69 protein-coding genes, 2 tRNA genes, 3 rRNA genes, 1 pseudogene and 2 other annotated features (1 of these 77 only partly in view) are annotated in these 55,793 nt (G+C 43.1%); of the genes and pseudogenes, 72 read left to right on the forward strand and 3 right to left on the reverse strand.

Annotated elements, in window-relative coordinates:
• From gltX to MHI08_RS00925, 63 genes and pseudogenes are all read left to right on the forward strand, one after another.
• Positions 1-618 carry the 3' portion of a glutamate--tRNA ligase gene (gltX, locus tag MHI08_RS00615; RefSeq protein WP_342499888.1) on the forward strand. Its footprint begins 834 nt before the window's first position, so only the last 618 of its 1,452 coding nucleotides appear in the window; the start codon falls outside the window, past its left edge; it ends in the stop codon at positions 616-618.
• Positions 618-848 (forward strand) — a binding site (T-box leader). (Overlaps the previous gene by 1 nt.)
• Positions 849-930: 82 nt before the next feature.
• Positions 931-1,584, forward strand: a complete 654-nt coding sequence (cysE, locus tag MHI08_RS00620) for a serine O-acetyltransferase (protein ID WP_034283914.1) — start codon at positions 931-933, stop codon at positions 1,582-1,584.
• Positions 1,581-2,981, forward strand: coding sequence for a cysteine--tRNA ligase (gene cysS / locus MHI08_RS00625; RefSeq protein WP_202739528.1), 1,401 nt, complete (start codon positions 1,581-1,583; stop codon positions 2,979-2,981). Before cysE ends, cysS begins: the two co-directional genes overlap by 4 nt.
• 3 nt (positions 2,982-2,984) lie before the next feature.
• A complete protein-coding gene (locus tag MHI08_RS00630) occupies positions 2,985-3,416 on the forward strand; it encodes a Mini-ribonuclease 3 (RefSeq protein ID WP_024425587.1) in 432 nt (143 codons plus the stop codon).
• Complete coding sequence (gene rlmB / locus MHI08_RS00635) at positions 3,400-4,149, forward strand: 23S rRNA (guanosine(2251)-2'-O)-methyltransferase RlmB (RefSeq protein ID WP_024425588.1); 750 nt, start codon at positions 3,400-3,402, stop codon at positions 4,147-4,149. The genes MHI08_RS00630 and rlmB overlap by 17 nt, the downstream gene beginning before the upstream one ends.
• A gap of 2 nt (positions 4,150-4,151) precedes the next feature.
• Positions 4,152-4,664, forward strand: a complete 513-nt coding sequence (rae1, locus tag MHI08_RS00640) for a ribosome-dependent mRNA decay endonuclease Rae1/YacP (protein ID WP_024425589.1) — start codon at positions 4,152-4,154, stop codon at positions 4,662-4,664.
• Positions 4,665-4,727: 63 nt separating this feature from the next.
• Positions 4,728-5,384: an RNA polymerase sporulation sigma factor SigH gene (gene sigH / locus MHI08_RS00645; protein ID WP_008345424.1), complete on the forward strand. Its 657-nt coding sequence runs from the start codon at positions 4,728-4,730 to the stop codon at positions 5,382-5,384.
• Positions 5,385-5,460: 76 nt separating this feature from the next.
• Positions 5,461-5,610, forward strand: a complete 150-nt coding sequence (gene rpmG / locus MHI08_RS00650) for a 50S ribosomal protein L33 (protein ID WP_008356502.1) — start codon at positions 5,461-5,463, stop codon at positions 5,608-5,610.
• A 34-nt stretch (positions 5,611-5,644) separates the two neighbouring features.
• Entirely contained in the window at positions 5,645-5,821 is a 177-nt protein-coding gene (secE, locus tag MHI08_RS00655; RefSeq protein ID WP_008345422.1) for a preprotein translocase subunit SecE, read from the forward strand.
• A gap of 171 nt (positions 5,822-5,992) precedes the next feature.
• Positions 5,993-6,526: a transcription termination/antitermination protein NusG gene (gene nusG, locus MHI08_RS00660; protein ID WP_003217197.1), complete on the forward strand. Its 534-nt coding sequence runs from the start codon at positions 5,993-5,995 to the stop codon at positions 6,524-6,526.
• Positions 6,527-6,697: 171 nt separating this feature from the next.
• Positions 6,698-7,123: a 50S ribosomal protein L11 gene (rplK, locus tag MHI08_RS00665; RefSeq protein ID WP_003216956.1), complete on the forward strand. Its 426-nt coding sequence runs from the start codon at positions 6,698-6,700 to the stop codon at positions 7,121-7,123.
• A gap of 99 nt (positions 7,124-7,222) precedes the next feature.
• Positions 7,223-7,921: a 50S ribosomal protein L1 gene (gene rplA, locus MHI08_RS00670; protein ID WP_017359164.1), complete on the forward strand. Its 699-nt coding sequence runs from the start codon at positions 7,223-7,225 to the stop codon at positions 7,919-7,921.
• A gap of 49 nt (positions 7,922-7,970) precedes the next feature.
• Positions 7,971-8,111 (forward strand) — a sequence feature (ribosomal protein L10 leader region).
• A gap of 69 nt (positions 8,112-8,180) precedes the next feature.
• A complete protein-coding gene (rplJ, locus tag MHI08_RS00675) occupies positions 8,181-8,681 on the forward strand; it encodes a 50S ribosomal protein L10 (RefSeq protein WP_024425590.1) in 501 nt (166 codons plus the stop codon).
• A 48-nt stretch (positions 8,682-8,729) separates the two neighbouring features.
• Positions 8,730-9,095, forward strand: coding sequence for a 50S ribosomal protein L7/L12 (gene rplL / locus MHI08_RS00680; protein ID WP_008345418.1), 366 nt, complete (start codon positions 8,730-8,732; stop codon positions 9,093-9,095).
• Positions 9,096-9,191: 96 nt separating this feature from the next.
• Positions 9,192-9,797, forward strand: coding sequence for a class I SAM-dependent methyltransferase (locus tag MHI08_RS00685; RefSeq protein ID WP_024425591.1), 606 nt, complete (start codon positions 9,192-9,194; stop codon positions 9,795-9,797).
• Positions 9,798-10,052: 255 nt separating this feature from the next.
• Complete coding sequence (rpoB, locus tag MHI08_RS00690) at positions 10,053-13,634, forward strand: DNA-directed RNA polymerase subunit beta (protein WP_024425866.1); 3,582 nt, start codon at positions 10,053-10,055, stop codon at positions 13,632-13,634.
• 61 nt (positions 13,635-13,695) lie between these two features.
• Entirely contained in the window at positions 13,696-17,295 is a 3,600-nt protein-coding gene (rpoC, locus tag MHI08_RS00695) for a DNA-directed RNA polymerase subunit beta' (protein WP_024425592.1), read from the forward strand.
• Positions 17,296-17,439: 144 nt separating this feature from the next.
• Entirely contained in the window at positions 17,440-17,688 is a 249-nt protein-coding gene (locus MHI08_RS00700) for a 50S ribosomal protein L7ae-like protein (RefSeq protein WP_024425593.1), read from the forward strand.
• A 113-nt stretch (positions 17,689-17,801) separates the two neighbouring features.
• Positions 17,802-18,221 (forward strand): 30S ribosomal protein S12, encoded by a 420-nt coding sequence (rpsL, locus tag MHI08_RS00705; RefSeq protein WP_008356518.1) that lies wholly within the window; start codon positions 17,802-17,804, stop codon positions 18,219-18,221.
• Positions 18,222-18,342: 121 nt separating this feature from the next.
• Positions 18,343-18,813: a 30S ribosomal protein S7 gene (rpsG, locus tag MHI08_RS00710; protein ID WP_008356520.1), complete on the forward strand. Its 471-nt coding sequence runs from the start codon at positions 18,343-18,345 to the stop codon at positions 18,811-18,813.
• Between the two features lie 54 nt (positions 18,814-18,867).
• Positions 18,868-20,946, forward strand: a complete 2,079-nt coding sequence (gene fusA / locus MHI08_RS00715) for an elongation factor G (protein ID WP_024425594.1) — start codon at positions 18,868-18,870, stop codon at positions 20,944-20,946.
• A 118-nt stretch (positions 20,947-21,064) separates the two neighbouring features.
• Positions 21,065-22,255: an elongation factor Tu gene (gene tuf / locus MHI08_RS00720; RefSeq protein ID WP_034283892.1), complete on the forward strand. Its 1,191-nt coding sequence runs from the start codon at positions 21,065-21,067 to the stop codon at positions 22,253-22,255.
• A gap of 109 nt (positions 22,256-22,364) precedes the next feature.
• Complete coding sequence (locus tag MHI08_RS00725) at positions 22,365-23,324, forward strand: alpha/beta hydrolase (RefSeq protein WP_087975193.1); 960 nt, start codon at positions 22,365-22,367, stop codon at positions 23,322-23,324.
• A gap of 218 nt (positions 23,325-23,542) precedes the next feature.
• The gene (rpsJ, locus tag MHI08_RS00730; protein WP_003156464.1) at positions 23,543-23,851 is read left to right on the forward strand and encodes a 30S ribosomal protein S10; all 309 of its coding nucleotides are present in this window, start codon (positions 23,543-23,545) and stop codon (positions 23,849-23,851) included.
• A 37-nt stretch (positions 23,852-23,888) separates the two neighbouring features.
• Positions 23,889-24,518 carry a 50S ribosomal protein L3 gene (gene rplC, locus MHI08_RS00735; protein WP_024425597.1) on the forward strand — a complete coding sequence of 210 codons (630 nt, stop codon included), beginning with the start codon at positions 23,889-23,891 and terminating at the stop codon, positions 24,516-24,518.
• Positions 24,519-24,545: 27 nt separating this feature from the next.
• The gene (rplD, locus tag MHI08_RS00740; protein ID WP_024425598.1) at positions 24,546-25,169 is read left to right on the forward strand and encodes a 50S ribosomal protein L4; all 624 of its coding nucleotides are present in this window, start codon (positions 24,546-24,548) and stop codon (positions 25,167-25,169) included.
• Complete coding sequence (gene rplW / locus MHI08_RS00745; RefSeq protein ID WP_003217016.1) at positions 25,169-25,456, forward strand: 50S ribosomal protein L23; 288 nt, start codon at positions 25,169-25,171, stop codon at positions 25,454-25,456. The genes rplD and rplW overlap by 1 nt, the downstream gene beginning before the upstream one ends.
• A gap of 28 nt (positions 25,457-25,484) precedes the next feature.
• Positions 25,485-26,318 (forward strand): 50S ribosomal protein L2, encoded by an 834-nt coding sequence (gene rplB / locus MHI08_RS00750; protein ID WP_024425599.1) that lies wholly within the window; start codon positions 25,485-25,487, stop codon positions 26,316-26,318.
• A 57-nt stretch (positions 26,319-26,375) separates the two neighbouring features.
• The gene (gene rpsS / locus MHI08_RS00755) at positions 26,376-26,654 is read left to right on the forward strand and encodes a 30S ribosomal protein S19 (RefSeq protein ID WP_003216920.1); all 279 of its coding nucleotides are present in this window, start codon (positions 26,376-26,378) and stop codon (positions 26,652-26,654) included.
• A 17-nt stretch (positions 26,655-26,671) separates the two neighbouring features.
• Positions 26,672-27,013, forward strand: coding sequence for a 50S ribosomal protein L22 (gene rplV, locus MHI08_RS00760; protein ID WP_007496316.1), 342 nt, complete (start codon positions 26,672-26,674; stop codon positions 27,011-27,013).
• A 3-nt stretch (positions 27,014-27,016) separates the two neighbouring features.
• On the forward strand, positions 27,017-27,673 hold the full coding sequence (gene rpsC / locus MHI08_RS00765) for a 30S ribosomal protein S3 (RefSeq protein WP_003217241.1): 657 nt from the start codon (positions 27,017-27,019) through the stop codon (positions 27,671-27,673).
• A gap of 1 nt (position 27,674) precedes the next feature.
• Positions 27,675-28,109 carry a 50S ribosomal protein L16 gene (gene rplP / locus MHI08_RS00770; protein ID WP_003156478.1) on the forward strand — a complete coding sequence of 145 codons (435 nt, stop codon included), beginning with the start codon at positions 27,675-27,677 and terminating at the stop codon, positions 28,107-28,109.
• On the forward strand, positions 28,099-28,299 hold the full coding sequence (rpmC, locus tag MHI08_RS00775) for a 50S ribosomal protein L29 (protein ID WP_003217155.1): 201 nt from the start codon (positions 28,099-28,101) through the stop codon (positions 28,297-28,299). Before rplP ends, rpmC begins: the two co-directional genes overlap by 11 nt.
• A gap of 25 nt (positions 28,300-28,324) precedes the next feature.
• Positions 28,325-28,588, forward strand: a complete 264-nt coding sequence (gene rpsQ / locus MHI08_RS00780; RefSeq protein ID WP_003216906.1) for a 30S ribosomal protein S17 — start codon at positions 28,325-28,327, stop codon at positions 28,586-28,588.
• A gap of 39 nt (positions 28,589-28,627) precedes the next feature.
• Complete coding sequence (gene rplN / locus MHI08_RS00785; protein ID WP_003216882.1) at positions 28,628-28,996, forward strand: 50S ribosomal protein L14; 369 nt, start codon at positions 28,628-28,630, stop codon at positions 28,994-28,996.
• Positions 28,997-29,031: 35 nt separating this feature from the next.
• The gene (rplX, locus tag MHI08_RS00790; protein WP_008356538.1) at positions 29,032-29,343 is read left to right on the forward strand and encodes a 50S ribosomal protein L24; all 312 of its coding nucleotides are present in this window, start codon (positions 29,032-29,034) and stop codon (positions 29,341-29,343) included.
• A 25-nt stretch (positions 29,344-29,368) separates the two neighbouring features.
• Positions 29,369-29,908 (forward strand): 50S ribosomal protein L5, encoded by a 540-nt coding sequence (rplE, locus tag MHI08_RS00795; protein WP_024425600.1) that lies wholly within the window; start codon positions 29,369-29,371, stop codon positions 29,906-29,908.
• Positions 29,909-29,930: 22 nt separating this feature from the next.
• Positions 29,931-30,116 carry a 30S ribosomal protein S14 gene (gene rpsN, locus MHI08_RS00800; protein ID WP_008356542.1) on the forward strand — a complete coding sequence of 62 codons (186 nt, stop codon included), beginning with the start codon at positions 29,931-29,933 and terminating at the stop codon, positions 30,114-30,116.
• 31 nt (positions 30,117-30,147) lie between these two features.
• Positions 30,148-30,546, forward strand: a complete 399-nt coding sequence (gene rpsH / locus MHI08_RS00805) for a 30S ribosomal protein S8 (RefSeq protein ID WP_007496327.1) — start codon at positions 30,148-30,150, stop codon at positions 30,544-30,546.
• A gap of 31 nt (positions 30,547-30,577) precedes the next feature.
• A complete protein-coding gene (rplF, locus tag MHI08_RS00810; protein WP_024425602.1) occupies positions 30,578-31,114 on the forward strand; it encodes a 50S ribosomal protein L6 in 537 nt (178 codons plus the stop codon).
• 32 nt (positions 31,115-31,146) lie between these two features.
• Positions 31,147-31,509 carry a 50S ribosomal protein L18 gene (rplR, locus tag MHI08_RS00815; RefSeq protein WP_008356544.1) on the forward strand — a complete coding sequence of 121 codons (363 nt, stop codon included), beginning with the start codon at positions 31,147-31,149 and terminating at the stop codon, positions 31,507-31,509.
• Between the two features lie 24 nt (positions 31,510-31,533).
• Positions 31,534-32,034, forward strand: coding sequence for a 30S ribosomal protein S5 (gene rpsE / locus MHI08_RS00820; protein ID WP_007496332.1), 501 nt, complete (start codon positions 31,534-31,536; stop codon positions 32,032-32,034).
• 13 nt (positions 32,035-32,047) lie between these two features.
• Entirely contained in the window at positions 32,048-32,230 is a 183-nt protein-coding gene (gene rpmD, locus MHI08_RS00825) for a 50S ribosomal protein L30 (RefSeq protein ID WP_003217067.1), read from the forward strand.
• A 30-nt stretch (positions 32,231-32,260) separates the two neighbouring features.
• Positions 32,261-32,701 carry a 50S ribosomal protein L15 gene (rplO, locus tag MHI08_RS00830; protein ID WP_003216888.1) on the forward strand — a complete coding sequence of 147 codons (441 nt, stop codon included), beginning with the start codon at positions 32,261-32,263 and terminating at the stop codon, positions 32,699-32,701.
• Between the two features lies 1 nt (position 32,702).
• Complete coding sequence (gene secY / locus MHI08_RS00835; protein WP_024425603.1) at positions 32,703-33,995, forward strand: preprotein translocase subunit SecY; 1,293 nt, start codon at positions 32,703-32,705, stop codon at positions 33,993-33,995.
• Between the two features lie 55 nt (positions 33,996-34,050).
• Positions 34,051-34,704, forward strand: coding sequence for an adenylate kinase (locus MHI08_RS00840; protein ID WP_024425604.1), 654 nt, complete (start codon positions 34,051-34,053; stop codon positions 34,702-34,704).
• A complete protein-coding gene (gene map, locus MHI08_RS00845; protein WP_003217210.1) occupies positions 34,701-35,447 on the forward strand; it encodes a type I methionyl aminopeptidase in 747 nt (248 codons plus the stop codon). Before MHI08_RS00840 ends, map begins: the two co-directional genes overlap by 4 nt.
• Positions 35,448-35,492: 45 nt before the next feature.
• Positions 35,493-35,781, forward strand: a pseudogene (locus MHI08_RS00850) (RNA-binding protein).
• Positions 35,759-35,977 (forward strand): translation initiation factor IF-1, encoded by a 219-nt coding sequence (infA, locus tag MHI08_RS00855; RefSeq protein ID WP_003217190.1) that lies wholly within the window; start codon positions 35,759-35,761, stop codon positions 35,975-35,977. Before MHI08_RS00850 ends, infA begins: the two are co-directional and overlap by 23 nt.
• 31 nt (positions 35,978-36,008) lie before the next feature.
• Entirely contained in the window at positions 36,009-36,122 is a 114-nt protein-coding gene (gene rpmJ / locus MHI08_RS00860; protein WP_003156543.1) for a 50S ribosomal protein L36, read from the forward strand.
• A gap of 21 nt (positions 36,123-36,143) precedes the next feature.
• Positions 36,144-36,509, forward strand: a complete 366-nt coding sequence (gene rpsM / locus MHI08_RS00865; RefSeq protein ID WP_003217023.1) for a 30S ribosomal protein S13 — start codon at positions 36,144-36,146, stop codon at positions 36,507-36,509.
• A gap of 20 nt (positions 36,510-36,529) precedes the next feature.
• Complete coding sequence (rpsK, locus tag MHI08_RS00870) at positions 36,530-36,925, forward strand: 30S ribosomal protein S11 (protein ID WP_003217231.1); 396 nt, start codon at positions 36,530-36,532, stop codon at positions 36,923-36,925.
• Between the two features lie 175 nt (positions 36,926-37,100).
• Complete coding sequence (locus MHI08_RS00875; RefSeq protein ID WP_003217009.1) at positions 37,101-38,045, forward strand: DNA-directed RNA polymerase subunit alpha; 945 nt, start codon at positions 37,101-37,103, stop codon at positions 38,043-38,045.
• A gap of 75 nt (positions 38,046-38,120) precedes the next feature.
• A complete protein-coding gene (rplQ, locus tag MHI08_RS00880; RefSeq protein ID WP_003216944.1) occupies positions 38,121-38,483 on the forward strand; it encodes a 50S ribosomal protein L17 in 363 nt (120 codons plus the stop codon).
• A gap of 125 nt (positions 38,484-38,608) precedes the next feature.
• On the forward strand, positions 38,609-39,451 hold the full coding sequence (locus tag MHI08_RS00885; RefSeq protein WP_008356549.1) for an energy-coupling factor ABC transporter ATP-binding protein: 843 nt from the start codon (positions 38,609-38,611) through the stop codon (positions 39,449-39,451).
• Positions 39,427-40,296, forward strand: a complete 870-nt coding sequence (locus tag MHI08_RS00890; protein ID WP_024425606.1) for an energy-coupling factor ABC transporter ATP-binding protein — start codon at positions 39,427-39,429, stop codon at positions 40,294-40,296. The genes MHI08_RS00885 and MHI08_RS00890 overlap by 25 nt, the downstream gene beginning before the upstream one ends.
• Positions 40,293-41,090, forward strand: a complete 798-nt coding sequence (locus MHI08_RS00895; protein WP_024425607.1) for an energy-coupling factor transporter transmembrane protein EcfT — start codon at positions 40,293-40,295, stop codon at positions 41,088-41,090. The genes MHI08_RS00890 and MHI08_RS00895 overlap by 4 nt, the downstream gene beginning before the upstream one ends.
• A gap of 11 nt (positions 41,091-41,101) precedes the next feature.
• Positions 41,102-41,845 carry a tRNA pseudouridine(38-40) synthase TruA gene (gene truA / locus MHI08_RS00900; protein ID WP_034621540.1) on the forward strand — a complete coding sequence of 248 codons (744 nt, stop codon included), beginning with the start codon at positions 41,102-41,104 and terminating at the stop codon, positions 41,843-41,845.
• 165 nt (positions 41,846-42,010) lie between these two features.
• Positions 42,011-42,448 (forward strand): 50S ribosomal protein L13, encoded by a 438-nt coding sequence (gene rplM / locus MHI08_RS00905; protein WP_003217042.1) that lies wholly within the window; start codon positions 42,011-42,013, stop codon positions 42,446-42,448.
• A 20-nt stretch (positions 42,449-42,468) separates the two neighbouring features.
• On the forward strand, positions 42,469-42,861 hold the full coding sequence (gene rpsI, locus MHI08_RS00910) for a 30S ribosomal protein S9 (protein WP_007496354.1): 393 nt from the start codon (positions 42,469-42,471) through the stop codon (positions 42,859-42,861).
• 177 nt (positions 42,862-43,038) lie between these two features.
• A complete protein-coding gene (locus MHI08_RS00915) occupies positions 43,039-43,563 on the forward strand; it encodes a GNAT family N-acetyltransferase (protein WP_342499889.1) in 525 nt (174 codons plus the stop codon).
• Between the two features lie 122 nt (positions 43,564-43,685).
• Positions 43,686-44,159 carry a GNAT family N-acetyltransferase gene (locus MHI08_RS00920; RefSeq protein WP_342499890.1) on the forward strand — a complete coding sequence of 158 codons (474 nt, stop codon included), beginning with the start codon at positions 43,686-43,688 and terminating at the stop codon, positions 44,157-44,159.
• Between the two features lie 107 nt (positions 44,160-44,266).
• Positions 44,267-45,346, forward strand: a complete 1,080-nt coding sequence (locus MHI08_RS00925) for a serine hydrolase (protein WP_342499891.1) — start codon at positions 44,267-44,269, stop codon at positions 45,344-45,346.
• Positions 45,347-45,382: 36 nt separating this feature from the next.
• Here MHI08_RS00925 and MHI08_RS00930 read toward each other — a convergent pair whose 3' ends face one another.
• Positions 45,383-45,715, reverse strand: coding sequence for a DUF4825 domain-containing protein (locus tag MHI08_RS00930; RefSeq protein ID WP_342499892.1), 333 nt, complete (start codon positions 45,713-45,715; stop codon positions 45,383-45,385).
• A gap of 111 nt (positions 45,716-45,826) precedes the next feature.
• Between MHI08_RS00930 and MHI08_RS00935 the strand changes: the two genes are divergently transcribed.
• From MHI08_RS00935 to MHI08_RS00945, 3 genes are all read left to right on the forward strand, one after another.
• The gene (locus tag MHI08_RS00935; protein ID WP_342499893.1) at positions 45,827-46,270 is read left to right on the forward strand and encodes a DUF2521 family protein; all 444 of its coding nucleotides are present in this window, start codon (positions 45,827-45,829) and stop codon (positions 46,268-46,270) included.
• A gap of 58 nt (positions 46,271-46,328) precedes the next feature.
• A complete protein-coding gene (gene cwlD, locus MHI08_RS00940) occupies positions 46,329-47,042 on the forward strand; it encodes an N-acetylmuramoyl-L-alanine amidase CwlD (RefSeq protein ID WP_342499894.1) in 714 nt (237 codons plus the stop codon).
• Between the two features lie 103 nt (positions 47,043-47,145).
• Positions 47,146-48,204 carry an Mrp/NBP35 family ATP-binding protein gene (locus tag MHI08_RS00945; protein ID WP_041105688.1) on the forward strand — a complete coding sequence of 353 codons (1,059 nt, stop codon included), beginning with the start codon at positions 47,146-47,148 and terminating at the stop codon, positions 48,202-48,204.
• A 37-nt stretch (positions 48,205-48,241) separates the two neighbouring features.
• On the opposite strand, the gene gerD is transcribed toward MHI08_RS00945, so the two are convergent.
• Complete coding sequence (gene gerD / locus MHI08_RS00950; RefSeq protein ID WP_041105690.1) at positions 48,242-48,820, reverse strand: spore germination lipoprotein GerD; 579 nt, start codon at positions 48,818-48,820, stop codon at positions 48,242-48,244.
• Between the two features lie 90 nt (positions 48,821-48,910).
• Here gerD and MHI08_RS00955 point away from each other — a divergent pair, with 90 nt between their 5' ends.
• The gene (locus tag MHI08_RS00955) at positions 48,911-49,513 is read left to right on the forward strand and encodes a KinB-signaling pathway activation protein (protein ID WP_073203503.1); all 603 of its coding nucleotides are present in this window, start codon (positions 48,911-48,913) and stop codon (positions 49,511-49,513) included.
• Here MHI08_RS00955 and pdaB read toward each other — a convergent pair.
• Positions 49,506-50,270: a polysaccharide deacetylase family sporulation protein PdaB gene (gene pdaB / locus MHI08_RS00960; protein WP_111292289.1), complete on the reverse strand. Its 765-nt coding sequence runs from the start codon at positions 50,268-50,270 to the stop codon at positions 49,506-49,508. The genes MHI08_RS00955 and pdaB overlap by 8 nt on opposite strands.
• Positions 50,271-50,645: 375 nt before the next feature.
• Here pdaB and MHI08_RS00965 point away from each other — a divergent pair.
• From MHI08_RS00965 to MHI08_RS00985, 5 genes are all read left to right on the forward strand, one after another.
• A 16S ribosomal RNA gene (locus tag MHI08_RS00965) occupies positions 50,646-52,194 on the forward strand.
• Positions 52,195-52,376: 182 nt separating this feature from the next.
• Positions 52,377-55,307, forward strand: a 23S ribosomal RNA gene (locus MHI08_RS00970).
• Between the two features lie 61 nt (positions 55,308-55,368).
• Positions 55,369-55,484 (forward strand): 5S ribosomal RNA (rrf, locus tag MHI08_RS00975).
• The 16S, 23S and 5S rRNA genes sit together here with 2 tRNA genes alongside, the layout of an rRNA operon.
• 42 nt (positions 55,485-55,526) lie before the next feature.
• Positions 55,527-55,601: transfer RNA gene (locus MHI08_RS00980), tRNA-Asn, on the forward strand.
• Position 55,602: 1 nt separating this feature from the next.
• Positions 55,603-55,675, forward strand: a tRNA-Thr gene (locus tag MHI08_RS00985).
• Positions 55,676-55,793: the final 118 nt, after the last annotated feature.

Consider the following 55,793-nt stretch of genomic DNA (forward strand, 5'->3'; position numbering starts at 1 on the left):
AACTTCATTGCATTACTTGGATGGTCTCCAGTAGGCGAAGAAGAACTGTTTACAAAAGAGCAATTCATCGACATTTTCGATGTAAACCGACTTTCTAAGTCACCAGCTCTATTCGATATGCATAAACTAAAATGGGTGAACAACCAATACGTAAAAGCACTTGATCTTGATCAGGTTGTGGCACTAACACTTCCGCATCTTCAAAAAGCAGGCAAGGTAAGTGAGCAGCTGACTGAAGAAGAAAACACGTGGGTACGCAAGCTTATTTCTCTGTATCACGAACAATTAAGCTACGGAGCAGAAATTGTTGAGTTAACAGAGTTGTTCTTTAAGGAGCAAATTGAGTATAATCAAGAGGCAAAGGAAGTTCTAGCAGAGGAGCAAGTACCAGAAGTGATGGCATCTTTTGCAGGTCAGCTTGAACAGCTTGAGTCTTTCACACCTGATGAAATCAAGGCTGCCATTAAAGCGGTACAAAAAGAAACAGGGCATAAAGGCAAGAAACTATTCATGCCGATTCGTGTGGCTGTCACAGGACAAACGCATGGCCCAGAACTTCCGCAAAGTATTGAATTACTAGGTAAAGAAACGGTATTAAACCGCATTAAACAAATATAAGGAAATCGTTGCGAGGGAGAAGTACAATGTACTCGTCCATCACAGAAAGAGTCTCCACCGGCTGAAAGAGACTTATGGGCAGACGTTGGAAATGCACCCTCAAGACCCTTGAGGAACACGTACGTTAGTATGCAAGGGCGGTACCCTCCGTTATGGGATTAAGTTGAGAAGGCTGAAAGATAAGTGGCTTTCTAAACAGAGTGGAACCGCGTTTTCAAAACGTCTCTGTCATATGGCAGAGGCGTTTTTTATTTGTCCAAAAAAAGAGAGCAAGTCCTAAGAGAGATTCATGGGGAAGAACGGGGGGAGCATGTGTTTTTCAAAATGCTGAAAGAAGATATTGATACTGTGTTTGATCAAGATCCTGCTGCTAGAAGCTATATTGAAGTAGTGCTAACCTATTCAGGGCTTCATGCGATTTGGGCTCACCGTATTGCGCACGCATTTTATAAGCGGAAGCTGTATTTTATTGCGCGGATCATTTCTCAGGTCAGCCGTTTTTTCACAGGGGTGGAAATTCATCCGGCGGCAACCATTGGCAGGCGGTTCTTCATTGATCACGGCATGGGCGTCGTGATCGGGGAAACATGTGAAATTGGAGACAACGTCACTGTTTTCCAAGGCGTGACATTAGGGGGAACAGGGAAAGAAAAGGGAAAGCGGCATCCGACCATTTTAGACGATGCCCTCATTGCGACAGGTGCCAAGGTGCTTGGTTCCATTACAGTTGGAAAAGGAGCCAAGATTGGAGCGGGGTCGGTCGTGTTAAAGGACGTACCCGACCATTCCACCGTTGTCGGTATACCTGGGCGAGTCGTCGTTCAAAATGGAAAGAAAATCAATCGTGATCTCAATCATCAAGATTTGCCAGATCCAATTTCCGATCGTTTCAAAGAATTGGAACGAGAAATGGAAAAGCTAAAAGGTGAGCTGGCTTCATTGAGCAGAAAGGAAGAACAATCATGACAATCAATATTTATAATACATTGACACGTAAGAAGGAAGAATTTGTCCCGCTTGAGCCAGGAAAGGTCAAGATGTATGTGTGCGGACCAACCGTTTATAACTACATTCATATCGGGAATGCTAGACCTGCTATTGTTTATGACACTGTACGTAAGTATTTAGAATACAGCGGTTACGATGTGAACTTTGTATCAAACTTTACAGATGTGGATGATAAACTCATCAAAGCAGCCAACGAACTCGGAGAAGATGTGCCGACAATTGCTGACCGTTTTATCCAAGCCTACTTCGAAGACGTCAGTGCGCTCGGCTGCAAAAAAGCAGACCTTCACCCGCGAGTGACGGAAAACATGGATGATATCATTGCGTTTATTGCGACATTGGTTGAAAAAGGCTACGCCTATGAAGCAGATGGTGACGTGTATTACAGCACACGCTCATTTGAAGGTTATGGAAAGCTTTCTCACCAATCAATTGATGAACTGAAGACAGGTGCTCGTATTCGTGTAGGTGAAAAGAAACGAGATGCGCTGGACTTTGCTCTTTGGAAGGCTGCAAAGGATCAGGAAATCTCTTGGGATAGCCCGTGGGGCAAAGGACGCCCAGGCTGGCACATCGAATGCTCGGCAATGGTCAAAAAATATTTAGGTGATACGATCGACATTCATGCTGGCGGACAGGATTTAACATTCCCTCACCATGAGAATGAAATTGCCCAATCTGAGGCTTTGACAGGGAAGCCTTTTGCGAAGTATTGGATGCATAACGGGTATATTAATATTGATAATGAAAAAATGTCAAAATCACTTGGCAACTTTGTGCTGGTGCATGACATTGTGAAAGAACAAGATCCTGATGTGCTCCGCTTCTTTATGTTGTCGGTTCACTATCGTCACCCAATTAACTACTCAATGGATTTATTAGAAAGTACAAAGAGTGCGTTTAACCGACTCAAGACATCGTATGCGAATTTACATCATCGTCTAGAGAGCAGCACAAATATCACGGAAGACAATGCTGAATGGCTGGCAAAAATTGAAGAGCAGCGTGCGACATTTATTTCTGAAATGAACGATGACTTCAATACGGCAAATGCGATCTCTGTTTTATTCGAATTAGCGAAACAGGCGAATTATTATATGGAAAATGATCATACTTCGGAGGAAGTGATCAAGGCATTTATCGGCTTGTTCCAAGAAATTACGTCTGTTCTCGGCTTCTCATTAGAAGAAAAGCACACGCTTGACGAAGAGGTAGAAGCGTTAATTGAAAAACGCAATGAAGCTAGAAGAAATCGTGACTTTGCCCTATCTGATCAAATTCGTGATCAATTAAAGAACATGAATATTGTGTTGGAGGACACTCCTCAAGGTACTCGCTGGAAAAGAGGAGAATAGGCAATGTTGAATTTTGAAAAGCTGAAAGACGGTAAACAGTTGAACGGACTTGCGCTGGCTTATATGGGTGATGCCATTTTTGAAGTATATGTGAGGCATCACCTCCTCCAAACGGGGGCGACAAAACCAAATGAGCTGCACAAACGAGCAAGCAAAATTGTTTCAGCTAAATCACAGGCTGCTATTTTATTTACGCTTCAGCAGCAAGGCTTTTTCACTGAAGCAGAAGAAGCGGTGCTGAAAAGAGGAAGAAACGCAAAATCAGGCACAGTGCCTAAAAACACAGACGTTCAAACGTATCGTTATAGTACAGCGTTTGAAGCGCTCATGGGTTATTTATTTATTGAAAAGCAGGACGAACGCTTAGAAGAGCTGATTGGTCAGGCGATTGAAATCGGAACGTCAGGGAGGAAGACAAATGAGTCAGCAACATGATTATGTCATTGGGAAAAATGCAGTGATTGAGACACTGAAGTCAGATCGGGAGTTATACAAGCTCTGGATGGCAGAAAACACTGTAAAAGGACAAGCCCAGCAGGTCATTGAACTCGCTAAAAAGCAAAATATCACCATTCAGTATGTTCCGAGGAAAAAGCTTGATCAAATGGTTACAGGTCAGCACCAGGGAATCGTTGCACAAGTAGCAGCATATGAATATGCAGAATTAGATGATCTGTATCAAATCGCTGAAAAGCGGAATGAACAGCCTTTCTTTCTGATTTTAGATGAAATTGAAGACCCGCATAATTTAGGATCTATTATGCGTACGGCAGATGCTGTAGGTGCACACGGGATTGTCATTCCGAAAAGGAGAGCGGTCGGTCTAACAACAACAGTTGCTAAGGCATCCACTGGAGCAATTGAGCATATTCCTGTTGCAAAAGTGACCAATCTTTCAAGAGCCCTTGATGAAATGAAAGAAAGAGGAATCTGGGTTGCGGGAACAGATGCGTCTGCTAAACAGGATTACAGACAATTTGATGGTACAATGCCGCTGGCTCTTGTGATTGGCAGTGAAGGAAAAGGAATTGGCCGATTGATTAAGGAAAAGTGTGATTTTCTGATTAAACTGCCTATGGCCGGGAAGGTTACTTCGTTAAACGCATCAGTTGCGGCTGGTCTATTGATGTATGAAGTGTATCGAAAACGTTATCCGTTAGGAGAATAGAGATGGATATCCTCTTAGTCGATGGATACAACATGATAGGTGCATGGCCTCAGCTGCAGCACTTAAAGGAAAACAGCTTTGAAGAAGCCAGAGACGTGCTGATTCAACATTTAGCAGAATATCAAGCATACACAGGGTATCGAGTCATTGTCGTATTCGATGCCCATATGGTCAAAGGAATTGAAAAGAAGCGGACTAACCACCGAGTAGAGGTCATCTTTACAAGAGAGAATGAAACGGCGGATGAGCGGATTGAAAAGCTGGCGCAGGATTTGAATAATATCCGGACGCAAATTCATGTGGCAACCTCAGATTTTACGGAACAATGGGCTATTTTTGGACAAGGAGCTCTTCGGAAGTCGGCTCGTGAGCTTTTAAGAGAGATTGAAGTGATAGAACGAAAGATTGAAACGAGGGTCAAAAAGATTACTTCTGATAAACCAGCATCTAAGATTGAATTGTCAGAAGATGTATTGAAAACGTTTGAAAAATGGCGGCGCGGGAATCTGGAATAGCTTGACGATATTTCAACCATTAATGTATAATATTTCTATCTAGGTGCGGTCGGGGGGATCGAAGTGAATCTAAACAACAGCAAGGGTAAGTCCATCAGAGAGCAATTTTGCCAGTTGGAAGATGAACAAGTCATTGAAAGGGTTCATGTCGGAGATAGTGATGCGCTAGATTATTTAATAACGAAATACCGCAATTTTGTACGTGCGAAAGCAAGATCTTATTTCTTGATAGGAGCGGATCGAGAGGACATTGTCCAAGAGGGAATGATCGGACTTTATAAGTCTATCCGCGATTTCAGAGAGGACAAGCTTACTTCATTTAAGGCTTTTGCAGAATTATGTATTACCCGCCAAATTATCACCGCAATTAAAACAGCTACTCGCCAAAAACATATCCCGTTAAATTCCTATGTATCATTAGACAAGCCGATCTACGATGAAGAATCGGACAGAACATTATTGGATGTCATTTCCGGCGCTAAAGCGCTTAACCCAGAAGACTTAATCATTAGCAAAGAAGAATTTGATGATATCGAAATGAAGATGGGTGAACTGCTAAGCGAGCTGGAAAGAAAGGTACTTGTGCTTTATCTTGATGGCAGATCCTATCAAGAGATTTCTGAAGATTTAAATCGTCATGTGAAATCAATTGATAACGCACTCCAAAGAGTAAAGAGAAAATTAGAGAAATATTTAGAGCTTCGCGAGATTAGTCTCTAATCAAACCTATATTGACAGCTTTTTCGACACTGTGATAAGGTACTAATGAAATGATGTCGAGAAAATAGGTGTAAATATGAGGAAAAAGATTACTCTAGCCTGTAAAGACTGCGGAAGCCGCAATTATACGACAATGAAAAGTGTTGCTTCAGCAGCTGAAAGATTAGAAGTTAAGAAATATTGCAAGACTTGTAATTCACATAAAACACATTTAGAAACGAAGTAAGATTTGCGTTCTTTAATCTGTGGAGGTCTTTTACATGCGTATTATCAGTTTCTTAAAAAGTGTCGGAAAAGAAATGAAAAAGGTCAGCTGGCCAAAGAAGAACGAAATGGTCCGCTACACAATCACTGTTATTTTAACAGTCGTATTCTTTGCCATCTTTTTCTCTTTTCTTGATATAGGAATCTCACAATTAATCGAATTAATTCATTAATACTTGAATAATGGTCTGCTGAACGTGCTATAATAGATCATAATATGACTTGCCAAAAAACCCGTTTTACGGGTTTTTTCAATTGCTTGAAAATATTTACCGGTACTCGAGATTCGTCAAATAGACATTATGAAATGTGGGGAGGGAAGGACTAAATAGTCCTGAACGAAAATGGAAAAGAATTGGTATGTTGTGCATACGTACTCTGGCTATGAAAACAAAGTAAAAGCGAACTTGGAAAAGCGTGTTGAATCAATGGGCATGCAGGATAAAATCTTCCGCGTCGTCGTACCAGAAGAAGAAGAAACAGATATTAAAAATGGTAAGAAAAAAGTCGTCAAAAAGAAAGTGTTCCCCGGTTATGTCCTAGTGGAAATCGTGATGACTGACGACTCTTGGTATGTCGTTCGTAATACACCGGGTGTCACTGGATTCGTTGGATCAGCTGGATCAGGTTCAAAGCCGACTGCGCTGCTGCCAGGCGAAGCCGAAACCATTCTGAAGAGAATGGGTCTTGAAGAACGCAAAACAGAAATCGACTTTGAACTGAAAGAAACAGTTAAGGTCATCGATGGACCATTTGCTAACTTCACTGGCTCTATTGAAGAAATTGACTACGATAAAAGCAAAGTCAAAGTATTCGTTAATATGTTTGGTAGAGAAACACCTGTTGAACTTGAGTTCACGCAGATCGATAAATTGTAATTTAAAAGAGCTTGAAATGAGTGTATAGAAGTGGTAATATAGCAAAGGTACGTCTTGAGTTCACTCAAGATCGCTAGCTAGTTATTTCGTCATTCATATAAAGAATGAAGTTGTTGAGTGGGAGGGGGATTCCCCTATTACCACATCACGGACTTTAAGGAGGTGTGTCTCGTGGCTAAAAAAGTAGTTAAAGTTGTTAAATTGCAAATTCCTGCTGGAAAAGCTAACCCAGCTCCACCAGTTGGACCTGCACTAGGTCAAGCCGGTGTTAATATCATGGGATTCTGTAAGGAGTTTAACGCTCGTACAGCTGACCAAGCTGGTCTTATCATTCCTGTTGAAATTTCGGTTTTTGAAGACCGTTCATTTACATTTATTACTAAAACTCCACCTGCTGCAGTTTTACTTAAAAAAGCAGCTGGTATTGAGTCTGGTTCTGGTGAACCTAACCGTAATAAAGTGGCAACTGTTAAGCGTGATAAAGTACGCGAAATCGCGGAAACAAAAATGCCTGACTTAAACGCTGCTAGCGTTGAATCAGCTATGCGCATGGTTGAAGGTACTGCACGCAGTATGGGTATTGTCATCGAAGATTAATTTTTTGTCTTGTTGGGTTGCGAGTTTGGTTTTGACAAGTTCGCAACCCTTATTCGTGGGAGGTTATTCCGCTAAAACCACATAAGGAGGATTTTTATAATGGCTAAAAAAGGTAAAAAGTATGTAGAAGCTGCTAAGCTGATCGATCGTACTAAAGCGTATGATGTAGCTGAAGCTGTTTCTCTTACAAAAAAAGCAAATACAGCTAAATTTGATGCGACTGTAGAAGTTGCTTTTCGTTTGGGCGTAGACCCTCGTAAAAACGATCAACAAATCCGCGGTGCAGTTGTACTTCCTAACGGAACTGGTAAAACTCAACGCGTTCTTGTGTTCGCTAAAGGCGAAAAAGCAAAAGAAGCAGAAGCTGCTGGAGCAGACTACGTTGGAGATTCTGATTACATCACTAAAATCCAACAAGGCTGGTTCGAATTCGATGTAATCGTTGCGACACCTGACATGATGGGTGAAGTTGGTAAGATCGGTCGTGTACTTGGACCAAAAGGTCTTATGCCAAACCCTAAAACAGGAACTGTAACGTTCGAAGTTGAAAAGGCAATCAATGAAATCAAAGCTGGTAAAGTAGAATACCGCGTTGATAAAGCTGGTAACATTCACGCGCCAATCGGAAAGGTTTCTTTCGAGGACGAAAAGCTTGTTGAGAACTTTGCAACAATCTATGACACAATCCTTAAAGCAAAACCTGCAGCGGCTAAAGGTGTATACGTGAAAAACGTTTCTGTTACATCTACTATGGGCCCTGGCGTGAAAGTGGATCCATCTTCTTTCTCTGCAAAATAATTCTTGACTTATGACAACCATTTTGATAATATCAAAATGTTGTAAAATAGAATAATGTCCATTTATACCGTAGACAGCAGGGGCCTTATGGCTTAAATAACCCGCCGAGGTGTATATGTCACAGTCTTACGTTAACGTATGCTTGTATATACAGCCTCCATGTCTTAATGGAGGCTTTTTATATGGAGAACCGTTCGTTAGGAACGTGATGGCCTGATCGGTATAAGTGTTACACAAAGAATGTACAGGAGGTGTAACCATGAGCAATGCAATCGATACTAAAAAAGTTGTCGTTGATGAAATTACTTCTAAATTTAAAGATAGTATGTCTACTGTCATTGTAGATTACCGCGGTCTTTCAGTTTCTGAAGTGACTGAACTTCGTAAACAGCTTCGTGAAGCTGGCGTAGAATTCAAAGTTTACAAAAACACTTTGACTCGCCGTGCAGTTGAACAAGTTGAACTAACGGGTTTAAACGATTTCTTAACAGGTCCAAACGCTATCGCATTCAGTAACGAAGATGTTATCGCACCTGCGAAAATCATCAACGAATTTGCGAAAAGCCACGAAGCTTTAGAAATCAAAGCTGGTGTCATTGAAGGAAACGTAGCGACTGTAGAAGAAGTGAAGGCTCTTGCGGAACTTCCGTCTCGCGAAGGCTTACTTTCTATGTTGCTTAGCGTTCTTCAAGCTCCAGTTCGTAATCTTGCTCTTGCTACTAAAGCAGTTGCAGATCAAAAAGAAGAACAAGGCGCTTAATGCGTACTTTACGTTTACGTAAAAAAACTTAAAATGGAGGAATTACAAATGGCTTTAAATATCGAAGAAATCATTGCTTCAGTTAAAGAAGCAACTGTACTTGAGTTAAACGACTTAGTAAAAGCAATCGAAGAAGAATTTGGCGTAACTGCTGCTGCTCCTGTAGCTGTAGCTGCTGGTGGCGGTGCTGCTGCTGAAGAAAAAACTGATTTTGATCTAGTACTTGCTGGTGCTGGAGACCAAAAAATCAAAGTTATCAAAGTGGTTCGTGAAATCACTGGTCTTGGCTTGAAAGAAGCTAAAGAACTTGTTGACAACACTCCAAAACCACTTAAAGAAGGTATTGCTAAAGAAGAAGCTGAAGAACTTAAAGCTAAGCTTGAAGAAGTTGGCGCTTCTGTAGAAGTTAAGTAATCTTCGCCTAATCTTTTGGGAAAGCTCGCTTTTACTGGCGGGCTTTTTCTTTTCTAATCTCCTGAAACGATTGAATCCAGAGGAGGTCCATTCACCATGAGTGACCACTATTATACGGAAAAGCCATCAGTGAAAAGCAATAAACAGACATGGGACTTCACCTTGAGAAACCGTACCTTTACTTTTACAAGTGACAGTGGAGTGTTTTCTAAGAAAGAAGTCGACTTTGGTTCAAGGCTTTTAATTGAAGCTTTCGAAGAACCTGATTTGGATGGCGATGTCTTAGATGTCGGTTGCGGTTATGGACCGATTGGCTTATCGTTAGCAAACGAAATGACTAGCCGTACCATTCATATGATTGATGTGAACGAAAGAGCAGTCGAACTTTCAAAGGAAAACGCTAAACATAATCGCATTGATAATGTTCGCATCTATCAAAGTGATTTGTTCTCGAATGTTCATTCCTCAGCTGCTTTTGCCTCTATACTGACCAATCCCCCAATACGGGCAGGGAAGAAAGTTGTACATGCGATCTTTGAAAAAAGTGCTGATCATTTATTGCCGGAAGGTGAGTTGTGGGTGGTTATTCAGAAAAAGCAAGGTGGACCATCTGCGATTGAAAAATTAGAGCAGCTCTTTGGAGAAGTCGAGGTTGTGCTGAAAAAAAAGGGCTACTATATAATCAAAGCTAAAAAAGTTTGACGCAGTTTCCTAGCTGTGTTAACATTATAAAATGCCAATGTGTATATTTTGCTTGATAGGCTTAAAAAACAACTATTTTGTATAAATTATGCATACTTGGGAAAACTAATAAAATCGGTATTTGTTTTTGGATGTGGTTTTCTTATTTTAGAAACCCTTTTTTCTTTTGTCTTGTAAAAGTATTTCTTTACTGACATTTGAAAGACAGAAATACTTTTTACACATATAATACGCATGATTTGAGGGGTGAATCAGTTGACAGGTCAACTAGTTCAGTATGGACGACACCGCCAGCGCAGAAGCTACGCACGCATAAGCGAAGTGTTAGAATTACCAAATCTCATTGAAATTCAAACCTCTTCTTATCAGTGGTTTCTTGATGAGGGTCTTAGAGAGATGTTTCAAGATATATCCCCAATTGAGGATTTTACTGGTAACCTTTCTCTTGAATTCATTGATTACAGCCTAGGGGATCCTAAGTATCCTGTAGCAGAATCAAAAGAACGTGATGTAACTTACTCTGCTCCACTAAGAGTAAAAGTTCGTTTAATTAACAAAGAAACTGGAGAAGTAAAAGACCAAGATGTGTTCATGGGTGATTTCCCAATCATGACAGACACAGGTACTTTTATCATTAATGGTGCGGAACGTGTAATCGTTTCTCAGTTAGTGCGTTCTCCAAGTGTATATTTCAGTGGTAAAGTAGACAAAAACGGTAAAAAAGGTTTTACTGCGACTGTCATTCCAAACCGTGGCGCATGGTTAGAATACGAAACTGATGCGAAGGATGTAGTCTATGTACGCATCGATCGCACACGTAAGTTGCCGGTTACGGTTCTTTTGCGTGCTCTCGGCTTCAGCTCTGATCAAGAGATTCTTGACCTCATTGGCGAGAATGAATACTTACGCAACACACTGGAAAAAGACAATACAGAGAATGCCGATAAAGCACTTCTCGAAATCTACGAGCGCCTCCGTCCTGGAGAGCCGCCAACTGTTGAAAATGCGAAAAGCTTGCTAGACTCTCGCTTCTTCGATCCGAAGAGATATGACCTAGCAAATGTTGGACGCTACAAGATTAATAAGAAGCTTCATATTAAAAATAGACTGTTCAATCAAAAATTGGCTGAAACGCTAGTTGATCCTGAAACAGGTGAAATTCTAGCAGAAAAAGGTCAAATTTTAGACAGAAGAGTTCTTGATAAAGTTCTTCCATACTTAGAAAACGGCATCGGATTTAGAAAGCTTTATCCTAATGGTGGCGTAGTAGAAGATGAAGTAGAACTTCAATCTATTAAGATTTATGCACCGACTGATCAAGAAGGCGAGCAAGTGATCAACGTGATTGGAAATGCATATGTAGAGGAAGCTGTGAAAAACATCACGCCTTCTGACATCATTGCATCAATCAGTTACTTCTTCAACCTTCTTCATGGTGTAGGTGACACAGATGATATCGACCACCTTGGTAACCGTCGTCTGCGTTCTGTAGGTGAACTTCTGCAAAACCAATTCCGTATTGGTTTAAGCAGAATGGAGCGTGTTGTTCGTGAAAGAATGTCGATTCAAGACACAAACACGATCACACCTCAGCAGCTGATCAACATTCGTCCTGTGATCGCTTCTATCAAAGAGTTCTTTGGTAGCTCTCAGCTTTCTCAGTTCATGGATCAAACAAACCCGCTTGCTGAATTGACGCACAAACGTCGTCTGTCAGCGCTTGGACCGGGTGGTTTGACACGTGAGCGTGCAGGAATGGAAGTTCGTGACGTTCACTACTCTCACTATGGACGTATGTGTCCGATCGAAACACCAGAGGGTCCAAACATTGGTTTGATCAACTCTCTATCTTCATTTGCAAAAGTGAATCGCTTCGGATTTATCGAAACACCTTACCGCCGGGTTGATCCTGAGACTGGTAAAGTAACACCGAGAATCGATTACTTAACTGCTGATGAAGAGGATAACTACGTAGTAGCACAAGCGAACGCTCAGTTAGCTGATGATGGTTCGTTTATCGATGATAATATCATTGCTCGCTTCAGAGGAGAAAACACCGTTGTTCCTCGAAACCGCGTTGACTACATGGACGTTTCGCCAAAGCAGGTTGTTTCTGCAGCGACAGCATGTATCCCATTCTTAGAAAACGATGACTCTAACCGTGCTCTAATGGGAGCAAACATGCAGCGTCAGGCTGTGCCTTTGATGCAGCCAGAATCACCGATTGTTGGTACAGGTATGGAGTACGTATCAGGTAAAGACTCTGGTGCTGCTGTCATCTGCCGCTACCCAGGTGTTGTAGAACGTGTAGAAGCAAAAAATATTTGGGTTCGCCGTTATGAAGACGTTGACGGACAACAAGTCAAAGGAAACCTAGACAAATACAGCCTGCTGAAATTTGTCCGCTCTAACCAAGGGACTTGCTACAACCAGCGTCCTATCGTAAGTGTTGGAGATGAAGTCGTTAAAGGGGAAATCCTTGCAGATGGTCCTTCTATGGAAAAAGGTGAATTGGCTCTAGGACGTAACGTCATGGTCGGCTTCATGACTTGGGACGGTTACAACTACGAGGATGCGATCATCATGAGTGAGCGCCTTGTAAAAGATGACGTCTACACGTCTATTCATATTGAAGAATATGAATCAGAAGCTCGTGATACAAAGCTTGGGCCAGAAGAAATCACTCGTGATATTCCAAACGTTGGGGAAGATGCTTTACGCAACCTTGACGAGCGCGGAATCATCCGTATTGGTGCAGAAGTAAAAGACGGAGACCTTCTTGTAGGTAAAGTAACGCCTAAAGGTGTAACTGAACTAACAGCTGAAGAACGTCTATTACATGCAATCTTCGGTGAAAAGGCTCGTGAAGTTCGTGATACGTCACTACGTGTTCCACACGGCGGCGGCGGAATTATCCACGATGTAAAAGTCTTTAACCGTGAAGATGGAGATGAATTACCTCCAGGTGTAAACCAGTTAGTCCGCGTATACATCGTTCAGAAGCGTAAGATTTCTGAAGGTGACAAAATGGCCGGACGACATGGTAACAAAGGGGTTATCTCTAAAATCCTTCCAGAAGAAGATATGCCGTATCTTCCAGACGGAACACCGATCGATATCATGTTGAACCCTCTAGGGGTACCATCTCGTATGAACATCGGTCAGGTACTTGAGCTTCATATGGGTATGGCTGCACGTTACCTTGGCATCCACATTGCGTCACCAGTATTTGATGGTGCGCGCGAGGAAGATGTTTGGGAAACGCTTGAAGAAGCAGGTATGTCCCGTGATGCGAAAACAGTCCTTTATGACGGTCGAACTGGTGAACCATTCGACAACCGTGTATCTGTCGGAATCATGTACATGATCAAACTGGCTCACATGGTTGACGATAAACTTCACGCTCGTTCAACTGGACCATACTCACTTGTTACGCAGCAGCCACTTGGCGGTAAAGCACAGTTTGGTGGTCAGCGTTTCGGAGAGATGGAAGTATGGGCACTTGAAGCTTACGGTGCAGCATATACACTTCAAGAGATCTTAACAGTTAAATCGGATGACGTTGTGGGTCGTGTGAAAACATACGAAGCCATCGTCAAAGGGGATAACGTACCTGAACCAGGTGTCCCTGAATCATTCAAAGTGTTAATCAAAGAACTTCAAAGTTTAGGTATGGATGTGAAAATCCTATCTGGCGATGAAGAAGAGATAGAAATGAGAGATTTAGAAGACGATGAGGAAACGAAGAAAGCAGACGGATTAGCGTTATCTAATGACGAAGATGCTGCAGACCTCGCACCTGTCGATCTTGAACGTGACGCAGTCACAAAAGAATAGCAGAAACGATTAGAGCAAGTGACTAGGGTATAACCCGAAGATTAAAAGGGAGGTAGGCCCCTTGCTAGATGTGAACAATTTTGAGTATATGAACATCGGTCTCGCATCACCTGATAAAATCCGTTCTTGGTCTTTTGGTGAAGTGAAAAAGCCTGAAACGATTAACTATCGTACACTGAAACCTGAAAAAGATGGTCTCTTTTGTGAACGTATCTTCGGACCGCAAAAAGACTGGGAATGTCATTGTGGGAAGTATAAACGCGTTCGGTATAAGGGTGTTGTATGTGACCGTTGTGGTGTAGAAGTAACACGGGCAAAAGTCCGTCGTGAGAGAATGGGGCATATCGAACTGGCTGCCCCAGTTTCCCACATTTGGTATTTCAAAGGTATCCCAAGCCGTATGGGTCTTGTTCTTGATATGTCACCACGTGCGTTAGAAGAAGTGATTTACTTCGCTTCTTACGTCGTGACAGATCCGGGCAATACACCGCTTGAGAAGAAACAACTTCTTTCTGAGAAAGAATTCCGTGCTTATTTAGATAAATACGGTAATACATTCCAAGCAGCTATGGGTGCAGAAGCAATCAATAAACTTCTTCAAGATATCGATCTTGTAAAAGAAGTGGATACACTGAAAGAAGAGCTGAAAACTGCTCAAGGACAGCGCCGTACACGTGCGATCAAACGTCTTGAAGTGTTAGAAGCCTTCCGTAACTCAGGAAACAAACCATCTTGGATGATTCTTGATGTACTTCCGGTTATTCCGCCAGAATTACGTCCAATGGTTCAGCTTGATGGTGGACGTTTTGCTACTTCTGACTTGAACGACCTTTATCGTCGTGTCATCAACCGTAACAATCGTCTGAAGCGTTTATTAGATCTTGGCGCGCCAAGCATCATCGTTCAGAACGAGAAGCGTATGCTTCAAGAAGCTGTCGATGCCTTGATTGATAATGGACGTAGAGGCCGACCAGTAACAGGACCAGGAAATCGACCATTGAAATCTCTTTCTCACATGCTGAAAGGGAAACAAGGACGTTTCCGTCAAAACTTGCTTGGTAAACGTGTTGACTATTCTGGACGTTCCGTTATCGTCGTAGGACCACATTTGAAAATGTATCAGTGTGGACTTCCGAAAGAAATGGCTCTTGAATTATTCAAACCATTCGTGATGAAGGAGCTTGTTGAAAAAGGATTAGCTCACAATATCAAGAGTGCGAAGCGTAAAATTGAGCGCGTGCAGCCGGAAGTATGGGATGTTTTAGAATCAGTTATTCGTGAGCATCCAGTCTTACTAAACCGTGCACCGACTCTTCACAGACTTGGTATTCAAGCGTTTGAACCTACACTTGTGGAAGGACGCGCAATTCGTCTGCATCCACTTGTATGTACAGCCTACAACGCTGACTTTGACGGTGACCAAATGGCGGTTCACGTACCATTGTCTGCTGAAGCTCAAGCTGAAGCTCGTATCTTAATGCTTGCTGCTCAAAACATTTTGAACCCGAAAGATGGAAAACCAGTTGTTACGCCATCTCAGGATATGGTGCTTGGTAACTACTACCTTACACTTGAGCGCAAAGGTGCTATCGGAGAAGGTATGGTCTTCAAAGATACTGACGAAGCCCTTCTAGCTTATCAAAATGGTTATGTGCATCTTCATACACGTGTAGCTGTTGCAGCTAGCTCGTTGAAGAATGTGACATTCACTGATGAACAGCGCTCTAAATTGTTGATTACAACAGTTGGAAAACTGATCTTTAACGAAATCTTACCGGAATCATTCCCATACATGAATGAGCCGACAAAGAGCAATATTGAAGAAAAAACGCCTGATCGTTTCTTCCTTGAAAAAGGTGAGGATGTAAAAGCTGCGATCGAGAAACAAGAAATCAATGCGCCGTTCAAAAAAGGTATTTTAGGTAAAATCATTGCAGAAATCTTTAAGAGATTCCATATCACTGAGACATCTAAAATGCTTGACCGCATGAAAAATCTTGGTTTCAGATACTCTACTAAAGCCGGTATTACGGTTGGTGTGTCTGATATCGTCGTATTAGATGATAAGCAGCAAATTCTTGAAGAAGCACAAGCAAAAGTAGATAACGTCATGAAGCAATTCAGACGTGGTTTGATTACTGAAGAAGAGCGTTATGAGAGAGTTATTTCAATCTGGAGTTCTTCTAAAGATGTGATCCAAGGTAAACTGATGAAGTCCCTTGATGAAGTCAACCCAATCTACATGATGAGTGACTCTGGAGCGCGTGGTAACGCATCTAACTTCACTCAGCTGGCTGGTATGCGTGGTCTGATGGCCAACCCGGCTGGACGTATCATTGAACTTCCGATTAAATCTAGTTTCCGTGAAGGTTTAACCGTATTGGAATACTTTATTTCCACTCACGGTGCGCGTAAAGGTCTTGCCGATACAGCCCTTAAAACAGCTGACTCAGGTTACCTCACGCGTCGTCTCGTTGACGTTGCACAGGATGTCATCATCCGTGAAACAGATTGCGGTACAGACCGTGGAATCTTGGCGAAGTCTATTAAAGAAGGAAATGAAATTATTGAGAAACTTGAAGAACGTCTGATTGGACGTTTTGCAAGAAAACCAATTGTTCATCCTGAAACAGGCGAAGTCATTGTAGCCGAAAACGAACTAATTGATGAAGATAAAGCACTTGAAGTAGTTGAAGCAGGAATTGAGGAAGTATGGATCCGTTCTGCATTTACATGTAACACGCCTCATGGTGTATGTAAACGATGCTACGGCCGTAACCTTGCAACTGGTACTGACGTTGAAGTCGGTGAAGCAGTTGGAATCATCGCTGCACAATCAATCGGTGAGCCAGGAACACAGCTTACAATGCGTACGTTCCACACCGGTGGGGTAGCAGGAGACGATATCACTCAAGGTCTACCTCGTATCCAAGAGCTATTTGAAGCGCGTAATCCGAAAGGGCAAGCGACAATTTCTGAAATTGATGGTGTCGTTGCTGAAATTAACGATGTTCGTGACAAGCAGCAGGAAATTGTGGTTCAAGGCGAAGTTGAAACTCGCTCATACACAGCTCCTTACAATGCACGTCTGAAAGTTGTTGAAGGTGACACAGTTACTCGTGGTCAAGTGCTTACAGAAGGTTCGATCGATCCGAAAGAACTTCTTAAAGTGACTGACATGACAGCTGTTCAAGAATATCTGCTTCATGAAGTACAAAAAGTATACCGTATGCAAGGGGTAGAAATCGGAGATAAGCACGTAGAGGTAATGGTTCGCCAAATGCTTCGTAAAGTGCGTGTCGCTGATGCAGGGGATACAGACGTATTACCAGGCACACTTCTTGATGTACATCAATTCACTGAAGCGAACAAAAAAGTACTATTCGAAGGCAAACGTCCTGCAACAGGCCGTCCAGTTCTTCTTGGTATTACAAAAGCTTCGCTCGAAACAGACTCATTCTTGTCTGCAGCATCCTTCCAAGAAACGACTCGTGTCCTTACAGATGCGGCGATCAAAGGAAAACGTGATGAACTGCTTGGCTTGAAAGAGAATGTGATCATTGGTAAACTTGTTCCTGCTGGAACGGGAATGCCAAACTACCGTAAAGTTAAGCCGGTTTCGCAAGTGCAGCCGTCTGACGATATGGTTCCTGTAGAGTAATCTTTCTCGTGAGATTCCTATAAAATCATCAAAAATGGTGAAGGATGTCAAGATAATCTGTCATACGATATTGACATCCTTCTGCCATGATGATAATATAACCAAGGTGCTCAAAATAAAACCTGTTACTTTGGAGGATATTCGATGTCTTATGATAAAGTATCACAGGCTCAATCCATTATTATTGGTACGAAGCAAACAGTAAAAGCTCTAAAACGAGATTCAGTAAAGGAAGTCGTCGTAGCGAAAGATGCTGATCCTGCTTTAACTGCTAGTGTATTGAAACTAGCGCAAGAGAAGGGTGTAGACATTTTAGTGGTAGATTCCATGAAAAAGCTCGGCAAGGCCTGCGGAATTGAAGTTGGGGCAGCAGCTGTTGCCATTATGTTATAACGTACTTGTTTTGTTTTTGCATGCTTAAAATGCAAAAGCATTGTTTTTTGCCTTTTGATGAACCACCTGGGTATGTGGGTTATAAAAAAAGTAATGAAGGGAGGAATAACAACATGCCTACAATTAATCAGCTAGTACGCAAAGGACGCGTGAGTAAAGTTGAAAACTCAAAGTCTCCTGCACTTAACAAAGGATACAACAGTTTCAAAAAAGAGCACACTAACGTAACATCTCCACAGAAGCGCGGGGTTTGTACTCGTGTCGGTACAATGACACCGAAAAAACCAAACTCAGCACTACGTAAATATGCTCGTGTACGTTTGTCTAACCTGATTGAAGTAACAGCTTACATTCCTGGTATCGGACATAACCTACAAGAGCACAGTGTAGTACTTATCCGTGGCGGACGTGTAAAAGACTTACCGGGTGTACGTTACCACATCGTTCGTGGTGCGCTTGATACTGCCGGAGTTGACGGTCGTATGCAAGGACGTTCTAAATACGGAACAAAACGCCCTAAACAAAGCAAATAATACAAACAAACATAAGGGTTTTTAGAAGTTGATATCAGATCAGTGGAGTCAGGAAGCTGACAATGATATTGAGATGAGAGACAGATAGAAATCCTTTTAAAAGAGAAGGGAGGCTATTCAGATGCCACGTAAAGGTCCTGTAGCAAAAAGAGACGTATTGCCAGATCCAATTTACAATTCTAAACTTGTATCTCGTTTGATCAACAAAATGATGATCGACGGTAAAAGAGGAAAAGCACAAACAATTCTCTACAAGTCATTTGATATCATCAAAGAACGTACTGGTAATGAAGCGATGGAGGTTTTCGAACAAGCCTTGAAAAACATCATGCCAGTTCTTGAAGTTAAAGCACGTCGTGTAGGTGGAGCTAACTACCAAGTTCCTGTAGAAGTTCGCCCAGACCGTCGTACTACTTTAGGTCTTCGCTGGTTAGTAAACTACGCTCGTCTTCGTGGAGAAAAAACGATGGAAGAGCGTCTTGCTAACGAAATCCTTGACGCAGCTAACAACACTGGTGCTGCTGTTAAGAAACGTGAAGATACACACAAAATGGCAGAAGCGAACAAAGCATTCGCTCACTACCGCTGGTAGGATTTATACCAAACTAAAAAAACTATTCCCTAATGAGGAAGGAGAAATTACCCAATGGCAAGAGAGTTCTCCTTAGACAAAACTCGTAATATTGGTATCATGGCTCACATCGATGCCGGTAAAACGACAACGACTGAGCGTATCTTATACTACACTGGTCGTATCCATAAAATTGGTGAAACTCACGAAGGAGCTTCACAAATGGACTGGATGGAGCAGGAGCAAGAACGTGGTATTACAATCACTTCTGCTGCTACTACAGCACAATGGAAAGGTTACCGTGTAAACATCATCGATACACCAGGACACGTAGACTTCACTGTTGAAGTTGAACGTTCTTTACGTGTACTTGATGGTGCGGTTGCTGTTCTTGATGCACAATCAGGTGTAGAGCCACAAACTGAAACAGTTTGGCGCCAAGCAACAACTTACGGAGTACCTCGTATCGTATTCGTTAACAAAATGGATAAAACCGGTGCGGACTTCCTTTACTCTGTAAGCACATTAAGAGATCGTCTTCAAGCGAACGCTCATGCAATTCAATTGCCGATCGGCGCTGAAGATCAATTCGAAGGAATCATCGACCTTGTAGAAAACGTAGCATACTTCTACGAAGATGACCTTGGAACTCGCTCTGATGCTAAAGAAATCCCTGCTGAGTATAAAGACAAAGCTGAAGAGCTTCGCAGCAGCCTAATTGAAGCTGTCGCTGAGCTTGATGAAGAGCTTATGGAAAAATACCTTGAGGGTGAAGAAATCACAATTCCTGAATTGAAAGCTGCAATCCGTAAAGGAACATTGAATGTTGAATTCTACCCAGTTCTTGTTGGATCTGCTTTCAAAAACAAAGGTGTTCAGCTTGTACTTGACGCTGTGCTTGACTACCTTCCTGCACCAACTGATGTTGCTGCAATCAAAGGTATCCTGCCAGATTCAAATGAAGAGGTTGTTCGTGAGTCTACTGATGACGCACCATTCGCAGCTCTTGCATTTAAAGTTATGACTGACCCTTATGTTGGGAAACTAACTTTCTTCCGCGTGTACTCTGGAACACTTGATTCTGGTTCATACGTGAAGAACTCTTCTAAGAACAAGCGTGAACGTGTTGGACGTATCCTTCAAATGCACGCAAACAGCCGTGAAGAAATCTCTACTGTATATGCAGGGGATATCGCAGCAGCTGTAGGTCTTAAAGATACATCTACTGGTGACACTCTTTGTGACGAGAAAAATCTTGTTATCCTTGAGTCTATGGAATTCCCAGAGCCAGTTATCGATGTAGCTATCGAGCCTAAATCTAAAGCTGACCAAGATAAAATGAGTATCGCTTTAGCTAAACTAGCTGAAGAGGATCCAACATTCCGTACACAAACAAACCCTGAAACTGGTCAAACGATCATCTCTGGTATGGGTGAGCTTCACCTTGATATCATTGTTGACCGTATGAAGCGTGAGTTCAAGGTTGAAGCTAACGTAGGTGCTCCTCAAGTTGCGTACCGTGAAACATTCCGTTCTGGTGCAAAAGTTGAAGGTAAATTCGTACGTCAGTCTGGTGGACGCGGTCAGTTCGGACACGTTTGGATCGAATTCGAACCAAATGAAGAAGGCGCAGGATTCGAATTTGAAAATGCAATCGTCGGTGGGGTTGTTCCACGTGAATACATCCCAGCAATTCAAGCAGGTCTTGAAGATTCACTTGAAAATGGTGTATTAGCTGGATTCCCATTAATCGACATCAAAGCAAAATTATTTGATGGATCTTACCACGATGTTGACTCTAACGAAATGGCGTTCAAAATTGCTGCATCTATGGCATTGAAAAATGCTGTCAGCAAATGTAACCCAGTTCTACTTGAGCCAATGATGAAAGTGGAAGTTGTTATCCCTGAAGAATACATGGGAGACATCATGGGTGATATCACATCTCGTCGTGGACGTGTAGAAGGTATGGAAGCTCGCGGTAACGCTCAAGTTGTTCGCGCTATGGTTCCACTTTCTGAAATGTTCGGATATGCAACTGCACTCCGTTCTAACACACAAGGACGCGGTACTTTCACTATGCACATGGATCACTACGAAGAAGTGCCTAAGAGCATCAGTGAAGAAATCATCAAAAAAAATAAAGGTGAATAATTGATTTTGCCTTTAAACTAAAGTATAACTACTATTGAAGATCAGAAAGTGAGAGGTAACTCTTCACTTTCTATCACTCTATACCAAATACAATGAACCTTTAAGGAGGATTTTTAGAATGGCTAAAGAAAAATTCGACCGTTCCAAATCGCATGCTAACATTGGTACAATTGGACACGTTGACCATGGTAAAACAACTCTAACTGCTGCTATCTCAACAGTTCTTCATAAGAAATCTGGTAAAGGTACAGCTATGGCTTATGACCAAATCGATGGTGCTCCAGAAGAGCGTGAGCGTGGAATCACAATCTCAACTGCACACGTTGAGTATGAAACTGAAACTCGTCACTATGCACACGTAGACTGCCCAGGACACGCTGACTATGTTAAAAACATGATCACTGGTGCTGCTCAAATGGACGGCGCGATCTTAGTAGTATCTGCTGCTGATGGTCCAATGCCACAAACACGTGAGCACATCCTACTTTCTCGTAACGTAGGTGTACCATACATCGTAGTATTCCTTAACAAATGTGACATGGTTGACGATGAAGAGTTACTTGAACTTGTTGAAATGGAAGTTCGTGACCTTCTTTCTGACTATGACTTCCCTGGTGACGATGTACCAGTTATCAAAGGTTCTGCTCTTAAAGCTCTTGAAGGAGATGCTGATTACGAAGCAAAAATCTTTGAACTTATGGATGCGGTTGATGAGTACATCCCAACTCCAGAGCGTGACACTGAGAAGCCATTCATGATGCCAGTTGAGGACGTATTCTCAATCACTGGTCGTGGAACAGTTGCTACTGGTCGTGTTGAGCGTGGACAAGTTAAAGTCGGTGACGAAGTTGAAATCATCGGTCTTCAAGAAGAAAACGGTAAAACAACTGTTACAGGTGTTGAAATGTTCCGTAAACTTCTTGACTATGCTGAAGCTGGTGACAACATCGGTGCTCTACTTCGTGGTGTATCTCGTGAAGATATCCAACGTGGTCAAGTACTTGCTAAACCAGGTACAATCACTCCACACAGCCGTTTCAAAGCTGAAGTTTATGTACTTTCTAAAGAAGAGGGTGGACGTCATACTCCATTCTTCGCTAACTACCGTCCGCAGTTCTACTTCCGTACAACTGACGTAACTGGTATCGTACATCTTCCAGAAGGTACTGAAATGGTAATGCCTGGCGATAACACTGAGATGGAAGTTGAACTTATCTCTACTATCGCTATCGAAGAAGGAACTCGTTTCTCTATCCGTGAGGGTGGACGTACTGTAGGTTCTGGTGTCGTTTCAACTATCATTAAGTAATAAACATACAAAAGAGACTCCTTGCAAAAGGGTCTCTTTTTTTGCTTTTCCAGATCAGAACGGCTACTATAAGCTATAGAATCTAAATGGAACCGAGAGGATCGCTGGAATGGCAAAGACATATTTGAAAAAATGGTCGATCGGCGGAATTGACCAATGGATTAGGATGAAAGAAGATCAGACGAGTGAAACGAAGCCTGTACTTTTATTTTTACACGGTGGGCCCGGCTCAGCTCAAATCAGTTATATTGATTCCTTTCTCGAGGAACTTGATCAAGACTTTACAGTTGTACATTGGGATCAGAGAGGCGCGGGACTTTCCTATCAAGAGAATCTTTCCGATGCATCGATGACCATTCAGCAATTTATTGAAGACACGATTGAACTGACAGAGAAGCTTCTATCTTATCTAGGTCATTCAAAATTGTATATTGCAGGATACTCGTGGGGATCATTAATTGCCATACAAGCAGTACATAAGCGTCCGGATCTTTATCATGCTTATTATGGGATTAGTCAGGTAGTAGATGTGTTAAAGGAAGATATCGTATCGTACGAGCTCCTTTTGAAGAAATACCGTCGCAATCGGCTGTTTACTGGGTGTCTGCGATTACTGACGCCTCCTCCATGGAAACGGACATCAGCTCATGCCTTGTTTTCTCTATATAAAGAGTTTGCGAGCGTAGGTCTCACACATAGATGGAAGCCGGTTTTTCAAATACTAAAAGGGTTTCTTTTTAGTAAGCAATATCAGCTTAAAGATAAATGGAAGTTCATAAAAGGGCAGAAGTTTAGTCAAGACAAGTTATGGGATCAGCTAATGAATGAGAGTATTCAATACCGAGTTTCTACTATATTAATACCGTGCTACTTTCTCATTGGCGATCACGACATGATTACACCAGCTGCTGTATCAAAACCATATGTTGATCAATTAAAAGCACCAATCAAAGAATGGTTTGTCTTTAAAGAATCTGCACATTCCCCGCATCTTGAGGAGCCAGATGAATTTATACGTATCATAAGAAAGACTGCTATACATCATCTTCAGGGAAAGCTTGATTTATAGGCTGAATCCCTGTATAATATGAAAAGTGTGCAAATCATAAATTTATCCGATTTATTATTGCAACACGCAGGCCAATTTGGTACAATAGTGCATGTTGGTCTTTGACTGCGATGAAGTGAGAGGTTGCTGACACACCCGGCCGCTTTGCCATGGCGAGGTGATCAGGTTTTTCTCACGGAGAACTGTCTAACGTAAGTAGGCGAAAAGGAGGGAAAATAATGGCAAAACAAAAAATTCGTATTCGTTTAAAAGCATATGATCATAGAATTCTTGATCAATCTGCTGAGAAGATTGTTGAAACGGCTAAGCGTTCTGGTGCTAGTGTATCTGGTCCAATCCCGCTTCCAACTGAAAAATCAGTTTACACAATCCTTCGTGCGGTGCATAAGTACAAAGATTCTCGTGAGCAATTCGAGATGCGTACTCACAAACGTCTAATCGACATCGTGAATCCAACTCCGCAAACAGTTGATGCACTTATGCGTTTAGATTTACCATCTGGTGTAGATATCGAAATCAAACTTTAATTCAAATAGAAAACACATATTATAGGAGGTGTGACTAATGACCAAAGGAATCTTAGGTAGAAAAATTGGTATGACGCAAGTATTCGCAGAAAACGGTGATCTTATCCCTGTAACTGTTGTTGAGGCTGCTGCTAACGTTGTTCTTCAAAAGAAGACTGTTGACACGGATGGCTATGAAGCAATCCAAATCGGTTTTGATGACAAACGTGAAAAGCTTTCTAACAAACCAGAGAAAGGCCACGTTGCTAAAGCGGAAACTGCTCCTAAGCGCTTCGTAAAAGAATTACGCGGTGCGGAGTTAGATGCGTATGAAGTTGGTCAGGAAGTCAAAGTTGATATTTTCGCAAATGGAGATATCGTAGATGTAACAGGAACATCAAAAGGTAAAGGATTCCAAGGGGCTATCAAACGCCACGGACAATCACGCGGACCAATGACTCACGGTTCACGTTACCACCGTCGTCCTGGTTCAATGGGACCTGTTGATCCAAACCGTGTATTCAAAGGTAAACTTCTTCCAGGTCGTATGGGCGGAGAGCAAATCACTGTCCAAAACCTTGAGATCGTTAAAGTTGATGCAGAACGCAATCTTCTATTGATCAAAGGAAACGTACCAGGAGCTAAAAAATCTCTAGTAACTGTAAAGAGTGCAGTTAAATCTAAATAACTCTCTTAGGAAAGGAGGAAACAAGTCATGCCAAAAGTAGCATTATATAACCAAAACGGTTCTACTAACGGTGAAATCGAATTAAACGCTTCTGTGTTTGGAATCGAGCCAAACGAAAGCGTAGTATTCGATGCTATTCTTATGCAAAGAGCTTCCTTACGTCAAGGAACTCATAAAGTAAAAACTCGTTCTGAAGTACGTGGCGGAGGTCGTAAGCCTTGGAGACAGAAGGGTACAGGTCGTGCTCGTCAAGGTTCTATCCGTTCACCACAATGGCGCGGAGGCGGTATCGTATTCGGTCCAACACCACGCAGTTATTCTTATAAATTACCTAAAAAAGTTCGCCGCTTGGCTATCAAGTCAGTATTGTCTTCTAAAGTAATCGACAACAACATCATCGTTCTTGAAGATCTGACTCTTGATGCAGTGAAAACGAAAGAATTCGCAGGCATCCTTAAAGGATTATCTGTTGAGAAGAAAGCGTTGATCGTCACTGCGGATGCAAACGAAACAGTTGCTTTATCTGCTCGTAACATCCCTGGAGTAACAGTTGTTGAAGCTAACGGTATCAACGTTCTTGACGTTGTCAACCACGACAAACTTCTGATCACTAAAGCAGCGGTTGAAAAAGTAGAGGAGGGACTTGCATAATGAAAGATCCTCGTGATGTTCTAAAGCGCCCTATCATTACTGAACGTTCTGCTGATCTAATGACAGAGAAGAAGTACACGTTCGAAGTTGATGTCAGAGCTAACAAAACAGAAGTGAAAGACGCTGTTGAAGAAATCTTTGGAGTGAAAGTTGAGAAAGTCAACGTTCAAAACTACAAAGGAAAATCAAAACGCGTTGGACGCTACACTGGTATGACTAGCCGTCGCAGAAAAGCGATCGTGAAATTAACTGCTGACAGCAAAGAAATCGAAATTTTTGAAGCGTAAATCTTAAAAAGAAGGAGGGAAATTCAAAATGGCGATTAAAAAGTATAAACCAACCAGTAATGGTCGTCGTGGCATGACTACTTCAGATTTTGCTGAAATCACGACTGACAAACCAGAAAAATCGTTGCTTGCACCGCTACACAAAAAAGGCGGACGTAACAACCAAGGTAGATTGACTGTTCGTCATCAAGGTGGCGGTCACAAACGTCAATACCGTATCATCGACTTTAAGCGTGATAAAGACGGTATACCTGGACGCGTTGCTACAATCGAGTATGATCCAAACCGTTCAGCGAACATCGCTCTTGTAAACTATGCAGATGGTGAGAAACGTTACATTCTTGCTCCGAAAGGAATCCAAGTTGGTACTGAAGTTACTTCTGGACCAGAAGCTGACATCAAACCAGGTAATGCTCTTCCACTTATCAACATCCCAGTTGGTACAGTTGTGCATAACATTGAATTAAAACCAGGTAAAGGTGGACAATTAGTTCGTTCTGCTGGTACTTCTGCTCAAGTTCTAGGTAAAGAAGGTAAATACGTTCTTGTACGTTTGAACTCAGGAGAAGTTCGCATGATTCTTTCTGCTTGCCGTGCGACTATCGGTCAAGTAGGAAACGAGCAACACGAATTAATCAACATCGGTAAAGCTGGACGTTCTCGCTGGAAAGGCGTACGCCCAACAGTTCGTGGTTCTGTAATGAACCCTAACGATCACCCACACGGTGGTGGTGAAGGACGCGCTCCAATCGGACGTAAATCACCAATGTCTCCATGGGGTAAACCGACTCTTGGATTCAAGACTCGTAAGAAAACCAACAAGTCTGATAAATTCATTGTACGTCGTCGTAAAAACAAGTAACGGGGTTGTCTACGGTTCATTTAGGACCGTAGTTCAATCACGAAGGGAGGTTCCACAATGGCTCGCAGCTTAAAAAAAGGACCATTTGTTGATGATCATTTGATGGCTAAAGTCGAGAAATTGAATGAAACTGACAAAAAGCAAGTCGTAAAAACTTGGTCTCGTCGTTCTACAATTTTCCCACAATTCATCGGTCACACAATCGCTGTCTATGACGGACGCAAACATGTACCTGTTTTCATTTCTGAAGATATGGTAGGTCACAAATTGGGCGAATTCGCACCAAGCCGTACTTACAAAGGTCATGCTAGTGACGATAAAAAAACAAGACGCTAATGAGAGGAGGCTTTTAAATGCAAGCTAAAGCTGTCGCAAGAACAGTCCGTATTGCTCCTCGTAAAGCACGTCTAGTAATGGACCTGATCCGAGGTAAGCAAGTAGGAGAAGCAGTTTCTATCTTAAACCTTACACCTAAGGCTGCTTCACCAATTATTGAAAAAGTATTAAAATCTGCTATCGCAAACGCTGAGCACAACTACGAGTTGGACGCTAACAGCCTAGTGATTACTCAAGCATTCGTTGACGAAGGTCCAACACTTAAGAGATTCCGTCCACGTGCTATGGGTCGTGCGAGCGCAATTAACAAACGTACTAGCCACATTACAATCGTTGTATCAGAAAAGAAGGAGGGATAATCCGTGGGTCAAAAGGTAAATCCAGTAGGTCTTCGTATTGGCGTCATTCGTGATTGGGAATCTAAATGGTTCGCAGGAAAAGATTACGCTGACTTCTTACATGAAGACTTGAAAATCCGTGAATTCATCAGCAAGCGTTTGTCTGACGCGTCTGTTTCTAAAGTAGAAATCGAACGTGCTGCAAACCGCGTAAATATCACAATCCACACGGCTAAACCAGGTATGGTAATTGGTAAAGGCGGATCTGAAGTTGAAGCACTTCGTAAAGCTCTTAACAGCCTAACTGGCAAACGTGTACACATCAACATTCTTGAAATCAAGAGAGCAGATCTTGATGCTCAGCTAGTTGCTGAAAACATCGCTCGTCAACTTGAAAACCGTATTTCATTCCGTCGTGCACAAAAACAAACAATCCAACGCACAATGCGTGCTGGAGCACAAGGAATCAAAACAATGGTTTCTGGTCGTCTTGGCGGTGCAGATATTGCTCGTTCTGAATATTACAGTGAAGGTACTGTTCCATTGCACACACTTCGTGCTGACATCGACTATGCTACTGCTGAAGCTGACACTACTTATGGTAAGCTTGGCGTAAAAGTATGGATCTATCGTGGAGAAGTCCTTCCAACTAAGAAGAATACTGCGGAAGGAGGAAAATAATATGTTATTGCCAAAACGCGTGAAGTATCGCAGAGAACATCGTGGAAAAATGCGTGGTCGTGCAAAAGGCGGTACTGAAGTACATTTCGGTGAGTACGGTATCCAGGCTCTTGAAGCTTCTTGGATCACAAACCGTCAAATCGAAGCTGCTCGTATTGCTATGACTCGTTACATGAAACGTGGCGGTAAAGTTTGGATTAAAATTTTCCCTTCTAAGCCATACACAGCTAAACCTCTAGAGGTCCGCATGGGTTCCGGTAAAGGTGCTCCAGAAGGATGGGTAGCTGTAGTAAAACCGGGCAAAGTTTTATTTGAAATTTCTGGTGTGTCTGAAGAAGTTGCTCGTGAAGCTCTTCGTCTTGCATCTCACAAATTGCCAATTAAAACGAAGTTCGTAAAACGTGAAGAAATTGGTGGTGAATCAAATGAAAGCTAATGAAATTCGTGACCTTACCACTGCTGAAATTGAACAAAAAGTAAAGTCTCTTAAAGAAGAACTTTTCAATCTTCGTTTCCAATTAGCGACTGGGCAGCTTGAAAACACTGCTCGCATTCGTGAAGTGCGTAAATCAATCGCACGCATGAAAACTGTGATTCGTCAAAGAGAAATCGCTGCTAATAAATAATAATTAGAGGGGAGGCCCCGCAAACATGAGCGAACGTAACCAACGTAAAGTGTATCAAGGTCGTGTTGTTTCTGACAAAATGGATAAAACCATCACTGTTGTAGTTGAAACATACAAAAAGCATTCACTTTATGGCAAACGTGTAAGATACTCTAAAAAGTTCAAAGCACATGATGAAAACAACCAAGCAAAAATCGGAGACATCGTAAAGGTCATGGAAACTCGTCCTTTATCTGCGACTAAACGCTTTCGTCTAGTTGAAGTTGTCGAAGAAGCCGTTATTATCTAATAAAGTTCGGATTTCTTTTTCCGAAAGGAGGTAACATTAATGATTCAACAGGAGACTCGTTTAAAAGTAGCTGACAACTCTGGCGCACGCGAAGTACTAACGATTAAAGTTCTTGGTGGCTCTGGACGTAAAACGGCTAACATCGGTGATGTCATTGTTTGTACGGTTAAACAAGCAACACCTGGAGGCGTTGTCAAAAAAGGTGAAGTTGTGAAAGCAGTTATCGTTCGTACTAAGAGCGGAGCTCGCAGAAACGATGGATCTTACATCAGTTTCGATGAAAATGCATGTGTCATCATCCGTGACGACAAGAGCCCACGTGGAACTCGTATCTTCGGACCAGTAGCACGTGAACTTCGTGAAAACAACTATATGAAAATTGTTTCTCTAGCACCAGAAGTACTTTAATGAATACAATCCGCGACTCAAGGAGGTGCGATTAAATGCATGTTAAAAAGGGCGATAAAGTAGTGGTTATCTCTGGTAAAGATAAAGGTAAACAAGGTGTCATCCTTGCTGCTTTCCCTAAAAAGGAACGTGTTTTAGTAGAAGGTATTAACCTTGTGAAAAAACACTCTAAACCAACCCAAGCTAACCCTCAAGGCGGAATTTCTGAACAAGAAGCGCCGATCCACGTATCAAACGTAATGCCGCTTGATCCTAAAACGGGTGAAGTGACACGTGTTGGGTATAAAGTTGAGGACGGAAAGAAAGTCCGTGTAGCGAAAAAATCTGGGCAAGTTCTAGATAAATAGTAAATAAGGAAGGGAGGTCTTTCTCATGAACCGCCTTAAAGAAAAGTATGTAAAAGAAATTACACCTGCATTAGTTTCTAAATTTGAATACACTTCAGTAATGCAAGTGCCAAAAATCGAAAAAATCGTGATCAACATGGGTGTTGGTGACGCTGTTCAAAACGCTAAAGCAATCGATACTGCTGTTGAAGAATTAACGTTTATCGCTGGTCAAAAACCTGTCGTTACTCGTGCGAAGAAGTCTATTGCTGGATTCCGTCTACGTGAAGGAATGCCAATCGGTGCGAAAGTAACACTTCGCGGAGAGCGCATGTATGATTTCCTTGATAAACTTATTTCTGTGTCTTTACCACGTGTACGTGACTTCCGCGGGATTTCTAAGAAATCTTTCGACGGTCGTGGAAACTACACGCTTGGTATTAAAGAACAGTTAATCTTCCCAGAAATTGATTACGATAAAGTAACAAAGGTCCGCGGTATGGATATCGTTATCGTTACTACTGCCAATACGGACGAAGAAGCACGTGAGTTATTAACTCAAGTAGGTATGCCGTTCCAGAAATAATCAATGAAAGGGAGGCGAAATCGTGGCTAAAAAGTCTATGATTGCGAAACAACAACGCAAACAAAAGTTTAAAGTTCAAGAGTATACGCGCTGCGAACGTTGTGGACGTCCACATTCAGTTATTCGTAAGTTTAAACTTTGCCGTATTTGTTTCCGCGAACTTGCATATAAAGGACAAATTCCTGGCGTTAAAAAAGCCAGCTGGTAATCCCCATAAATGGGAAGGAGGTTATTAAATAATGGTTATGACAGATCCGATTGCAGATTTGCTGACTCGTATTCGCAATGCGAACATGGTACGTCATGAGAAGCTAGAAGTACCGGCTTCAAAAATCAAAAGAGAAATTGCTGAAATCTTAAAGCGTGAAGGTTTTATCCGTGACGTTGAGTACGTCGAAGACAGCAAACAAGGAATTATCCGTTTGTTCCTTAAATACGGCCAAAACAACGAACGTGTTATCACTGGTCTTAAAAGAATCAGTAAACCTGGTTTACGCGTATATGCGAAATCAAATGAAGTACCACGTGTACTTAACGGACTTGGAATCGCAATTATTTCTACATCACAAGGTGTTTTATCGGACAAAGAAGCCCGTGCTAAACAAGCTGGTGGAGAAGTACTTGCTTACGTATGGTAAAAAAAGTTTAAGATGAATGGAGGTGCTTGGTATGTCTCGTATAGGTAAAAAACTAATCGAGATCCCTTCAGGAGTAACTGTGACAAACAACGATAACACAGTGACAGTAAAGGGACCAAAAGGTGAACTAACTCGTGCATTTCACCCTGATATGGAAATTAAAATTGAGGACAACGTCTTAACTGTAAGCCGTCCGTCTGAAAATAAAGAACACCGTGCATTACATGGTACAACACGTAGCTTGATTGCAAACATGGTTGAAGGTGTATCTAAAGGTTTCGAAAGAGGTTTAGAACTTATCGGTGTCGGTTACCGTGCAGCTAAATCTGGAAACAAACTTGTTCTTAACGTTGGATACTCTCATCCAGTTGAAATCGTTCCTGAGGCTGGAGTTGAAATCGAAGTTCCATCTCAAACGAAAGTAATCATTAAAGGTATCGATAAAGAGCGTGTAGGAGCTCTAGCTTCTAACATCCGCGCTGTCCGTGCTCCAGAGCCTTACAAAGGTAAAGGAATTCGTTACGAAGGTGAATTCGTTCGCCGTAAAGAAGGAAAAACTGGTAAGTAAGATCGCTTAAAGTGAAGAAAGGAGTGACTCGGATGATTACGAAAACTAGCAAAAACGCTACTCGTCTTAAAAGACATGCTCGTGTTCGTGCGAAACTTTCAGGTACTGCTGAAAGACCTCGCCTTAACGTTTTCCGTTCTAACAAGAATATCTACGCTCAAGTAATTGATGATGTTAACGGTGTAACACTTGTAAGTGCTTCTACTCTTGATAAAGAGTTAAAGATCGAGAATAGTTCTGACACTGCAGCTGCTACGAAAGTTGGCGAACTTGTTGCAAAACGTGCTGTTGAAAAAGGAATCTCTAACGTGGTATTTGACCGCGGAGGATACCTATATCATGGACGTGTAAAAGCTCTAGCTGAAGCTGCTCGTGAGGCTGGACTTAAATTTTAATAAAAGAAGGAGGGACACATCCGAATGAGTCGTATTGACCCAAGCAAATTAGAGTTAGAAGAACGCTTAGTTACGGTTAACCGCGTAGCGAAAGTTGTTAAAGGTGGACGTCGTTTCCGTTTTGCAGCTTTAGTTGTTGTCGGTGACAAAAACGGTCATGTAGGTTTCGGTACTGGTAAAGCACAAGAAGTACCAGAAGCGATCCGCAAAGCTGTTGAAGATGCGAAAAAGAATTTAATTGAAGTACCAATGGTTGGAACTACAATTCCACATGAAATCATCGGTCGATTCGGTGCAGGAAACGTTCTATTGAAGCCTGCTTCAGAAGGTACAGGAGTTATCGCTGGAGGCCCAGTGCGTGCGGTACTTGAGCTTGCTGGTCTAGCTGATATCCTTTCTAAATCTCTAGGTTCTAATACACCGATCAACATGATCCGCGCAACACTTCAAGGTTTAAGTGAGCTTAAACGTGCTGAAGATGTAGCGAAGCTTCGTGGAAAATCTGTAGAAGACCTGTTAGGATAAGGAGGGAACAATAATGGCAAATAAATTAGAAATTACCCTCAAACGCAGTGTAATCGGTCGCCCTGAAGATCAGCGTGTCACTGTTCGTACTCTTGGTCTTAAGAAAACAAACCAAACAGTCGTACATGAAGACAATGCAGCGATCCGCGGCATGATTAACAAGGTGTCTCATTTAGTTTCTGTTAAAGAACAATAAAACATTTTTAATCGATAAGGAGGTGCCCAAATGAAACTTCATGAATTGAAGCCTTCAGAAGGTTCACGTAAAGTACGCAACCGTGTTGGTCGTGGTATTGGATCAGGTAACGGTAAAACTTCTGGTAAAGGTCATAAAGGTCAAAACGCTCGTTCTGGCGGCGGTGTACGCCCTGGTTTCGAAGGTGGTCAGATGCCTTTATTCCAACGCCTTCCAAAACGTGGTTTTACAAACATCAACCGTAAAGATTACGCGGTAATCAACTTAGACAGATTAAACAGTTTTGACGAAGGAACGGAAGTAACTCCTGAACTTCTTCTAGAGACTGGTGCAATAAGCAAGTTAAAAGCAGGAGTAAAAATTCTTGGCAACGGTAAATTAGAAAAAAAATTAACTGTAAAAGCCAATAAATTCTCTGCTTCTGCGAAAGAAGCGATTGAAGCTGCTGGCGGTACAGCCGAGGTGATCTAACTTGTTTAAGACAATCTCCAATTTTATGCGCGTGAAAGATATACGGAATAAGATTATATTCACACTTTTAATGTTAGTCGTCTTTCGTATAGGTGCTTTCATCCCTGTGCCTAATGTGAACGCCGATGTTCTCCAGGCACAGGATCAAATGAGTGTTTTCGGAATCCTCAACACGTTTGGGGGCGGGGCACTTTTCCAATTCTCCATTCTTGCAATGGGGATTATGCCGTATATCACTGCTTCGATCATCATTCAGCTCTTGCAGATGGATGTTGTGCCGAAGTTTACTGAGTGGTCAAAGCAAGGAGAGGTTGGCCGCCGAAAATTAGCACAATTCACAAGGTATTTTACAATTGTTCTAGGATTTATCCAGGCGCTGGGAATGTCATATGGATTCAACAATATGGCAGGAGGCATGCTGATTGAAAACCCTGGTGTTTCAACGTATCTCTTAATTGCGGTCGTACTCACTGCGGGAACAGCATTTTTAATGTGGCTGGGTGAGCAGATTACTGCTCACGGTGTTGGTAACGGTATTTCGATTATTATCTTTGCCGGTATCATCGCTGGTATCCCTCAAACATTAAAACAAGTGTACGCTCAACAATTTGTAGGTGGAGATGGACAGCTGTTCATGCAAATCCTTAAAATTGCCCTTATTGTCATTGCCATTCTTGTCATTGTTATCGGTGTTATTTACATTCAAATGGCAGTGAGAAAGATTGCAATTCAATATTCAAAGGGAACTGGCCGTGCACAAATGTCTGCTAGTCAAGCAACGCACCTTCCATTGAAAGTGAATCCAGCAGGGGTGATTCCAGTCATCTTTGCCGTTTCTTTCATTATTACTCCGCAGACGATCGCATCGTTCTTCGGAACCAATAATGTGACAACTTGGATAACCAACAACTTTGACTATACTAAGCCAATCGGTATGACGATTTATGTAGCACTGATTGTTGCTTTCACATATTTTTATGCCTTTGTCCAAGTCAATCCTGAACAAATGGCTGAAAATCTGCAAAAGCAGGGTGGCTATATCCCGGGAGTTCGTCCAGGGAAAATGACTCAAGATAGAATTACGAGCATTTTGTACCGACTCACGTTTGTGGGCGCCATTTTCTTAGCCGTGATTTCAATACTTCCTATCTTTTTCATTCAATTCGCTGGATTACCTTCCGCTGCACAAATTGGCGGCACAAGTCTTCTCATTGTTGTAGGTGTTGCACTTGAAACAATGAAACAGCTTGAAAGCCAATTAGTGAAACGAAATTACCGTGGATTTATGAAATAAAACAGAGGGCTGGGCAGCTGCCCAACCTCTCTAAGTAAGGAAGGGGAAATCCGAAATGAACTTAGTCTTAATGGGGCTTCCGGGTGCTGGTAAAGGCACTCAGGCAGAACGAATTGTTGATGATTATGGGATCCCTCATATCTCAACAGGAGATATGTTCCGCGCTGCTATGAAAGAGGAGACACAACTTGGGCTCGAAGCAAAATCCTTTATCGATAAAGGAGAGCTTGTTCCTGATGAGGTCACAATCGGTATTGTTAGAGAAAGACTTGGCAAAAATGATTGTGAACAAGGTTTTCTTCTGGACGGATTTCCGCGAACAGTCGCTCAGGCTGAAGCTTTAGAAGAAATTCTAAAGGACCTTGGCAGAACGATTGATTATGTCATTAATATTAAAGTCGATAAAGATGCTTTGATGGAGCGTCTGACTGGCCGAAGAATTTGCAAAAATTGCGGAGCAACATATCATTTAGTATTCAATCCACCTGCGAAAGAAAATGTTTGCGACAAGTGCGGAGGCGAGCTTTATCAACGTGCAGATGATAATGCAGAAACCGTTTCGACTAGACTTGAAGTAAACTTAAAGCAGACTGAACCTTTACTGAACTTCTATTCAGAAAAAGGATATCTTGCAAACATTGATGGTGCGAAGCACATTAACGATGTATATGCAGATATCAAGGACCTGCTTGGAGGATTAAATAAATGATTATCTGTAAAACTCCTCGCGAGCTTGAGATTATGAGAGAAGCTGGACGTATTGTCGCACTGACTCATGAAGAGCTGAAGAAACACATAAAACCAGGTATTTCGACAAAAGAATTGGATCAAATTGCCGAACGTTTTATTACAAAGCAGGGTGCAATCCCATCTTTTAAAGGGTATAATGGTTTTCGCGGGAGCATTTGCGTTTCGGTGAATGAAGAACTCGTTCACGGTATTCCTGGTAAACGGGTTTTACGTGATGGTGACATCATTAGTATCGATATTGGCGCAAAGTTAAATGGCTATCATGGTGACTCTGCTTGGACTTATCCAGTTGGGGTAATCAGTGATGAAGACCGCAAACTACTGGAAGTCACAGAGGAATCTCTATATAAAGGCTTACAGGAAGCAAAGCCAGGCGAACGTCTGTCGAACATTTCCCATGCCATACAAACGTATGTTGAAAATGAGAATTTTTCAGTTGTTAGAGAATATGTTGGACATGGGGTCGGACAGGATCTTCATGAGGACCCTCAAATTCCTCATTATGGTCCGCCCAACAAAGGCCCGCGGCTAAAACCTGGAATGGTGTTGGCCATCGAACCGATGGTGAACGCAGGCAGCCGATATGTGAAAACATTGGCTGATAACTGGACGGTTGTAACGGTTGATGGGAAAAAGTGTGCTCACTTTGAGCATACGATTGCGATTACAGATACAGGTTTTGATATACTGACTAAGATTTAGGTCTTCACTGAAGCCTTTCAGGCCCAAATCGGGCAGGTTGTCTGTATAGTCCAAAGAAAGAACAAGATCAGTATACAGGTGTCATCGGCATATTCGTTGACTGCCATGTACTAATCGCAGACGGAGAAAAGCGTAAATTTCATTCTCCTAAGAAAAAATATCAATCATATAACCTTTTATGATTGCGTATCTCCGGAAGTTCAGAACAGTATATTCAAAACAGGTCGGGTGATAGATGAACAATTGAGAGATTCTCATTTGGACATTTGTCAGAGAGCAAGTTACTGATTTGAAGAAGGGAGAACACTTGAATGGCGAAAGACGATGTAATTGAAGTGGAAGGTACTGTAGCAGAAACTTTGCCAAACGCAATGTTCAAAGTTGAACTAGAGAATGGTCATACAGTTTTGGCTCATGTATCAGGAAAAATCCGTATGCACTTCATTCGCATTTTACCTGGAGACAAAGTTACGGTAGAATTATCTCCATATGACTTAACTCGTGGTAGAATTACGTACCGTTACAAATAAAGCAACTCCGGAAGAAGGAGGTTGGAAACACATGAAAGTGAGACCATCTGTTAAACCTATCTGTGAAAAATGTAAAGTTATTCGCAGAAAAGGAAAAGTAATGGTGATCTGTGAAAACCCAAAACATAAACAAAAACAAGGCTAATAACAAGGAGGTGCCCAAATCATGGCTCGTATTGCTGGTGTAGATATTCCACGTGATAAGCGTGTTGTCATTTCTTTAACATATGTTTTTGGAATTGGTCGTACGACTGCGCAACAAGTCCTTAAAGAAGCAGGTGTTTCTGAAGACACTCGCGTTCGCGATCTAACTGAAGACGAACTTGGTAAAATCCGTGATATCATTGACAAACTTAAAGTAGAAGGTGACCTTCGTCGTGAAGTTTCACTTAACATTAAGCGTCTAATTGAAATCGGAAGCTACCGCGGAATCCGTCATCGTAGAGGACTTCCTGTTCGTGGACAAAACACAAAAAACAACGCGCGTACTCGTAAAGGTCCGCGTCGTACTGTAGCTAACAAGAAAAAATAAGTAAAGGAGGTAGTTAAAGAATGGCTGCTGCTCGTAAACAAAATACGCGTAAACGTCGCGTGAAAAAGAATATTGAAGCTGGAATCGCTCATATCCGTTCCACTTTCAACAACACGATCGTAACGATTACTGATGTTCATGGAAACGCAATTTCTTGGTCAAGTGCTGGTGCATTAGGATTCAGAGGTTCTCGTAAATCTACTCCTTTCGCTGCACAAATGGCTGCTGAAACAGCTGCTAAAGGTTCTATCGAACACGGTCTTAAAACACTTGAAGTAACTGTTAAAGGTCCTGGTTCTGGTCGTGAAGCTGCAATTCGTGCGCTTCAAGCTGCAGGTCTTGAAGTTACTGCAATTAGAGACGTAACTCCAGTTCCTCATAACGGATGCCGTCCACCAAAACGTCGCCGCGTGTAATTTGTTTGTATAGATTTTGTGTCCCTGTCAATAATGGGTTATGATACAGTTATTTATGAGACGAATACACGACTCGTTGCCTGAGCACATACGGGACTAAACAATGAGGAATTTCGGATGGAATCTCATATGATTCTATTCGAGGTTTCGACGTTTTGAAGGAGGGTTTTATTAGATGATCGAAATTGAAAAACCAAAAATCGAAACGGTTGAAATCAGCGACGATGCCAAGTATGGCAAGTTTGTCGTAGAGCCACTTGAGCGTGGATATGGTACCACTTTAGGGAACTCCCTTCGTCGTATCCTTTTATCCTCACTTCCTGGTGCAGCTGTAACATCGATCCAGATAGATGGTGTCTTACACGAATTCTCAACGATCGAAGGCGTGGTTGAAGATGTTACAACGATTATCTTAAACATTAAAAAGCTTGCACTCAAAATCTACTCTGAAGAAGAGAAGACGCTTGAAATTGATGTACAAGATGAAGGTACTGTAACAGCTGCTGATATTACACACGACAGCGATATTGAAATCTTAAATCCAGATCTTCACATCGCAACTCTTGGCAAGAATGCGAGCTTCCGTGTTCGCTTAACTGCACAAAGAGGTCGCGGGTATAATCCTGCTGATGCAAACAAAAGAGACGATCAGCCAATCGGTGTGATTCCGATCGACTCAATCTATACACCTGTATCTCGTGTGACTTATCAAGTGGAGAACACCCGTGTTGGGCAAATCACAAACTATGATAAATTAACACTAGATGTATGGACTGATGGAAGCACAGGACCGAAAGAAGCGATCGCTCTAGGTTCTAAGATTTTAACTGAACACCTGAATATTTTCGTTGGGTTAACTGACGAAGCTCAGCATGCTGAAATCATGGTTGAGAAAGAAGAAGACCAAAAAGAAAAAGTGCTTGAAATGACAATTGAAGAGCTTGATCTTTCTGTTCGTTCTTACAACTGTTTGAAGCGTGCGGGTATTAACACTGTTCAAGAGCTTGCTAACAAGACAGAAGAGGATATGATGAAAGTTCGTAACCTTGGACGTAAATCTCTTGAAGAAGTGAAAGCGAAACTAGAAGAACTTGGACTGGGTCTTCGTAAAGACGATTGACTAGTTTCATTGTGAACTAGGATTTTCGTGTGTTTTTTATTCATACAGCATCTCTAATTAAGGAGGGGACATCACATGGCATACAGAAAGCTAGGACGCACTAGTGCACAACGTAAAGCAATGCTTCGTGACCTAACGACTGATTTGATCATCAACGAACGCATCGAAACAACTGAAACACGTGCGAAAGAACTTCGCTCTGTAGTTGAAAAAATGATCACTCTTGGCAAACGCGGAGATCTTCATGCTCGCCGTCAAGCTGCAGCTTACATTCGTAATGAAGTAGCTAACGCTGAAACAAACCAAGATGCACTTCAAAAATTATTCGCTGACGTTGCAACTCGCTACGAAGATCGCCAAGGTGGATACACTCGTATCATGAAGCTTGGACCTCGTCGCGGCGATGGCGCACCAATGGCTGTCATTGAATTAGTTTAATCACATATCGTGTATCTAAGAAAGGGCGGGACAGTTCATAACTGGATCTATGCCCTTTTTTAGGTACTACGGCTTTTTTAGGAATAAGCAAAGAAGAGGTTGAGCTGAGAGGAGGTCCGGTAGAGATGGGGAAGACATTAATTGACGTAAAAGACATTGTATTTCGTTATCACAAGGATGCGGACAAGCCCGCTTTAGATCAAGTGTCACTGCATGTGAATCAAAATGAATGGCTCGCCATTGTTGGTCATAACGGTTCAGGTAAATCCACACTTGCCCGTGTGCTGAATGGGCTCATTTTACCGGATGCTGGTACGGTCAAGGTTGGAGAGATTGAGCTCAAAGAAGAAAGTGTTTGGGATATTCGCAAAAAGGTAGGAATGGTCTTTCAAAACCCAGATAACCAATTTGTGGGCTCAACGGTTCGTGATGATGTGGCTTTTGGTTTAGAAAATAACGGGGTTGAGCGGGAATTGATGATAGAACGTGTAGATTGGGCTGTCAAACAGGTCAATATGCAGGAGTTTCTTGATCAAGAGCCGCACCATCTATCAGGCGGGCAGAAGCAGAGAGTCGCCATTGCAGGTGTGCTTGCCGCAAGCCCTGACATCATGATCTTGGATGAAGCAACATCAATGCTTGATCCGATTGGCCGTGAAGAAGTGTTAGAGACTGTTAGACTATTGAAGGAACAAGGAACGGTCACAGTCATTTCCATCACACATGATTTAGACGAGGCTGCCAAGGCAGACCGCGTCATTGTGATGAATGGCGGGAAGAAATTTGCCGAGGGAACGCCAGAGGAAGTATTTGAACTAGATGAACAGCTGGTTCAGATTGGACTTGATCTGCCATTCTCCTATCGATTGAGCAAGCAATTGAAGCAGCAAGGTGTGCCGCTTGCAAATGCCCATTTGACACAAGAAGGATTGGTGAAAGAGCTATGGACATTACGATCAAAGAATTAGAGCATCGTTATCAAATGAAAACGCCGTTTGAGCGTCTCGCTTTGTATGATGTCAATGCTTCCATCAAAGAGGGCAGCTATGTCGCTGTCATTGGTCATACGGGCTCTGGTAAGTCTACATTGCTGCAGCATTTAAATGGATTGCTCAAACCAACGAAGGGGAGCATTGCGCTTGGAGAGACAATTTTACAAGCCAATAAAAAGCAGAAGGATATGAAACCCCTCCGGAAAAAGGTAGGCATCGTGTTTCAGTTTCCTGAGCATCAGCTCTTTGAGGAAACCATCCTCAAGGATATCTGCTTTGGTCCAATGAACTTCGGTGTTCCTCAAGAGAAGGCAGAAGCGAAGGCGAAGGAGATGCTGAAACTGGTTGGTCTTCCTGAATCTCTATTATCTCGATCTCCCTTTGAACTAAGCGGCGGTCAAATGAGACGTGTGGCGATTGCAGGCGTTTTAGCGATGGAGCCAGAAGTGCTTGTGCTTGATGAGCCGACTGCTGGGCTGGATCCACGCGGGCGGAAGGAAATTATGGACATGTTCTATGACCTTCATCAAAAGGCAAACCTCACCACGATCCTGGTCACACACAGTATGGAGGATGCCGCTCATTATGCGGATCAAATGATTGTGATGCATAAAGGAACAGTGAAGGCGACAGGCACGCCGAGAGAGTTGTTTGCCAATCGTACAGACATGTCTTCGTTTGGTCTCGACCTCCCGGAAACGATTAAATTCCAGCAGACTGTAGAAGAAAAGCTTGGTATTACGTTTCCAAGGCCGCTTCTGACCATGGATGAAATGGCAGAAGCCTTAACAGCTCTTTATCAGGAGGACACGACATCATGATGGATAGTATGATTATCGGCAAATATGTGCCAGGCTCATCCTTTGTCCATCGTCTTGATCCAAGGACAAAGCTGTTATCAATTTTCTTTTTCGTCTTTATCGTCTTTTTTGCTAATAATTACATCACTTACGGGCTTTTAGGTGTCTTTACCATCCTTGTGGTGATGGTTTCTCAGGTGCCGCTATACTTTATTCTCAAGGGAATGAAGCCGATCCTATGGATTGTCCTGTTTACCTTTATTCTGCATATTTTCATGACAAAGGATGGCGCCTTGCTATTCCACTTTGGTTTTCTGAATATTTATGAAGAAGGTCTTAAACAGGGGATCTTCATTTCACTCCGTTTTGTCTATCTCATTATGATGACGACACTTCTTACGTTAACCACAACGCCTATAGAAGTGACAGACGGGATGGAAAAACTGCTGCACCCATTCCGTAAAATCAAACTGCCTGTTCATGAGCTTGCTCTCATGATGTCCATCTCTCTTCGGTTTATTCCGACGTTATTAGAAGAGACAGACAAAATCATGAAGGCACAAATGGCAAGAGGCGTTGATTTTACAAGCGGACCTTTAAAGGATCGTCTGAAAGCTATCGTTCCTTTGCTTGTTCCGCTTTTCGTCAGTGCGTTTAAGCGTGCAGAGGAACTGGCGACCGCGATGGAAGCGAGAGGCTACCGCGGGGGAGAAGGACGGACGAAATACCGTCAGCTTGTCTGGGGCATGAAGGACACGTTCACGCTGCTTCTATTCATCCTGTTAACAGCACTCCTTGTGCTGCTTAGAAATTAGGTGATTCCTAGATGAAGGTCAAATGTACCGTATCCTACGATGGGACACATTTTAAAGGCTATCAGGTGCAGCCAGGGCAGCGAACCGTTCAGACGGAGATTGAGTCGGCCCTTGCAAGAATGCACAAACAGGATGAACTGATTCCGATCGTGGCTTCCGGCCGGACAGACAGCGGTGTCCATGCAAAGGGACAGGTCATCCATTTTGAGACCCCGCTCTCGATCCCGATGGAGAGATGGCCTTTTGCCCTCAACAGCCTGCTGCCGGATGATATCCGTGTTCTAAAGGCTGAGGAGGTCGATGATTCGTTTCATGCCAGATTTGGTGTTGTTTCGAAGGAGTACCGTTATAAGGTCTCAACAGAAACACACCAAAATGTGTTCACGAGACAGTATGCCTGTCACTATCCTTACCGGCTGGACATCGATAAAATGAGAGAAGCCGCAGAGCACCTGATTGGGACACATGACTTTACAAGCTTTTGTGCGGCCAATACAGAGGTTCAGGACAAGGTGAGGGTTATTTATGCCCTTGAGTGGAAAAACGTCTCAGACGGCCTTGAAATGCGTGTGAGAGGGAATGGTTTTTTATACAACATGGTGCGGATTATCGCTGGAACGTTGCTTGAAATCGGTTCTGGTAAATTTCACCCTGATGAGATAAAAGCCATGCTTGCCGCCCGAAATCGCGAAGCGGCAGGCAAGACTGCGCCTAGTCACGGACTGTATTTATGGGAAGTTTTCTATGACAACTAAACCAGGTGTAACATGTTCTTGACACAGGAAGCAGAAAGTTATAAGATATCATATGGTATGTATTTCAACCCCACAAATAAGCCCCGGAAGACTTATCTGTGTTTTGAAATAGAACGTAGCATTTGATTCAAGGAAAATTCATTGATTTATTTAGGAGGGAAACTCATGCGTACAACACCAATGGCGAACGCAAGCACAATTGAGCGCAAATGGCTAGTTGTTGATGCGGCAGGCAAGACTCTAGGTCGTCTTTCTACTGAAGTAGCATCACTTTTGCGCGGTAAGCACAAACCAACTTATACACCACACGTTGATACAGGTGATCATGTAATCATCATCAATGCTGAGAAAATCGAATTAACTGGCAAGAAATTGACGGACAAAATTTACTACCGTCACACGATGCACCCAGGTGGTTTGAAACAAAGAACTGCTCTTGAGATGCGTACAAACTACCCTGAAAAAATGTTGGAGCTTGCTATCAAAGGTATGCTTCCAAAGGGTCCACTAGGTCGTCAAATGTTCAAAAAATTAAATGTGTACCGTGGTTCTGAGCATCCACATCAAGCACAACAACCTGAAGTTTACGAACTTCGCGGTTAATTATAAGGGAGGTTAACAATTTGGCACAGGTTCAATATTACGGTACAGGTCGTCGTAAAAGTTCTGTAGCGCGCGTTCGCTTAGTTCCAGGTGAAGGCCGTATCGTCGTTAATAATCGTGAAATTACTGAATACATTCCATTCGCTGCTTTAATCGAAGACGTGAAACAGCCTTTGAACATCACAGAAACAGCTAACAGCTACGATGTTCTTGTAAATGTTCACGGTGGTGGATTCTCTGGTCAAGCTGGAGCAATTCGTCACGGTATCTCTCGTGCTCTTCTAGAAGTAGATCCTGAGTACCGTACACCACTTAAACGTGCTGGACTTCTTACTCGTGACTCTCGTATGAAAGAGCGTAAGAAATACGGTCTTAAAGGCGCTCGTCGCGCACCTCAGTTCTCAAAACGTTAATCAATTTTATATTGTATGGACGTTTTACAAAGGTTTGTTACAGACAAACCATATATGAAAAGCATCAGCATCCTGCTGATGCTTTTTTTATTTGTGCTTTTTTTGTATGGAAACATATAAAATAGGATCATAGCAAGGTTTCTGTTTAAAAAACGAAGTCTATGGAGGGGGTGTCATATGAATCTAACAACAGAAAGGTGTATCATTCGCTCATTTGCTGAAGATGATTGGCAGGATGTCTATGCATATACTTCTGATCCGGAAGTGATGAAGTATATTCCGGAAGGTGTTTTTTCTAAAGAAAATGGGCAGGAATTTGTTAAAAATAATCGTCTTAAAACAGCCAAGAATTTTGCTGTTCTATTAAAAGAAAACCAGATTTGCATCGGGCATATCGTGTTTCATTCTTACTTTGGTGAGCACACATATGAAATTGGCTGGGTTTTCAATCCTGCCTATCAAAACAAGGGCTATGCATCAGAAGCGGCGTATGCTGTCTTACATCATGGTTTTCACACACTGAACTTACATCGGATCATTGCCACTTGTCAGCCTGAAAATGTGCCATCGTGGAGAGTGATGGAGAAAATGGGGATGAGGAGAGAGGGGTATTTTAAAAAATGTATACCCCAAGGAAATGAGTGGTGGGATGAGTTTTACTATGCCCTCCTACAAGAGGAATGGTTCGAGAAGAGGGCTTGATCAGTTTTCATGATATGAAGTACATTGATGAAAAAGCAGCTGATCAAATCTTAATGAGAACGCTCTTAACTGGTATTTTGGTAAGTGAAGATAGTTTTCGTCCATCCCAGGAGGTGCTTTCATTGAATATAAATCAATTAACATGTAGAGAAGCTGTGCTAGAAGACCTCGACCAAATCATCTTCATGCTTTCAGATGATAAGTTAGGTCAAAAGAGAGAGCGTTACACTCGCCCATTATTAGAAAGCTATATTGAAGCCTTTCATTCAATAAATGCTGATCCAAATATTGAACTCATTGTTGCGTGTGACCAGGAAGAAGCAGTTGGTGTTCTTCAGTTAACCATGACGCCATTTCTTACACATCAAGGGGGATGGAGAGCATCCATTGAAGGAGTTCGTACGGCTTCAAGTCATAGAGGGAAAGGAGTCGGTTCGCTGCTTATAAAGTGGGCCATTCAACGCGCAAGCGACCGCGGCTGTCATATGATTCAGCTGACAACAGATAAACAGAGGCCAGAAGCACGACATTTTTATGAGAAATTAGGGTTTGAAGCCACGCATGAAGGAATGAAGCTGCATCTGCCCCATGAATAAGGACATCAAGAAGCGGAGGATTCACGAACCTCTGCCTTTTTATGCCTTTATTTTAAATATTTGTTATATTAAACATGTAAAACCTCTGTTATTTGGAAAGGAGAAACATGTTACTCAAAATCGGTCTAGTTGTTATAGGTGTGGTCGTACTTTACGTGGGGGTTCAAGTCTTGCTGTATAAAAGAGATATGAAGAAAACGAAGGAAGATCTTTTGACATTTGTCGCAAAAAACAAAAAGGACGTATCAGTGACAATCATTGAAAATGATGATGTGGTGTTAGAGTGGAATGCTGATCAAAAAACGCCACTTGCAAGTACGGTGAAATTAGTGGTTTTATTTCATTTTGTTAAAGCTGTATCGATCGGCGGCATCAAGCTAGAGGAAAAAGTGGCATTGTCTAATATAGAGCGGTTTTATATTGATAGAACAGACGGTGGTGCGCACGCGTACTGGCTGGAGGTCAATGATTTTTCTGAGCATGCGACTTTATTAGATGTTGCCAAAGGGATGATGCAATTCAGTTCAAATGCTTGTACGGATTATTTGATTGACCGGCTGGGCTTAGAAAAGATCAATGATCAGATGAAACAAGCAGGTCTTACAGAACATGATGAACTCATGCCGCTGACGCCAGTGATTTTGTGGTCCGCTTATGTATCTGATCGTCGGCGGGATGCATTCAAGAAAATGAGCGGTGTATCCGAAGAACAATACAAATCTCTAATGAATGAGATTTTTAATATCATGAAAAATGACCCAGAGCATAAAAAGGCGTTAGAAGAAAAAATGAAAAAAAAGAACTTATTAGGCTGGCGTATACAATCATTACTGACGCAAAAGCTGACAAAGTCTACAACCAATCAATATGCACAATTTATGAAACGGCTTCATGACGAGCTGTTAACAACAGAAGAAAAGAGTCTTTTTAGCCAAATCGTACTGGGAGAAACATTGAAAAAGGAAACAGATCAATATTTTTGGTATAAAGGCGGTGCAACATTGTTCGTTTTCACAGGTGCTTTATATCGAAGAACAGATACATCCTCTATATCCATTTCTCTTTTTATCAATGATCCAAAAGCCAACAATTCTCACTGGATTGGGGAAGTATTCAACGAATTTATGCTTACTACAGCAGTGGATCAAAACTTTCGACAACGATTGATACAGGCTTTCACTACATAAACATCAAAAAACAGAGGGAAACACCCCTCTGTTTTATTATTTCTGCATTGGAAACGCTTTGTATACATCTTGGCGTTTCTTTTTTGACTTCACAACTCCATCAACCAGTTCCTTTTGCCAAAACGCTGTATCGTCTTTGTACTTTTTAAAAGGGTGAGGGAGCTCTTTTTCTAGCTGTTTTCTTTTAAACGTGACGGACGGCTCGTCTTTCGAGCTCATGTTAAGTGTCACTTGCTCTACGTTATCGACAAGAATAAAAAGTGCGATGGCGTTGTATAAATACGTTTTTTCGATTGTGTCCTTTTGATCAAACCAGAAGGCGTCAAACTGTTCTTCTGTATAGCCTGCATTTTCTTTTTCTCCATACATGACGTCTAATGCTTATCCATTCCGATCGTTCACAGGCCGCCATTTCCATTTACTGAACTGCATGTTTTGTTCAAACCAACGAACAATACAAAGAAAAAAGGAGTTCAGTCCATGGCGGAAGTGCTTTCATTTTATCAACTAAAAACAAAACGAGATGTCACGCTTGAAAAGAAGCTTTTGCGTACATTGTCTCTTCAACAAGTGACGGCCGCTTCTGAGAAATTCACAAAGAAGCTGTTTCCATTTGCAGATGATCCAGCCGGTATAATGAGTGATGGCTGCATCGATTTCGCCATTGAAGCTTTTTTAGCTGGCGGAAGATACGGTGAGTCGAGTAAATACGGCGAGTCGTTTGACGATATCAAAAAGCGATCCTCCCAGGAGGAAGCCGAGCTGATTGAAGAGCTCGCGGGGTGCTTGCAATCGTGGGGGAATATGTTCCGTATGGAGCGGAAGATGTCATATTTATATCCATTTGCGAAGGATTTTTTAAGCATGTGGTGGCAGGAAGGCTTTCGTGAATCAGAAAAAAGACACAAGCTTCGGCTGCACTAAGCATATTTCCAGCCCTTGTCCCATATCTATAAAATAATGGTGTATGGGAGGGACAGGGATGAAAAGAAAGCTGAAGTGGACAGGGTTTTTAATTGGGTTTATTGTCCTCTTATTCTTATTCAGGTTTCAATTTCTAAATGATGATTCATGGAAATCGTGGAATTTGCCTCTAAGCGGGAAGATCATCTATTTAGATCCGGGTCACGGCGGTCCAGATGGCGGGGCTGTGGGAGGAGAGCTGCTTGAGAAAGAGATTGCACTGGATGTATCCATGAAGATACGTGACTATTTGCAGGAGCAGGGAGCACTTGTTCTCATGACCCGAGAGGATGATTCTGATTTATCATCAAAGAATACAAAGGGATATGCCCGGAAGAAAGCGGAGGATTTAAGGAACCGCGTCAAAGTCATCAATGAATCTGAAGCGGATCTCTATTTAAGCATTCATTTAAATGCGATACCATCAAACAAATGGAGCGGGGCTCAGACGTTTTTTTACGGAAAGTATGAAGAAAATGAAAAGGCAGCCAAGTTCATTCAGGATGAATTGCGCAGGAATCTTGAAAACACAGATCGAAAGGCGAAGCGGATTAATGGCATTTATTTAATGCAAAATGTCACAAAGCCAGGAGCTCTTGTGGAAATTGGATTTCTCTCCAACCCGAAAGAGGCTGGACAGCTGGCAACACCTAAATATCAGGATCAAATTGCTGCCTCTATTTATAAAGGAATTTTAAGATATTTAACAGAGCAAAAAGCGCCGCCTGAATAAGGGGCTTTTTCCTTTTGATCACAGGCAAACAGGACAGACATTGTAAGGATATGTATGATATACTTGGATTGTAAACGAATTCAATAAAGGGTGAGGTTCTGCTATGATCGGACAAGATGATGTGAGAAAACTAGTTGGGAAGATGGACGAACCTTTCCTTCATATACCGCTTGGTGAGCTGGATGCCATCAAGGAAATCAGCCTAAAGCCTGAGAAAGAGCATGTGAGCCTGAAGGTGGCTATTGCCAAAACAGGCACTGCTGAGCAGATGAAGCTGCAGCAAGACATCGTACAAGCCTTGAAAGCAGCTGGCGCTAACACAGTAGGACTTCGTTTTGAGGAACTTCCTCAGGAAACACTTGAAAAGTTTATGCCATCACAAGATGAGGAAGAAACCCTGCTTAACTCTAAAAATCCGCCTGAGTTCTTAGCGATTGCGAGTGGAAAGGGCGGCGTTGGTAAATCGACGGTTTCTGTTAACCTTGCTGTAGCGCTCGCTCGTCTAGGGAAAAAAGTCGGGCTGATTGATGCTGATATTTATGGCTTTAGTGTACCGGATATGATGGGAATCACTGTCAGACCAACAGTTAAAGGGGAAAAAATTATTCCTGTGGAGCGCTTTGGTGTCAAAGTGATTTCAATGGGCTTTTTTGTTGAAGAAAATGCACCGGTTATTTGGAGAGGACCGATGCTTGGAAAAATGTTAAATAACTTCTTCCACGAAGTTGAGTGGGGAGAATTAGATTACTTACTATTAGACCTTCCGCCTGGAACGGGAGATGTAGCGCTAGATATTCATACAATGCTGCCTAGCTGTAAAGAAATCATTGTCACTACACCGCATCCAACGGCTGCCTTCGTTGCAGCAAGAGCAGGCGCAATGGCACTGCAAACAGATCATGAAGTGCTCGGTGTCGTTGAGAATATGAGCTATTATGAAAGCAAAAAAACAGGTGAAAAGGAATACGTTTTTGGAAAAGGCGGCGGGGAAAAGCTGGCTGAAGAGCTGCGTGTATCAGTCCTTGGCCAAATTCCTTTAAGACAGCCTGATTGGAATGAGGATGATTTCGCGCCTTCTGTCTATGATGCAAGTCATCCGACAGGAGAAGTGTATCAACACATTGCGAATAAAGTCATTGAACAATTAGCAGTGAAAGCATAATGAAAGCCCGAGTGGATGAACGCCACTCGGGTGATGTTTAACTGTCGCTTCCTTGCGAGCCGGAATCACTGCCGCTCTCAGATGCTGCCTTTTTGAGCTCATCTTCGAATTTCTTCTTATAAAGAGGGCTGCTTAATGTTTCCGTAATGACTTTTTCTAAGTGCTTTCTAAACTCTTTGCTTTTTACCAGTTCACCGTATTTTTTTTCCATCTCAGGATCCTTGAGAATATCCATCATCAGCTGTTGATAGTCAGGATCCTTCATTAACTGTTTTAACATTCTTTCATGCTGTTGCTGCATGGATTTTGCGAAAGTCTCGGCAAATTTAGAATCCTCAAAGACCTTCTTCCAGAACTCTTTGCCTTTATCAGAAGTCAGTGTTTTCTCTATCGTTTTTTTCACAGTTTGTTCATCCATTACCAAAGCTTCATTCATTGCCTCGTCATTTAATAACTGTTGAATGGCCTTTTTACCGTCATCTGTCTTTAATATATCGACGACCATTTTTTTTGTTTCGTCATAGTCCATATTAGATGAGGATTGGGTTTTGGGAGCACAAGCTGTTAGAGATAAAAGAAGAAAACAGCTCATTATACGCAAGATGCCTTTTGACATACTGTGGCTCCTTTCGTTACATGTCTTACTTTTAATATGAATGTTTCACGTAAATTTATACATAACAAAAATAGGGGTTGGATCAATTCAATGAAAAGTCGGGATTTAGTTCGTTTTTTCTTCTCTGTGCTAGCTGTTGGAGCGGTCATTACAAGCGTGGTAGGCTTTGCGCTGGAGTGGGGGAAGTATCAGAAGCTTTTTATATCGTTTGAAATTCTAGAGATCGCATCTGTGTTGTTTTGGTTCATTGGTGTAGGGATGATCTTTAGTGTCATTAGCCAGATGGGGTTTGTTGTCTTTTTGACGGTGCACCGATTTGCGTTAGAGATTTTTCGGTCGCATTCTTTATGGAATACCATTCAGCTGTTTCTTGTGATTTTTGTGCTGTTTGATTTAGCTTACTTGCGATTTTTGTTTTTCGGGGAAAATGAATCATTTCTTCCATACTTATGGCTGCCTTTATTTATCGGTGTGTTTGCATTGATCGTGGCTTACTTTAAACAGCAGCAGTCCTCTAAGAAAACATTTGTTTCTGCAATGTTTCTCATGGTCGTCATCACGTCGTTAGAATGGTTCCCGGCGCTCAGAGTCAATGAAGAGGACTGGCTGTATTTAATGCTATTCCCGCTATTAGGCTGTAATGCGTTTCAGCTGTTAGCGATGCCGCGGTTTTCAAAAGCGAAAGCTACTTAACTTCTGATGACTTTGTTTTCGTATTGGAGATCAGTTCGCCAACCGTTACATTTTTTAAATTCTTTTCTTTTATTTGTTTCAAAATAGCGGGTAAGGCTTGAGCGGTTTGGGTTGCCGAATCTGAGGCGTGAAGGAGAACAATGTCTCCGCTTTTCATTCGATCATTTACATTCTGAACAATCTGGTTGACACCCGGATTCAGCCAATCCTGTGAATTGATGCTGTAATGAACAACGGTATAACCGTACTGTGTGGCAATTTTCAGTGCTGTTTCGTTAAACTGTCCAGTTGGCGGTCTTAATAGTTGAATGTCATCTAGTCCAAGCTTTTGAAATGTATTTTGTGCACGGACAAGATCTTGCTTGATTTCACTATCTTCAAGCTGGCTATAATTTTTATAAGCATAGCCGAGGCTTCCGATCTGGTGGCCGTCCTCCCTAATTTGTTTCACGATATCAGGATGACGCTCAGCCCAAGAAGCAGACAGAAAGAAGGTGGCGTTCTTTATACCGTACTCTCGAAGGACATTTAAAATAGGAACAGCCTTCTCATCCCCCCAGCCAATATTAAAAGTGAGAGAGACATGTTTTGATGAAGTCTCGCCTTTATAAATGGCTCGGGGTCCATGTTCAGTTTTAAATACCGACAGCGGCGGTGCCTTTTGTACATAAAAAAAGGTTGCAGCTGCAAGGGCTGCTACAAGAATAATGACAACTTGCTTCAGCCGTTTAATAGGCAACACATATAATCGACTCAATTCAAACACTCCTGCCTTGTCCAAGATTGTTACTTGATTGTATGCAGGGCAAGGGTTTAAGATGCTTAATAAAACTATTTCAAAAAAAGTTTTGAAAAGGCGTTGACCGAAAGAAAGTTTTCGTGATATATTATTAATCGTCGCTGACACACAGTGACAAACACAAAACGCTTCGGGAAATAAACTTGAAAAAAGTTGTTGACATAAGATGAAGCGAAATGTTATATTATTAAAGCCGCTAAGAACGGCGGAGATGATCTTTGAAAACTAAACAAGACAAAACGTACCTGTTAATTCGAGTTTTTATAAAAAATCCTATGATACTTCATAGGTAGTCAGTCAAACTGGCGAAAAGCAAAACTTCGGTTTTGTACTTTTTCGGAGAGTTTGATCCTGGCTCAGGACGAACGCTGGCGGCGTGCCTAATACATGCAAGTCGAGCGGACAGAAGGGAGCTTGCTCCCGGATGTTAGCGGCGGACGGGTGAGTAACACGTGGGTAACCTGCCTGTAAGACTGGGATAACTCCGGGAAACCGGAGCTAATACCGGATAGTTCCTTGAACCGCATGGTTCAAGGATGAAAGACGGTTTCGGCTGTCACTTACAGATGGACCCGCGGCGCATTAGCTAGTTGGTGGGGTAATGGCTCACCAAGGCGACGATGCGTAGCCGACCTGAGAGGGTGATCGGCCACACTGGGACTGAGACACGGCCCAGACTCCTACGGGAGGCAGCAGTAGGGAATCTTCCGCAATGGACGAAAGTCTGACGGAGCAACGCCGCGTGAGTGATGAAGGTTTTCGGATCGTAAAGCTCTGTTGTTAGGGAAGAACAAGTGCGAGAGTAACTGCTCGCACCTTGACGGTACCTAACCAGAAAGCCACGGCTAACTACGTGCCAGCAGCCGCGGTAATACGTAGGTGGCAAGCGTTGTCCGGAATTATTGGGCGTAAAGGGCTCGCAGGCGGTTTCTTAAGTCTGATGTGAAAGCCCCCGGCTCAACCGGGGAGGGTCATTGGAAACTGGGAAACTTGAGTGCAGAAGAGGAGAGTGGAATTCCACGTGTAGCGGTGAAATGCGTAGAGATGTGGAGGAACACCAGTGGCGAAGGCGACTCTCTGGTCTGTAACTGACGCTGAGGAGCGAAAGCGTGGGGAGCGAACAGGATTAGATACCCTGGTAGTCCACGCCGTAAACGATGAGTGCTAAGTGTTAGGGGGTTTCCGCCCCTTAGTGCTGCAGCTAACGCATTAAGCACTCCGCCTGGGGAGTACGGTCGCAAGACTGAAACTCAAAGGAATTGACGGGGGCCCGCACAAGCGGTGGAGCATGTGGTTTAATTCGAAGCAACGCGAAGAACCTTACCAGGTCTTGACATCCTCTGACAACCCTAGAGATAGGGCTTTCCCTTCGGGGACAGAGTGACAGGTGGTGCATGGTTGTCGTCAGCTCGTGTCGTGAGATGTTGGGTTAAGTCCCGCAACGAGCGCAACCCTTGATCTTAGTTGCCAGCATTCAGTTGGGCACTCTAAGGTGACTGCCGGTGACAAACCGGAGGAAGGTGGGGATGACGTCAAATCATCATGCCCCTTATGACCTGGGCTACACACGTGCTACAATGGACAGAACAAAGGGCTGCAAGACCGCAAGGTTTAGCCAATCCCATAAATCTGTTCTCAGTTCGGATCGCAGTCTGCAACTCGACTGCGTGAAGCTGGAATCGCTAGTAATCGCGGATCAGCATGCCGCGGTGAATACGTTCCCGGGCCTTGTACACACCGCCCGTCACACCACGAGAGTTTGCAACACCCGAAGTCGGTGAGGTAACCTTTATGGAGCCAGCCGCCGAAGGTGGGGCAGATGATTGGGGTGAAGTCGTAACAAGGTAGCCGTATCGGAAGGTGCGGCTGGATCACCTCCTTTCTAAGGATATATGGAGCAGCGTGCGTTTTCGTCTTGTTTAGTTTTGAAGGATCATTCCTTCAAAACATGTCTCTAGCGAGACAGGATTGTTCTTTGAAAACTAGATAACAATAAGTAATACATTCACATTGAATGCAATGCAAAGTTCATCACACATAGTGATTCTTTCTAAAGTAAGAAATGGTTAAGTTAGAAAGGGCGCACGGTGGATGCCTTGGCACTAGGAGCCGATGAAGGACGGGACGAACACCGATATGCTTCGGGGAGCTGTAAGCAAGCTTTGATCCGGAGATTTCCGAATGGGGAAACCCACTGCTCGTAATGGAGTAGTATCCATACTTGAATACATAGAGTATGAGAAGGCATACCCGGGGAACTGAAACATCTAAGTACCCGGAGGAAGAGAAAGCAAATGCGATTCCCTGAGTAGCGGCGAGCGAAACGGGAACAGCCCAAACCAAGAGGCTTGCCTCTTGGGGTTGTAGGACACTCTATACGGAGTTACAAAGGAATGATATAAGCGAAGAGGTCTGGAAAGGCCCGCCAAAGAAGGTAACAGCCCTGTAACTGAAATGTTATTCTCTCCAGAGTGGATCCTGAGTACGGCGGAACACGTGAAATTCCGTCGGAATCCGGGAGGACCATCTCCCAAGGCTAAATACTCCCTAGTGACCGATAGTGAACCAGTACCGTGAGGGAAAGGTGAAAAGCACCCCGGAAGGGGAGTGAAATAGATCCTGAAACCGTGTGCCTACAAGTAGTCAGAGCCCGTTAACGGGTGATGGCGTGCCTTTTGTAGAATGAACCGGCGAGTTACGATCCCGTGCAAGGTTAAGCAGAAGATGCGGAGCCGCAGCGAAAGCGAGTCTGAATAGGGCGCATGAGTACGTGGTCGTAGACCCGAAACCAGGTGATCTACCCATGTCCAGGGTGAAGTTCAGGTAACACTGAATGGAGGCCCGAACCCACGCACGTTGAAAAGTGCGGGGATGAGGTGTGGGTAGGGGTGAAATGCCAATCGAACCTGGAGATAGCTGGTTCTCTCCGAAATAGCTTTAGGGCTAGCCTCAAGGTAAGAGTCTCGGAGGTAGAGCACTGATTGGACTAGGGGCCCCTACCGGGTTACCGAATTCAGTCAAACTCCGAATGCCGATGACTTATCCTTGGGAGTCAGACTGCGAGTGATAAGATCCGTAGTCGAAAGGGAAACAGCCCAGACCGCCAGCTAAGGTCCCAAAGTATACGTTAAGTGGAAAAGGATGTGGAGTTGCTTAGACAACCAGGATGTTGGCTTAGAAGCAGCCACCATTTAAAGAGTGCGTAATAGCTCACTGGTCGAGTGACTCTGCGCCGAAAATGTACCGGGGCTAAACGTATCACCGAAGCTGCGGACTGTTCTTACGAACAGTGGTAGGAGAGCGTTCTAAGGGCTGTGAAGCCAGACCGGAAGGACTGGTGGAGCGCTTAGAAGTGAGAATGCCGGTATGAGTAGCGAAAGACGGGTGAGAATCCCGTCCACCGAATGCCTAAGGTTTCCTGAGGAAGGCTCGTCCGCTCAGGGTTAGTCGGGACCTAAGCCGAGGCCGAAAGGCGTAGGCGATGGACAACAGGTTGATATTCCTGTACCACCTCCTCACCATTTGAGCAATGGGGGGACGCAGGAGGATAGGGTAAGCGCGGTATTGGATATCCGCGTCCAAGCAGTTAGGCTGGGAAATAGGCAAATCCGTTTCCCGTAAAGGCTGAGCTGTGATGGCGAGCGAAATTTAGTAGCGAAGTTCCTGATTCCACACTGCCAAGAAAAGCCTCTAGCGAGGTGAGAGGTGCCCGTACCGCAAACCGACACAGGTAGGCGAGGAGAGAATCCTAAGGTGATCGAGAGAACTCTCGTTAAGGAACTCGGCAAAATGACCCCGTAACTTCGGGAGAAGGGGTGCTTCTTAGGGTGTTAAAGCCCCGAGAAGCCGCAGTGAATAGGCCCAGGCGACTGTTTAGCAAAAACACAGGTCTCTGCGAAGCCGTAAGGCGAAGTATAGGGGCTGACGCCTGCCCGGTGCTGGAAGGTTAAGAGGAGCGCTTAGCGTAAGCGAAGGTGCGAATTGAAGCCCCAGTAAACGGCGGCCGTAACTATAACGGTCCTAAGGTAGCGAAATTCCTTGTCGGGTAAGTTCCGACCCGCACGAAAGGCGCAACGATCTGGGCACTGTCTCAACGAGAGACTCGGTGAAATTATAGTACCTGTGAAGATGCAGGTTACCCGCGACAGGACGGAAAGACCCCGTGGAGCTTTACTGCAGCCTGATATTGAATGTTGGTACAGCTTGTACAGGATAGGTAGGAGCCTTGGAAACCGGAGCGCTAGCTTCGGTGGAGGCATCGGTGGGATACTACCCTGGCTGTATTGACCTTCTAACCCGCTGCCCTTATCGGGCAGGGAGACAGTGTCAGGTGGGCAGTTTGACTGGGGCGGTCGCCTCCTAAAATGTAACGGAGGCGCCCAAAGGTTCCCTCAGAATGGTTGGAAATCATTCGCAGAGTGTAAAGGCACAAGGGAGCTTGACTGCGAGACCTACAAGTCGAGCAGGGACGAAAGTCGGGCTTAGTGATCCGGTGGTTCCGCATGGAAGGGCCATCGCTCAACGGATAAAAGCTACCCCGGGGATAACAGGCTTATCTCCCCCAAGAGTCCACATCGACGGGGAGGTTTGGCACCTCGATGTCGGCTCATCGCATCCTGGGGCTGTAGTCGGTCCCAAGGGTTGGGCTGTTCGCCCATTAAAGCGGTACGCGAGCTGGGTTCAGAACGTCGTGAGACAGTTCGGTCCCTATCCGTCGCGGGCGCAGGAAATTTGAGAGGAGCTGTCCTTAGTACGAGAGGACCGGGATGGACGCACCGCTGGTGTACCAGTTGTTCTGCCAAGGGCATCGCTGGGTAGCTATGTGCGGACGGGATAAGTGCTGAAAGCATCTAAGCATGAAGCCCCCCTCAAGATGAGATTTCCCATTCCGCAAGGAAGTAAGATCCCTGAAAGATGATCAGGTTGATAGGTCTGAGGTGGAAGCGTGGTGACACGTGGAGCTGACAGATACTAATAGATCGAGGACTTAACCTATATTCTAATGTGAAGCATGAACATTGTTATCTAGTTTTGAGAGAACATTCTCTCCATCAGGTTTGGTGGCGATAGCGAAGAGGTCACACCCGTTCCCATACCGAACACGGAAGTTAAGCTCTTCAGCGCCGATGGTAGTTGGGGGTTTCCCCCTGTGAGAGTAGGACGCCGCCAAGCTTTTTGTTTATATCCTTCCAATGGAAGAAGTTACTTTATCATTCCGCAGTAGCTCAGTGGTAGAGCTATCGGCTGTTAACCGATCGGTCGTAGGTTCGAGTCCTACCTGCGGAGCCATGCTTCCATAGCTCAGTAGGTAGAGCACTTCCATGGTAAGGAAGAGGTCAGCGGTTCGAGCCCGCTTGGAAGCTTTCCTCTATATATTAATATGACAAGGTTTCTCGATGATGAGAAGGCTTTTTTTGTTTGTTTACATATATATTGAACTGCTCGATGATCAGTAGACTGATGACATTAGGAAAGAGAATA

It is taken from the genome of Bacillus sp. FSL M7-0791, assembly GCF_038627085.1.
Taxonomy (GTDB): Bacteria; Bacillota; Bacilli; order Bacillales; family Bacillaceae; genus Bacillus; species Bacillus safensis.

Coding starts and splice junctions, on each gene's coding strand:
- cysS (WP_202739528.1), top strand. CDS start 1,581: ATGACAATCAATATTTATAATACATTGACACGTAAGAAGGAAGAATTT.
- MHI08_RS00630 (WP_024425587.1), top strand. CDS start 2,985: ATGTTGAATTTTGAAAAGCTGAAAGACGGTAAACAGTTGAACGGACTT.
- rlmB (WP_024425588.1), top strand. CDS start 3,400: ATGAGTCAGCAACATGATTATGTCATTGGGAAAAATGCAGTGATTGAG.
- rae1 (WP_024425589.1), top strand. CDS start 4,152: ATGGATATCCTCTTAGTCGATGGATACAACATGATAGGTGCATGGCCT.
- rpmG (WP_008356502.1), top strand. CDS start 5,461: ATGAGGAAAAAGATTACTCTAGCCTGTAAAGACTGCGGAAGCCGCAAT.
- secE (WP_008345422.1), top strand. CDS start 5,645: ATGCGTATTATCAGTTTCTTAAAAAGTGTCGGAAAAGAAATGAAAAAG.
- nusG (WP_003217197.1), top strand. CDS start 5,993: ATGGAAAAGAATTGGTATGTTGTGCATACGTACTCTGGCTATGAAAAC.
- rplA (WP_017359164.1), top strand. CDS start 7,223: ATGGCTAAAAAAGGTAAAAAGTATGTAGAAGCTGCTAAGCTGATCGAT.
- rplJ (WP_024425590.1), top strand. CDS start 8,181: ATGAGCAATGCAATCGATACTAAAAAAGTTGTCGTTGATGAAATTACT.
- rplL (WP_008345418.1), top strand. CDS start 8,730: ATGGCTTTAAATATCGAAGAAATCATTGCTTCAGTTAAAGAAGCAACT.
- MHI08_RS00685 (WP_024425591.1), top strand. CDS start 9,192: ATGAGTGACCACTATTATACGGAAAAGCCATCAGTGAAAAGCAATAAA.
- MHI08_RS00700 (WP_024425593.1), top strand. CDS start 17,440: ATGTCTTATGATAAAGTATCACAGGCTCAATCCATTATTATTGGTACG.
- rpsL (WP_008356518.1), top strand. CDS start 17,802: ATGCCTACAATTAATCAGCTAGTACGCAAAGGACGCGTGAGTAAAGTT.
- rpsG (WP_008356520.1), top strand. CDS start 18,343: ATGCCACGTAAAGGTCCTGTAGCAAAAAGAGACGTATTGCCAGATCCA.
- fusA (WP_024425594.1), top strand. CDS start 18,868: ATGGCAAGAGAGTTCTCCTTAGACAAAACTCGTAATATTGGTATCATG.
- tuf (WP_034283892.1), top strand. CDS start 21,065: ATGGCTAAAGAAAAATTCGACCGTTCCAAATCGCATGCTAACATTGGT.
- MHI08_RS00725 (WP_087975193.1), top strand. CDS start 22,365: ATGGCAAAGACATATTTGAAAAAATGGTCGATCGGCGGAATTGACCAA.
- rpsJ (WP_003156464.1), top strand. CDS start 23,543: ATGGCAAAACAAAAAATTCGTATTCGTTTAAAAGCATATGATCATAGA.
- rplC (WP_024425597.1), top strand. CDS start 23,889: ATGACCAAAGGAATCTTAGGTAGAAAAATTGGTATGACGCAAGTATTC.
- rplD (WP_024425598.1), top strand. CDS start 24,546: ATGCCAAAAGTAGCATTATATAACCAAAACGGTTCTACTAACGGTGAA.
- rplW (WP_003217016.1), top strand. CDS start 25,169: ATGAAAGATCCTCGTGATGTTCTAAAGCGCCCTATCATTACTGAACGT.
- rplB (WP_024425599.1), top strand. CDS start 25,485: ATGGCGATTAAAAAGTATAAACCAACCAGTAATGGTCGTCGTGGCATG.
- rpsS (WP_003216920.1), top strand. CDS start 26,376: ATGGCTCGCAGCTTAAAAAAAGGACCATTTGTTGATGATCATTTGATG.
- rplV (WP_007496316.1), top strand. CDS start 26,672: ATGCAAGCTAAAGCTGTCGCAAGAACAGTCCGTATTGCTCCTCGTAAA.
- rplP (WP_003156478.1), top strand. CDS start 27,675: ATGTTATTGCCAAAACGCGTGAAGTATCGCAGAGAACATCGTGGAAAA.
- rpmC (WP_003217155.1), top strand. CDS start 28,099: ATGAAAGCTAATGAAATTCGTGACCTTACCACTGCTGAAATTGAACAA.
- rpsQ (WP_003216906.1), top strand. CDS start 28,325: ATGAGCGAACGTAACCAACGTAAAGTGTATCAAGGTCGTGTTGTTTCT.
- rplN (WP_003216882.1), top strand. CDS start 28,628: ATGATTCAACAGGAGACTCGTTTAAAAGTAGCTGACAACTCTGGCGCA.
- rplX (WP_008356538.1), top strand. CDS start 29,032: ATGCATGTTAAAAAGGGCGATAAAGTAGTGGTTATCTCTGGTAAAGAT.
- rplE (WP_024425600.1), top strand. CDS start 29,369: ATGAACCGCCTTAAAGAAAAGTATGTAAAAGAAATTACACCTGCATTA.
- rpsH (WP_007496327.1), top strand. CDS start 30,148: ATGGTTATGACAGATCCGATTGCAGATTTGCTGACTCGTATTCGCAAT.
- rplF (WP_024425602.1), top strand. CDS start 30,578: ATGTCTCGTATAGGTAAAAAACTAATCGAGATCCCTTCAGGAGTAACT.
- rplR (WP_008356544.1), top strand. CDS start 31,147: ATGATTACGAAAACTAGCAAAAACGCTACTCGTCTTAAAAGACATGCT.
- rpsE (WP_007496332.1), top strand. CDS start 31,534: ATGAGTCGTATTGACCCAAGCAAATTAGAGTTAGAAGAACGCTTAGTT.
- rpmD (WP_003217067.1), top strand. CDS start 32,048: ATGGCAAATAAATTAGAAATTACCCTCAAACGCAGTGTAATCGGTCGC.
- rplO (WP_003216888.1), top strand. CDS start 32,261: ATGAAACTTCATGAATTGAAGCCTTCAGAAGGTTCACGTAAAGTACGC.
- MHI08_RS00840 (WP_024425604.1), top strand. CDS start 34,051: ATGAACTTAGTCTTAATGGGGCTTCCGGGTGCTGGTAAAGGCACTCAG.
- map (WP_003217210.1), top strand. CDS start 34,701: ATGATTATCTGTAAAACTCCTCGCGAGCTTGAGATTATGAGAGAAGCT.
- infA (WP_003217190.1), top strand. CDS start 35,759: ATGGCGAAAGACGATGTAATTGAAGTGGAAGGTACTGTAGCAGAAACT.
- rpmJ (WP_003156543.1), top strand. CDS start 36,009: ATGAAAGTGAGACCATCTGTTAAACCTATCTGTGAAAAATGTAAAGTT.
- rpsM (WP_003217023.1), top strand. CDS start 36,144: ATGGCTCGTATTGCTGGTGTAGATATTCCACGTGATAAGCGTGTTGTC.
- rpsK (WP_003217231.1), top strand. CDS start 36,530: ATGGCTGCTGCTCGTAAACAAAATACGCGTAAACGTCGCGTGAAAAAG.
- MHI08_RS00875 (WP_003217009.1), top strand. CDS start 37,101: ATGATCGAAATTGAAAAACCAAAAATCGAAACGGTTGAAATCAGCGAC.
- rplQ (WP_003216944.1), top strand. CDS start 38,121: ATGGCATACAGAAAGCTAGGACGCACTAGTGCACAACGTAAAGCAATG.
- MHI08_RS00885 (WP_008356549.1), top strand. CDS start 38,609: ATGGGGAAGACATTAATTGACGTAAAAGACATTGTATTTCGTTATCAC.
- MHI08_RS00890 (WP_024425606.1), top strand. CDS start 39,427: ATGGACATTACGATCAAAGAATTAGAGCATCGTTATCAAATGAAAACG.
- MHI08_RS00895 (WP_024425607.1), top strand. CDS start 40,293: ATGATGGATAGTATGATTATCGGCAAATATGTGCCAGGCTCATCCTTT.
- truA (WP_034621540.1), top strand. CDS start 41,102: ATGAAGGTCAAATGTACCGTATCCTACGATGGGACACATTTTAAAGGC.
- rplM (WP_003217042.1), top strand. CDS start 42,011: ATGCGTACAACACCAATGGCGAACGCAAGCACAATTGAGCGCAAATGG.
- MHI08_RS00915 (WP_342499889.1), top strand. CDS start 43,039: ATGAATCTAACAACAGAAAGGTGTATCATTCGCTCATTTGCTGAAGAT.
- MHI08_RS00925 (WP_342499891.1), top strand. CDS start 44,267: ATGTTACTCAAAATCGGTCTAGTTGTTATAGGTGTGGTCGTACTTTAC.
- MHI08_RS00930 (WP_342499892.1), bottom strand. CDS start 45,715: ATGTATGGAGAAAAAGAAAATGCAGGCTATACAGAAGAACAGTTTGAC.
- MHI08_RS00935 (WP_342499893.1), top strand. CDS start 45,827: ATGGCGGAAGTGCTTTCATTTTATCAACTAAAAACAAAACGAGATGTC.
- cwlD (WP_342499894.1), top strand. CDS start 46,329: ATGAAAAGAAAGCTGAAGTGGACAGGGTTTTTAATTGGGTTTATTGTC.
- MHI08_RS00945 (WP_041105688.1), top strand. CDS start 47,146: ATGATCGGACAAGATGATGTGAGAAAACTAGTTGGGAAGATGGACGAA.
- gerD (WP_041105690.1), bottom strand. CDS start 48,820: ATGTCAAAAGGCATCTTGCGTATAATGAGCTGTTTTCTTCTTTTATCT.
- MHI08_RS00955 (WP_073203503.1), top strand. CDS start 48,911: ATGAAAAGTCGGGATTTAGTTCGTTTTTTCTTCTCTGTGCTAGCTGTT.